This is a genomic window from Gilliamella sp. Choc5-1, assembly GCF_001690595.1.
Lineage (GTDB): Bacteria > Pseudomonadota > Gammaproteobacteria > Enterobacterales > Orbaceae > Gilliamella > Gilliamella apicola_M.
Map to the genome: position 1 here is coordinate 1 of NZ_LZHH01000053.1, position 57,671 is coordinate 57,671.

A 57,671-nucleotide genomic window follows, 5' to 3' on the forward strand; every position below is an offset into this window, starting at 1 on the left:
AAATTATGTTTGCCATCAACCGTTCGATGCTCTAAGTAGAAGAACCCTTTAGGCTTACCTTCCCGATGCATAAAGCCACTATCCGGATCGGTTGTACTGACTTTGACATCCTTATATTTCTCTACCGTCGATGGCTTTAAGGCTTTTTTCCGTTTAATTCTCTTTCTTCGTTGATGGCTTGATTAAGCGCATCAATATATTGACTGTGCTCAACAATACGCTGCTCATTACGTGACTTGCCTTTATTGGCATTTGCTTTTAGGTGAGTACTGTCCGTATATAAAACCCGACCACTTATCAACCCTTTGGCAATGGCCTGCTCAACAATATTATCAAAAATCTGTTGATAGATTTCACTGTCATTAAAACGACGGCGACGATTTTGGCTAAGTGTTGAGGCGTCAATCACTTTTTCGGTTAATCCCATTCCCAGAAACCAGCGGTAAGCTAAATTGACCTGAATTTCCTGAACCAGACGACGTTCACTGGGGATACCAAAAAGATACCCCAATAACATGATTTTAAACAGTCTGACCGGATCTTCTGCTGGACGACCATTATTAGGGCAATAAAGTGCTGCTACCGCTTCTCAAATAAATTCAAAATCAATGACTTTAGCTATTTTACTAACAAGATGATTTTGGGGGACAAGCGCATCTAGCGAGATTTGCTCTATTTTTTCGGGTGTCGCTGGAGTTGGTTTTTTTAGCATAGAAGAACTTCTCTTATAATGGACTCCTCTCTATTAGATCAAAGAACTCGCCAAAAAGCGAGCTCTTTGTCATCAATCTGAGGTGGCAAATAGCCACCTTTTCACTTTTAACTAATATTATTTATTTCTAGATTCTTTTTCACTACTGTCTCGTTCAACCCATAAGCCAACTACAACTGATAGCATACACGTAGCGATAAGTCCTATAAACCATAAAACGTAATACATAATAGTTCCTTAATAAAGAGAATGTTTATTATTTTCGATATGATTTTTATCAAGTCTTCCAAACATTTTTATATATGACCAAATAGTATAAAAGAGAACAATCGGTAAAAATATAAGAACAACAACAAACATAATATTAAGTGTTAATTGACTTGATGATGCATCCCATATTGTCAAACTTGCATTTGGCATAATGCTTGAAGGTATAATAAATGGAAAAGTTGCAATACCATAAGTAAATAGAACACAAGCAATTGTTAATATTGATGAAATAAATACTAATGCATTTTTATTTGCACTAGAAAAAACAATGGTTAATAGTGGTAATACAACACCTAAAGCTGGTACTATCCATAAAATAGGATAATTCATATAGTTAGTTAACCACGATGCATCTGTAGATACAGTTTTAGCTAATGGATTAGATGCTGCATTATGATCAATTACGCTAGTAACCTCATAGCCATGAATACCAAACACCACCCAAACACCCGCTAAAACGAATGCAATTAACATAATTAAATTAGCAATTTGTGTAGCCTTTCTTGCTCTTAAATAAAGTTCACCTGATGTTTTCATTTGTAACCATGCCCCACCATGAGCTACAAATAACATTAGGCTCACAACACCAGTCAATAGCGCAAAAGGGTTAAGTAATCCAAAAAAGTTGCCATCATAAAAGACTCGATAAAAGTTATCAAATCTAAATGGAACACCTTGTAATAAATTACCAAAAGCAACCCCAAAAACCAGTGCTGGCACAAAACTACCTGCAAAAATACCTGCATCCCATAACTTTCGCCACTTAGAATTCTCTAGTTTACTGCGATAATCAAAACCAATTGGCCTAAAAAATAATGCACAAAGCACCAAAATCATCGCTATATAAAACCCAGAAAAGGACACTGCATATGCATCTGGCCATGCTGCAAAGATTCCTGCTCCTGCGGTAATTAACCAAACTTGGTTACCATCCCAATGAGGAGCAATTGCATTTATCATAATTCGACGTTCAGTGTCAGTTTTACCAATAAACGGTAATAAAATACCCACGCCCATATCAAACCCATCTGTGACAACAAAACCGATTAAAACAACACTAATCAGTAGCCACCAGATGACGCGTACAATTTCGTAATCAATCATTGTGTATACTCCCCCTATGCTTTATTCTGTTAGCTGTTGCGTTTTTTCATAATGATAGTTGCCTGTGGCCAAAGAACTTGGCCCTAAGCGAGCAAACTTAAACATCAAGAACATTTCTGCAACCAAGAACAGCGTGTAAAGCCCACAAATAAGTATCATAGTAAATAACACTTCACCTGGAGTTAAGGAAGAATTCGCAACCCCTGTTGGTAAAATATCTTGTATTGCCCACGGTTGACGGCCATATTCCGCCACAAACCAACCACACTCACAAGCTAGCCATGGCAAAGGTAAAAATAAAATCAATAAACGACATAACCAGCGTTTTTCACCGATTTTGTTTTTATAAGTAGTCCACAAAGCGATACCTGTTCCCAAAATCATTAACAAACCACAACCAACCATGCATCTAAATACCCAAAATAATGGCCAAACAGCAGGAATTGAATCTTCTGTCGCAGCTTTGATATGTTCTTCCGTTGCTTGGGGAATAGTCAAATTATCCCGATCAGTGAAACGTTTAACTAAATAACCATAGCCTAAATCAGATTTATTATCCTCGAATGCTTTAAGAACTGTTGGATCTTGATTTCCTTGTTGGATTTTTTCTAAATTCGTATAAGCTAAAATACCATTACGAATTCTGGTTTCGTTATTCTTTAATATGTCTTTTAACCCTGTCACTTGAGTATCAAGTGAACGTGTAGTCATTATACCCATTGCATATGGAATCTCTATTGCAAATAAATTTTCCTTATTTTTTTGCGATGGGAAAGCGATAACATTAAATGATGCAGGTGCAGGTTGAGTTTCCCATTCCGCTTCAATAGCTGCAAGTTTAGCAGGTTGAACCGTTGTCATCTCGTGACCAGCTTCATCCCCCATAATTGCAACAGCAATTGACATGATAAAACCAAATGTAGCAGCCACAGCAAAAGAACGTTTTGCAAATCCAATATCACGTTTTTTTAGCAAATAGTAAGAACTAATACTTAATACAAAAATCGCACCAGTCAAATAACCTGCGGTTACAGTATGAACAAATTTATATTGGGCAACTGAATTAGTAATCAGCTCATAAAAGTTAGCCATTTCCATACGAGAATTGAGCGGGTTAAACTCAGAACCAATAGGAAATTGCATCCAACCATTAGCAACTAATATCCAAAGTGCCGATAGATTTGAACCAAATGCGACACACCATGTAACCATCAAGTGCTTACCACGGCTTAATCTATCCCAACCAAAAAAGAATAAACCAACCATCGTTGATTCAAGGAAGAAAGCCATTAAACCTTCAATCGCTAATGGCGCACCAAAAATATCCCCGACATAATGCGAGTAATAAGACCAATTGGTACCAAATTGAAACTCCATAGTTAAACCGGTTGCTACCCCAACAGCAAAGTTGATAGCAAATAGTTTTCCCCAGAATTTTGTCATATCTTTCCAGACTTGCTTACCACTAACAACATATACAGTTTCCATAATTGCTAACATAAACGCCAAACCTAGCGTTAATGGCACAAAAATAAAATGATACATTGCAGTAAGTGCAAACTGGAGGCGTGAAAGTTCTACTATATCTAACATAAGCGCTCCCTAATCCTTAAATGCTCACAAATTTTTACGTTATTACTATCCATTATACACTCATAATGGCAGAATAAAATTGATATACGTCAAAAAACTACATCTTTATTTGTTTTTTTACCGCATCAGCAATATCTGTAAGACTTTTTACAACCGTAATTCCTGCAGCTTGCAAGATTTTTGATTTTTCTGATGCTGTGCCTTTATTTCCTGAAATAATTGCACCGGCATGCCCCATACGCTTTCCAGATGGGGCAGAAAGTCCCGCAATATAGGCAATAACAGGTTTAGTCACATGTTTTTTAATATATTCAGCAGCTTCTTCTTCAGCTGAACCACCAATTTCACCGATCATAACAATAACTTCAGTCTTAGAGTCTTGTTCAAGTAACGATAAAATAGAAATAAAATCACTGCCAGGTATAGGATCACCACCAATACCAACACATACTGATTGTCCTAAACCAATATCTGTTGTTTGTTTCACTGCCTCATAAGTTAATGTACCTGAACGTGAAACAATCCCCACTTTCCCAGCTAGGTGAATATGCCCAGGCATGATACCTATTTTACATTCATCAGGAACAATAATACCTGGACAATTTGGCCCAATCATTATGACGTCTTTTTGTTGTAATTTTTCTTTAACTATAAGCATATCTAAAGTTGGGATACCTTCAGTGATACAGACAATTAATTTAATACCTGCATCAATCGCCTCTAAAATAGAATCTTTACCAAATGCTGCTGGCACATAAATAACACTTGCTGTTGCACCTGTAGCTATAACAGCTTCTTTAACAGTGTTAAAGACCGGTAGACCTAAATGGGTTGTACCACCTTTGCCTGGCGTTACACCACCGACTAGCTTAGTACCATAAGCAAGCGCTTGCTGTGAATGAAAAGTTCCTTGACTACCTGTAAATCCTTGGCAAATAACTTTGGTTTCTTTATTAACTAAAATTGACATAATAACTATTCTCCATGCGCCCTATTATTAAACAACAGCAACGATTTTTTGGGCCGCATCTATTAAACTTTCGGCAGTAATAATATTTAATTCACTTTTAGCGAGAATTTCTCTAGCAAGTACAGCGTTATTACCTTCAAGACGAACAACAACAGGAACGGTAAGACCAATTTCTTTAATTGCACTAATAATTCCATCAGCAATTAAATCACAACGAACAATACCACCAAAAATATTAACTAAAATCGCTTTCACATTTTTGTCGGATAATATCAACTTAAATGCCTCTGCAACACGTTCTTTTGTTGTCCCACCACCAACATCCAAAAAGTTAGCAGGTTCCCCACCATGCAGTTTAATAATATCCATAGTCGCCATCGCAAGACCCGCACCATTAACCATACAACCAATATTGCCATTTAATGATACATAGCTAATGCCTTGTTTTGCCGCTATTGATTCGCGTTCATCTTCTTGCGTTGTATCTCTTAAAATATTTAAGTTAGGATGTCTAAAAATAGCATTATCATCTAAAACCACTTTTGCATCTAAACAAATAAGCTCATCTGAATCAGTAATCACTAATGGATTAACTTCGGCTAATGAAACATCATTTTCTAAAAACAGCTTTGCAAAATTCACAAATAGCTTTGTGAATTGGTTTACTAATTTCCCAGTCAAACCTAATTTAAATGCAAGCTCACGGCCTTGATAAGCACAAGCTCCTGTTAAAGGATCAAGAGAGGTTTTATAAATTAAGTGAGGCGACTTTTCAGCAACACTTTCAATGTCAACACCGCCTTCTGTCGAAGCCATAATTACAACACGCTTAGAACTACGATCAACCACTGCTCCCAAATATAATTCTTTATGAATATTAGACGCTTTTTCAATTAATATCTTGTTAACTGGCTGGCCTTTCTCGGTTGTTTGATAAGTAACTAAATATTGTCCTAGCCATTTTTCAGCAAATTGCTTTATTTCGCCATAATTTTGAGTACAAATAACGCCACCTGCTTTACCTCGTCCTCCTGCATGAACCTGGCATTTAGCCACCCAAAAACCTAAATCAGTCTGTGAAGATAGCTCAGCTAATATATCTTCTACTTCACCAATTGAGTTACAAACGTACCCTTCTGGTACGGGTAAATTATATTGTTTAAAAAGACATTTAGATTGATATTCATGCAAGTTCATAAACGAATTCCACAGCCTAAGTTAACATAAAATAGGCAGCAATTTTAATTCAACATAAATAAATTGTATAGCAAATAATAAGTTATGTTTAGCGTAAGTTAGGATTATTGCTGATAGTTAGTGACAATGATATACTTCTAAAAATATCTTAATATCGTAAATAGTAAAGGTAAAAATATGAAACAAGTTGGTATCTTTTTTGGTAGTGATACAGGTAATACAGAAAATGTTGCAAAGCAAATTCAGCTAGCTTTAGGTAATGATAAAGCTGACATTTTTGATATTGCCAAAACCACTAAAGAAGACATTGAGCAATACAATTATTTATTTTTTGGAATTCCAACTTGGTACTATGGTGAATCACAAGCTGACTGGGACGATTTTTTTCCTAATTTAGAAAAAGTTGACTTTAACGGTAAAATAGTAGCTATTTTTGGCTGTGGAGATCAAGAAGACTATGCCGAATATTTCTGTGACGCTATGGGCACGCTTCGTGATATTATCGAACCTAAAGGGGCAAAAATTGTTGGGCATTGGCCAACTGAAGGCTATAGTTTCGAAGCATCAAAAAGCTTGGTGGACGATGCACATTTTATTGGTTTAGCGATTGACGAAGATCGCCAACCAGAATTAACTGAAGAACGCATCAACAATTGGGTTAATCAAGTCAAAATAGAAATGAAAATTTAATCTATTAAAACGATTTCTTTTATTTACCATATATAGTTTCTATAATGAGTAAATATTTATAACTTAACGGGAAGTAATATGACAAATCATGATAATGATAATAATGCAGCGCTCAAAAGCGCGGGGTTAAAGGTTACGTTACCACGATTAAAAATTTTAGAATTATTACAAGATCCATCATGCCAACATATTACAGTAGAAGACCTTTATAAAAAACTACTTGATATGGGTGAAGAAATCGGGCTTGCAACCGTCTATCGTGTTTTGAATCAGTTTGATGATGCTGGAATTGTCACTCGTCATAACTTTGAAGGTGGCAAAGCAGTTTTTGAACTAGCTACACAGCAACATCACGATCACTTAATTTGTTTGGATTGTGGTGAAGTATTTGAGTTTCGTGATGATATTATTAATGCTAGACAAAAAGAAATTGCCGAACAATATGGTGTTAAACTCACTTTTCACAGTTTATATCTTTATGGGCATTGTCAATCTGGTAATTGTAAAGCTCATCCTGAACTTCATCACAAAAAATAAGCCTATTCCAATAGGCTTTTTGCTTATTTAGAATATGATAACTTACCTTTTTACTAGGTTAATACTCAAATGAAACAACTTTTAAACTTTATTCCTCTTGTGTTCTTTTTTGTTTTTTTAACAATGTACGATGTCTTTGTGGGCGTTCAAGCATTAATGATTGCAGCAACAGTATGCTTTCTTCTTATTCTTATTTTATATAGAAAAGTAGATAAAGTAGAGTTGATTTCTTATCTGATGATCATGGTTTTTGGTGGATTCACACTTTATATGCGTGATCCCAATATAATCAAATGGAAAGTCACTATTATTAATTTCTTATTTGCTATGGCTTTATTAGTTAGCCAATTTATTTTTAAGAAAAATTTACTTCAAAAAATGCTTGGAAAAGAAATACAGTTAGATATAAATATTTGGAATAAAATAAATTTATTATGGGTCTTCTTCTTTATATTATGTGGTACATTTAGTTTAGGTGCGACCTACTATACTACAGATAATTTCTTCTGGATATTTAAAGTATTTATTTTACCGGGTGCATCGTTACTATTATCGTTAATATCAGGTATCTATATCTACAAAAATATGAATAAAGATACAGACAATAAATAAATTGTAAAAATGGAGTATTTTAGCATGACACAAAATATAGCCCCTAAAGGTCAACTAGTGCTTAGAACCCTTGCAATGCCTGCAGATACCAATCCTCATGGGCACATTTTTGGTGGGTGGATTATGTCTCAAATGGATCTTGCTGGTGGTATTTTATCAAAAGAGATCGCAAGAAACCGAGTTGTAACAGTTAATGCTAGTAGTATTACATTTTACAAACCCGCAATGGTAGGAGATGTGGTTTGTTGTTACGCACAATGCATTAAAACAGGAAAAACATCTATCACCATTGGTATTGAAGTTTGGGTTAAAAAAGTCATTGATACATCTGATACTACTGAACGCTTTTGCATAACAGATGCTATATTTACTTATGTTTCAGTTGATAAGCATAATAATCCAAAACCATTACCAGAAGTTTTCCAAAATTATGATTGCACCAAAGATCCGATTACTAAATTAAACTTAACTAATAGTTAACTAAGTATGCAATTTACCTCATTCCATGCTTTAATCAGCACATTGATCTTTCTTGTCTATTGGTTGATCATTGTTGCAACAACACTACGAATTGTCTTCAAACGAAGGCCAACAACTTATGTTATTGCATGGATGTTAGTCATTTATATTTTACCACTTGTTGGAGTGTTCCTTTATTTTGCCTTAGGTGAAGCTCACTTAGGTCAACAGCGCGTTAAACGGGCGCAAAAAATGCGCCCAACTATTTCAAAGTTTATTAATCGCCTAAGCGAATTTTCTGATATTTTCACTAGCAATGTTAGCCAAGTAAGTAAACCGATTTTTCAACTTTGTAAACACCAAACTGGCCTTGATGGAATCAATGGTAATCATATTGAACTACTAAGCGAAACTAACGAAATTTTTGACCGTTTAATTGACGATATAAATAAAGCGACATCAAATATCGAAATGGTATTTTATATCTGGAATGAAGGTGGTCGAGCTGATGATGTTGAGCAAGCACTAATACAAGCAGCTAAACGAGGTGTAACTTGTCGATTAATGGTTGATTCTGCAGGTAGTAGACATTTTATAAAAACTGATGCCAATAAAAGAATACGCGATGCAGGTATTATCATTGTCGAAGCATTAAAAGTAAACTTACTTCGATTTATGTTTAGAAGATTGGATTTACGCCAACACCGAAAAGTAGCCATTATCGACAACTACATATCTTATACTGGTAGCATGAATATTGTCGATCCTCGCTTTTTTAAACAAAATAAACATGTCGGTGAGTGGGTTGATATTATGGTCAGAATGAGTGGTCCTGTAACAACACTAATGAGCGCAATATATGCCAGTGATTGGGAGCTAGAAACAGGTAAACATCTAACTCTACCGAAAATAACTGAATTTGCTGAACCACCAGAAGATAAAAAACATATAATGCAATTAATAGCATCTGGTCCTGGTTATATGGAAAACATGATTCATCAAGTGTTGTTAACAGCAATTTACTCAGCACAAGAACAAATTATTTTTACAACACCTTATTTAGTACCGAGTGATGATATTTTACATGCTGTTTGCACCGCAGCCCAACGGGGAGTAGAAGTCATTATAATTGTTCCTAAAAATAATGACTCACTAATGGTCAAATGGGCAAGTCGAGCCTTTTTTTCTGAATTATTAAATGGCGGTGTAAAACTTTATCAATTTAATGATAACTTATTACACACCAAAAGCGTCTTAATCGACAATCAGTTAAGTCTTGTTGGTACCGTTAATTTAGACATGCGTAGCTTATGGCTTAATTTTGAGATTACAACTGTGATCGATGATGTAGAATTTGCTAAATCGCTGTCAGGACTCTTAAAAAAATATCTATCTAACTCAGATAAAGTAAAAACTGAAGAATGGATGCAACGCCCAATTTGGCAACACATAGTTGAACGGCTGTTTTATTTTTTTGCACCATTACTATAATTGGTGCTCAAATCTTAAGTTCGCATTTCCTTTTTAGCACTAGCTAACTTATTAATTACTAGTAGCCATTTTGAGAAACATCTGGTAAAAACTGATTATCAGTTAATCGATACACATCACTCTCAATAGAGCCATCAGTATTAAGTGTAATTTCTCGCCAACCTGGAGCATCTTCACTTGATAATTGAAAATCATAACATTCGGGTTTAAATTGAAAACAAGTTGAAGGCGTTGCAAATGCCTTGCAATGATGCCAAACATAATCTTGTTTTTGATGAATATGTCCCCAACCAATTCCCTTTATATTAAAATGTTTTTGAATAATTTTCTCAAGTTGGTCTCTATTTTTTAAGATATGCTGATCTAACCAATGACAACCAGAATTAATAGGATGATGATGTAAAAAAACTAATACATTTCTAGAAGAATATTCAGTCAAAACATTATGCAAAAAATCAAGCTCAGATTCTGGTAAAAAACCATAAGCCTGCCCTACAACTTGGCTATTTAACAAAACAATTAACCATTTACTTCCTAGCTGTACTATTTTGTTATCAGCAAGTTGGTAATTTGCAAAAACATCTTGCATATAAGTATAGTTATCATGATTACCAGCCAACCATACACAAGGCGTATTAAACTTATTTATTTGCTTAGCAAAACGAGCATAAGCTTTTTTAGAACCATCCTGCACAAAATCACCACTTGCCACAATCAAATCAAACTTCTTATTACTACGTTCAATTTCATTAATAACTGATAAAAAGCTAGCATTAGAATTAACGCCTAGCAACGAGCTATTATCATCAGAAAAAAGATGAGTATCAGTTATATGTAATATTTTACCGTAATTTTTATTCAAAATTGGAAGTTTTAAAAATGACTCCAAAATTTACCTCAATTATTTATCAATCTATAATTATGGTTAATAATGTCAGCAACAAAATAAGCATTGTGACTGGGAAAATAATTTTTATTATAAATCCTAGTGTTATATTAAATTGTAAAATAGATCACACTTTTATGAAAGAAATAATTAAATCTATTTATTAAAAACCTATTCCCATTCTTTTTTTAATAACTCATGATTAAGCTCTAACCATTGAAGCGCAATAATGGATGCTGCATTATTAATAACTCCATCTTCTATCCATTGAAAAGCTTGAGAGCGACTTACAACATGAACTTTAATATCTTCATTTTCTTCTGCTAACCCATGAATGCCTTTAGCTGTTGATGAATCGACTTCACCTACCAAAATATGCAATTGTTCAGTCAAACCTCCTGGTGATGCTAAATAACTGATTATAGGTTTACATCGACCAACAGTAACTCCTGCTTCCTCCATAGCTTCTCGCCTTGCTACATCTTCATATGATTCATTTTTATGATCCATCATGCCAGCAATAAGTTCTAACATCCAAGGACTACTTTGAGTTTCAATAGCTGCAATTCGAATTTGTTCAATTAATACAAGTTTATCACGTTTTGCATCATAAGCTAAAAGCACAACTGCATGACCTCGTTCCAAAATTTCACGAGTAACAACCTCGCTCATTGAACCATCAAATTTACGATATTGAAAACGGTATTCAAATAAAGAAAAAAAACCTTTATACAAGATTCTCTTAGTCAAATTAACTACATCATTTTTATCAAAATGGACTGGATTGCTTTTAATTTTCATATAAAACCCCAAATTTAAATTGAATTTGAATAAAAAGTGCGAATAGAGATAAACTATGCTTACTATATGCTAATTATCTGTTAAAATTAAGACATTAAAAATACTACTATATTTTAATGATTTTTAAAGAGAAGATTGATGAAAAAAACTTTAACTTTTTTAGTTGGCTTAATGTTAAGCCAATCTGTCTTTGCTGAAAATTTAATACAAGTTTATGAACAAGCAAAAGAAACAAATCCAGATCTACGCAGTTCATTAGCTGAAAAAAACAAAGCGTATGCAGCAATTTCAGGCTCTAGAGCAAGTTTGCTACCGCAAATTGGTTTAAGTGCTTCTTATGGTGTCTCTCATGGCCGACGTGATACAAGTGGTATAAAATCTAAAAGTGGTAACTTATACCAAGTAGCAATATCGCAAAGCATTTTTAACTTCTCAAATTGGAAAGCTTTAGATATTACTAAAAAACAAGCAAGTATTGCAGATATTGCTTATCAATACCAAGGTCAAACATTAATCTTAAATACTTCTGTTGCTTATTTTAATGTGTTAAAAGCGATTGATGCATTAAGCTTTATTGATGCACAGAAAAAAGCAATTGGGCGCCAGTTAGAACAAACTCGTCAAAAATTCCAAGTCGGATTAGCAACAATTGAAGACGTACAAAATGCCCAAGCTAACCATGACTTAACTGTTGCACAACAAGTAAATGCATTAAATGAGCTAAATAATGCAATTGAAGATTTACGCCAAATAAGTGGTCGTTTTTATTCAAGTTTAGCAAGTATTAATACCAATACATTTAAAACTGAGCCGCCAACACAAATCAGTAAATTATTAAAAAAATCCGAAACATCTAATCTTAATTTATTAACAATGAGGTTAAATCAAGACATAGCGCGTGAACAAATCAAACTCTCACAAGCAGGTCATTTACCAACAGCAAGTTTAGATGCATCAACCAATTTAAATAAAACTGATAGATATGGTAACAACGTAGCACCTGGAGCACATGGTGGAAAATCTTATTCGGGGAATAACTATGTTGGCGTCAGTTTAAACCTACCTATATTTTCAGGTGGTGCAACAATGTCTAAAGTTGAACAAGCGCAACAAAATTACGTGAGCTTCAGCGAAAAACTAGAAAGCACCAATCGTAGAGTGATTAACCAAGTACGCTCATCGTACAACAATATTTCGTCATCTATTAGTGCAATCAAAGCTTATCAACAAGCTGTTGTTTCTGCACAAAGTTCATTAGAATCAACAAACGCTGGTTATCTAGCAGGAACACGAACAATTGTTGACGTATTAAATGCTACAACACAGCTGTACAGTTCAAAACAGCGCTTATCTGATGCAAAATATAATTATTTAACTAGCCTACTCCAATTAAAATATGCAGTAGGGACCTTAACCTCTGACGATTTAGTCTATCTAAACAACATGTTAGGAAAAGAAATTAGCACTTTAGTATCCATAAAATAATTATCGCATTAGTTATGTAATAAAAAAGGCGAAATAATCGCCTTTTTTATTATGTTTTAAATATAATTATCACTTGAAAACAAATTTAATTGTAGAAAATGCTGTTTATATTAATCTATATAAAGAATTAATATATTCTTCAAAAAGAAAAGGTTGGAAGATTTTGTAAATTAGAAAAATTAAGTGTTTTATATTTAAAAAAATGATTAGCTAAAACATCTTAACAAGTATATTAACTTGTTAAGATGTGACTTCTATAATAAAGGTATCAATTACGAAATTCGCATTCCTGGTTTAGCACCACTATCTGGTGATAGTAGGTACACACCTTCATCATCACCTTTACCACTCGCACAAAGCACCATACCTTCAGAAATACCAAAGCGCATTTTACGAGGAGCTAAGTTAGCAATCATAATAGTTAAACGCCCAATTAACACCTCTGGGTCAGGATAAAACTGCTTGATACCTGAAAACACATTACGGGTTTCGTCACCAATATCAAGCGTTAATTGAAGTAATTTATCGGATCCTTCAACAAAGCAAGCATGTTTAATTAAAGCAACGCGCATATCGACTTTAGCAAAATCATCAAAATTAATCGTGTCAGCGATAGGCTCTGCAACTTTAGGTTTTGCCGGTTGGGCTAATGCAGCTTGTTGTTTTGTTTCTTCAATCATGTTTGTAATTTTATCCATATCAATACGATTAAATAAAGCTTTAAACTGATTAATTTTATGACTTGTTAAAGCATTATCAATTTCATTCCATTCTAATTTGCTATTTAAAAATGCTTCTGTACGTTCAGCCAATGAAGGCACAATTGGTTTTAAATAGGTCATTAAGATGCGGAATAAGTGAATTCCCATTGAGCAAATATCTTGCAACACTTGATCTTGCCCTTCTTGTTTAGCAACCACCCAAGGTGCCTTTTCGTCAATATAGCGGTTAGCTTCGTCAGCAAGTGCCATAATTTCACGTATTGCCTTGCCTGATTCGCGTTGTTCAAAATAATCAGCAATCACTTTTGCTTTTTCAACAAACAAGGAATACAGTTCAGGCTCTGCCACTTTATCTGATAATTTGCCGCCAAAGCGTTTATAAATAAAACCAGCCGAACGCGAAGCAATATTAACAACTTTATTAACTAAATCACTATTTACACGTTGAACAAAGTCTTCTAAATTTAAGTCAATATCATCAATGTGTGACGACAATTTAGCCGCATAATAATAACGTAAACAATCAGGATCTAAATGTTTTAGATAGGTACTTGCTTGAATAAAAGTACCGCGTGATTTAGACATTTTTGCACCATCAACAGTCACATAACCATGTACAAAAATATTGGAAGGCTTGCGATATTCGCTACCTTCAAGCATTGCTGGCCAAAATAAGCTGTGGAAATAAACAATATCTTTACCAATGAAGTGATACAGTTCTGTATTTGAATTTTTGTCCCAAAACTCATCAAAAATTGGTTTATTTTGTTTATTACAGTAATTTAAGAAAGATCCCATATAACCAATTGGCGCATCTAACCAAACATAAAAATACTTACCTGGAGCATCGGGGATCTCAAATCCAAAATAAGGTGCATCACGGCTAATATCCCACGGCTGTAAGCCTGATTCAAACCACTCTTGCATTTTATTAGCAACTTGGTCTTGTAGTGTCCCTGAGCGAATCCACTCTTGTAACATATTTGAAAAAGCCGGAAGATCGAAAAAGAAATGTTCTGACTCTTTTAAAATTGGTGTCGCCCCCGAAACCACAGACTTAGGATTAATTAAATCAATCGGATTGTAAGTTGCACTACACACTTCACAGTTATCGCCATATTGATCTGGGGCTTTACAACGTGGACAAGTACCTTTTACAAAGCGATCTGGTAAAAACATCTGTTTTTCAGGATCAAATAGCTGTGAAATAACTTTAGTTTTAATATAACCATTCGCTTTCAAATGTTTATAAATTTGCTCTGATATCTCACGATTTTCTGGGCTATGGGTTGAATGGTAATTATCATAACTAATATTAAAGCCAGAAAAATCACGTTGATGTTCGGTTTTAACTTCACTAATCATTTGCTCTGGAGTAATCCCCAATTGCTGAGCCTTGAGCATAATTGGCGTGCCATGGGCATCATCAGCACAAATAAAATAGATCTCATTACCACGCATACGTTGATAGCGTACCCATACATCAGCTTGAATGTGTTCTAGCATATGACCTAAGTGAATTGCACCATTGGCATAAGGAAGTGCACAAGTCACCAATATTTTGCGTTGAGTTGTCATGTTGATTTATTACCCTTTTTTACATAATGGCAGAAATAGTACATCAATCGTGGGATTATCGCTAGATTTATGCCATAATTTGATAAAATTTATATACTCAATTCATATTTCAAACAGAAAATAATCATTTTTATGAGGGTAACCAATTTACTGTTTACCGCCTTATAATTTAAGGTATTTTACGCTTTTAATACAAGGTAATTGGAAATAAAACGAGTATAAATACTGAGGCATAAAGAGATAACCATAATGAACACTGAAGTAAAAAAAATTCTTGAAAATTTTATTCATTCAACTCTACAAAAAAATTTACTTGAACTCGAGGCAATAAAAAAATGCGAAATAGTTAATCACCACTTAACTATAAATTTAACAATGCCTTTCGCTTGGCAATCTACTTTTAAAGAATTGAAAAAAATAACCACTCCAAAATTGCTTAAACTTAACAGCGTTAATGAAGTTGACTGGCATATTGAATATAAAATTGCTACTTTAAAACGTGCTAATAACCAAAATGCCATTAATAATATAAAAAACATTATCGCGATAAGCTCAGGAAAAGGCGGTGTGGGTAAATCATCAACAGCGGTCAATCTTGCGCTAGCTTTACAAAAACAAGGCGCTAAAGTGGGGATTTTAGATGCAGATATTTATGGTCCCTCGATCCCAACCATGCTAGGTACAGAAAACCAGCAACCATTAACACCCGATAATAAACATATGACACCAATCATGGCATATGGGCTTGCTAGTAATTCCATTGGTTATTTGGTTGATCCTAATGGTGCCATGGTATGGCGTGGACCTATGGCAAGTAAAGCACTATTACAGATTTTACAAGATACGCTTTGGCCAGAACTCGACTATCTTGTCATTGATATGCCTCCAGGTACAGGGGATATCCAATTAACCCTAGCGCAAAACATTCCAGTTACTGCTGCTGTGATTATCACAACTCCTCAAGATATTGCTTTAATCGATGCAAAAAAAGGTATTACCATGTTTAATAAAGTAAACATACCAACACTAGGAATTATTGAAAACATGAGTTACCACATTTGCGAACATTGTGGACATCATGAGGCCATCTTTGGTGAAGGTGGTGCAAAACATTTAGCTGAGCAATATCAAACCAAATTGCTAGGGCAAATTCCACTTCAAAAAATGTTACGCCAAGATCTTGATACAGGAAAGCCCACTGTTATTAACCACCCTGATAGCGAATTTAGCCAACTTTATTATCAAATAGCAGGAAGTATTGCTAGTGAGTTATATTGGCAAGGTGAAGCTATTTTGCCTGATATCCCTTTTAAAACTATATAAATTTAAAATCGATATATTGGCTACTAAATATAATAGCCAATATATCAAGATGAAATTTAAATAATAATGTGTAAATAATCCAGCATTTTTCAATAAATAATTCAAATAATAATCAATATGACACCAATCAGTATCTACTATTTTAAATGACTAAACTCCTCCTTCGCCTTAATTAATTGTTGAGTAAATTCCGAGTTTGTATGTAGCTGAGCCACAACAGCCGCTGCCATAATCTTTGCAGCATCGACATCGCTTTGCCAATGATAACCACAAATCACCCTACTTTCGCCTATTTCATAACCACGCTTAAAAATTTCATTTTGTCTATCTGGATTGATTTCAGCAAGTACTAGCGAAATAGCAAATCCCATTGTAGTATGGCCTGATGGATAAGAGCCATTAGTTGATAATGTTTTTTCATCTTCTGGACGACAAGTTGGCTCATTAAAAAAAGAAAATGGTCTAACTCGATTATAAAAATTTTTAGCAGAACGAGTCGCCAGATCACCGGCATCTTCTTTCATCGTAGTAATGAGTTTATAAATCTCGGGAGTTGTAGTTATAGAAATTTCAGATCCAAAAGAGGAGGAAAACTGTTTGGCTATATTATCCTTACTAGAATCAGCATCTAAATAAGCTTGATGTCCTCGTTCAGAATTACGAAGTGACTTACCCCAATCGTACATCGCTTTATCCCTAAGAAAATCAACACTATTAAAAGAAGGAGGAGGAGGTAATAAAAATAAACTATTAGGCGATTGATTTTCTGTAAGGTAAAAATCTTGTGGATTAGTCGTCACATCTTTAATATTATTGGCATAAACATTTGTAGATATTAAAGCACACATAATAATACTGTTTACAAAGATTTTTTGCATATAAGTTTCCTTATTAAAAAGCACTATAATTCTCGGTAACCAACACCAACAACTTATGATAACTAACCTGCTTATTTAAATAGGTTAATTGTCCTATAAGATAACTAAGTAATAAATATTTCTTATTTTAAGCATATCAATGTGGTTATTTAACAACATTCACCAATTAATAGCTTAGTTAATCATAAAAATAATTTCTTTATTAATAAACAAACCAATTTTTTATATGTGATAACTATCACATTTATTTTTATTGAAATTTTTTGACTTATCATTGCTCACTAAATTGAGTAATCAAAAATTTTATTCATTGGATAAATCATCAAATCTAGCATAATATGAATATGACAGCTGAATAATGCTAAATTTATATTAAATAAAGCTGTAAAACTTCAATAAGTTCACTCTATCGAAACAACGTTATTAGTAGTCACAACACTAAGGAAACTGTTATGCAAAAAAGAGTTAATGAAATCACCATGCGCGGAGCACCTATTACTTTGTTAGGCACACAAATTAAAGTTGGCGACACAGCGCCCAATTTTATCGTGCAAGATTTAAAAATGAAGCCCATTAAATTGTCCGATTTTAAAGGTAAAATCAGAATTATTAATTCGGTTCCATCCATTGATACCTCAGTATGTAGTGCTCAAGTGCATCGCTTTAACGTCGAAGCGGCAAAATTAAAAGACACAGTGATATTTTCAATTAGCGTCGATTTACCTTTTGCCTTAAATCGCTACTGTGCTGCTGAAGGTATTGATGCCGTTAAAGTCACCTCAGATCATAAAGAACTCAACTTTGGTTTAAAATATGGAGTTGTTATTGAAGAGTTGCGATTACTTTCTCGATCTGTATTTGTCATTGATAAAAACGACAAAATTGTTTATGTGGAATATGTCAAAGAAACCTCTTCTGAACCTGATTATGACAAAGTCCTAGCTGCAGCTAAAGCACTAGAATAAATCGCTATAATGAAACATCGCCCTCAAATACTAATATTGGTGGCGATTAAGTTTAAGATTTATTCTTAGCAACTATTTAATAGACAAACATATTCAGTTATAATCAAAAGTAATCTAATATTCCCTCCAAAATCTTAATCATGAATAATAGTATTAACCGATCTCGGGTTTGGTCATCAATTCTTTGTCTTGCATTTGCGGCATTTATTTTTAATACAACGGAATTTGTACCTGTCGGACTATTACCCAATATTGCTGAAAGCTTTTCAATGGACGTAGCTCATGCTGGATTACTACTCACAATTTATGCATGGGCTGTTTCGTTATTATCATTGCCACTCACAGTATTAACATCAAAAATAGAACGGAGAAAGCTACTCATTTTTTTATTTTGCCTATTTATAGGTAGTCATATTTTAGCTGGAGTCGCATGGAATTTTTACAGCTTAATGATAGCAAGAATTGGTATTGCTTGTGCTCATGCTGTATTTTGGGCAATTACAACACCTCTAGCGGTTCGGTTAGCACCCAATGGGAAAAAAGCTAAAGCAATGGGATTTATTGTTATTGGCGTATCAATGGCAACTATATTAGGTATCCCCATCGGTACAATCATAGGGCAACTTGTCGGCTGGCGAGTGACTTTTTTATGTATTGCTGGTATCGCTTTTTGCGTGATGATATTACTACTCCGCTTATTGCCTACTGTACCAAGCATGAATATTATTTCTATCAAAGATATTCCGCATGTATTAAAACGTCCTATACTGCTAAACATTTATTTATTAATTGCCATTATTATTGCAGGTCACTTTACTGCCTATACCTATATTACGCCATTCATGAAAAATATTGGTGGATTTAATCAAAATGTTATCGTCCTTTTATTATTAGTTGTAGGTTTTTCTGGAATGATTGGTAGCGTTATTTTTGCAAAATATGCTGAAAAGAATCCAACCGCAATTTTCATCATCCCTATGCTATTACTGATTACTTGCTTATTATCGCTTTATGTCTGTTCATTAACGCTTTATACTGCAATTATTCAATGTTTGATTTGGGGACTTTCCATTACAATTATTGGAATGGTTATGCAAAGTAAAGTAATTGATGCCGCACCCGATGCCACAGATATAGCCACTTCAGTCTATTCTGGTATTTTCAATATTGGAATAGGAGGCGGTGCTTTTATAGGCAGTAAGGTATTAATTTTACTTTCAATTGATTACATTGGTTATGTTGGTGCGTGTTTTGTCATCATCGCACTAATATTATTCTACTTTTTCTCTAGAAAATTGTGGAATAATAAAACAGTCATTTAAAAAAGGGTTATGTAAAAAATATTATATAAAAACCTTAGGGTAAGAAAACAGCATTATTTATTTTATAACACAAATAAATAATGCTGAAAAATACTAACACTTACCTTATGATTTGCTTAAAGACTCTAGCTGCTCCCATCTTTCAAAAACAGCTTCTAATTCAGCCTCTTTATCTGCCAAAGATTGTAAAATTGGACTAGTAATTTCATGAGTTTGATTAAAAAAGTCACTTTGACCAATTTGTGCTTGTAAATCAGTAATCTCTAATTCTAATTGTTCTATTTTGCTTGGTAATTGTGCCAATTCTCGTTGTTCATTATAACTCAGTTTAACTTTCTTTTTAGCGGTTCGCTCACTACTTTGATTATTAGTAGCACCTAATTCTTTTTTAGGTTGCTCAAGTTTATTAACTGTCGTTACTTTAACTGGTTGTGCCTGCTGCTGTTGTTGCAGAGCATCGGCATAACCACCAGCATAAATACCAATATGACCTTTTTCTTCAAAAAACCAACATTGAGTAACCACATTATCAACAAATTGCCGATCATGACTAACCAACAAGACAGTTCCTTGATAATCATTCACTAACTCTTCTAGCAATTCTAATGTTTCAATATCAAGATCATTGGTCGGTTCATCAAGTATTAATAAATTGCTAGGTTTTAAAAATAGTTTAGCCAGCAATAAACGATTACGCTCCCCTCCAGACAGTGCTCGTACAGGTGTTCTGGCACGTTTAGGCGGAAATAAAAAGTCCTGTAAATAACCAAGTACATGGCGTGATCGGCCATTAACCATGACCTCTTGCTTACCTTCGGCTAAATTATCCATCACCGTTTTTTCAGGATCAAGTTCGAGACGATATTGGTCAAAATAAGCAACTTCAAGCTTTGTGCCACAATGCACACTACCTAATGTTGGTGTCAAATTACCCAACATCAATTTTAATAAAGTTGTTTTACCAACACCATTAGGGCCAATCAGAGCGATCTTATCACCACGTAATACTTGCACAGAAAAATCATTAACTAGTAACTTATCTTCAATCTGATATGTCACATTTTCAAGTTCAAAAACAACTTTTCCTGAACGTAATGCTTCCTCAATTTGCATTTTAGCACTACCCATAACTTGGCGACGCTTGCTATATTCTTGACGCATTGCTTTTAATGCTCGCACTCGCCCTTCATTACGAGTACGACGAGCTTTAATACCTTGTCGGATCCAGACTTCTTCTTGAGCTAATTTTTTATCAAATTCAGCATTTTGTAACTCTTCAACACGCAATGCTTCTTCTTTACCAAGCAAATAATTATCATAACTCCCACTCCAATACGCAATTTTACCTCGATCCAAATCAATAATACGCGTTGCCATTTGACGAATAAACGAACGATCATGGGAAATAAACACAATACTGCCATTAAAACTTTTCAAAAAATCTTCCAACCATTTAATGGTTTGAATATCCAAATGATTGGTTGGTTCATCAAGCAATAAAACTGTTGGCTGACAAACCAACGCTTTGGCTAATGCGACTTTACGCAACCACCCACCCGATAACGAAGACAACAACGCATCACCATCAAGCGATAATGAAGAAATAACATTACGAATACGGCTATCTAATTGCCAACCATTTTGATGATCTAACTGTTCTTGTAGTTTGGCTAATTTAGCTAAATTACTTTCATTAGGATCTTGCTCAATACGATGGGATAAATCGTAATAATCTCTTAATAATTGCGCTTGTTCGTGCAAACCTTCAGCAACAAAATCAAATACATTACCTTGCACATCACGAGGAGGATCTTGTTGTAAGCGTGACACAATCACATTATTTTCATAAATAATTTGCCCTTCATCTAATGGCACTTCCTTATTTAACACTTTAAGTAATGTTGACTTACCAGCGCCATTACGGCCAACAAGACAAACACGCTCGCTTGATTCAATAGACATATCAATATGATCAAGCAGTGGTGTATCACTAAATGAAAGGTAAGCATTGGTAAGATTAATTAATGACATATTATTGGTTTTTATTTGGATATTAAATAATAAAACACTATTCTATCATAAAGTTTCCTAAGACAACTAAGTCAAATAACAAAGTTAATCTAATAGGTATCACAAATATTAGAAATCACCATTGTGACCTATTAAAAAAATCAAAAACTGTTTATATTAGCTAGCTAAATATTATTTAGATTTTAATATGAGGATAATTATGAGTCACATATGGACATTTCAGCGTGTCGGTGGGCTTGATCAAGTTGTATTTAAAAACGCCAATGACATTATCAATTTACCTGATTTAGACCCTAAATTATGGGTAGCTTTAAGTTGCCCAACTACAGGGCTTGATTTTGATGAGCGGACTTTAGCCTTACTTGATACAGACAAAGACGGACGTATTCGTATTCCTGATATTCTCGATGCTATTAGTTGGACACAAGATAAAATAACCTCGTTTGATAGTATTTTACAGTCAAGTGAAACCCTGCCTTTATCCGAAATTAACACCTCGACCCCACAAGGGAAAAAACTATCAATCACTGCTCACAGCATTTTAGCTAGCTTAAATAAAAACGACGTAGATTATTTAACACAAGATGATATTGAGCAATCAATAAAAAGCAATGCAAACAAAGTTTATAACGGTGATTTAATCTTCCCTGCATCAAGTGAATTATCAGCAGACATGCAAACCTTTATCCAAACTGCTATCGAAACCACTGGTGCACAAAAAGATATGAGTGGGCAAGACGGCATTGATCTAAATATTGCCACCACCTTTGTCGATAACCTAAAAACATGGCTACAGTGGCAAACGCAAATCAGCAATACCCCAACCCCATTTAAGGAAAATAGTGCCGAAATTTGGAAGTTAATTGAACAACTTAAACCTAAAATTGATGATTATTTTTTACGTGTTGAACTGGCACAATATGCACCACAAGCACAAACCTCGCTTAATGTTGATGAAAAATACATCGTACCTACCCAAAATGGGCTACTATCTGACAAAGATTTAGCTGAATTACCTTTATCAAAAATTGGCAACACCAATACCCTTGATCTTATCAATGGGCTTAACCCACTTTGGAAAGCAAAAATTAGCCGATTCAAAACATTAGTAGAATCATCGCTATCAAATCCCGACCAACTAACCCAACAAGAGTGGCAAGATATTCAAAAAAATTTAAAAACTTATGCCACACTAATCAGCGCTAAACCCGAAATAGCACAATTAACTGTTACAACAAAACCATCTGCTAATATAGAAGATATCCCCAATAGCACCATCGCTCATTTAGCTAGTGGTGACTTACTTGATCAATTTAAACAAATGGTTGAGCAAGATAATAAAACACCGATATCTGCATCAGATATAATCGTATTAGAAAAGTTAGTTCTATTTCACAAACACCTTTACCGCTTACTAGTTAACTTTGTCTCTTTTTCGGACTTCTTTTCGCTAAAAACACGAGCTGCTTTCCAACTAGGAAATCTTTACATTGATGGACGTTGTGCTACTCTTTGCGTTGCCGTTGATAACATTGCCAAACACACAGCAATGGCAAACTATTCCGAGCTTTGCTTACTTTATTGTGAATGTACAAGAAACGGGCAAAAGCAGATTGTTGCTGCAGCAATAACAGCAGGGCAAGGCGATTTATTGATTGAAGGACGTAATGGCGTATTTATTGACAACAAAGGCAACGATTGGGATGCCAATGTGGTCAAAATTATTACTAAACCCATCAGCATACAACAAGCAGTTTGGGCACCTTATCAAAGAATAGGGCGCGTAATTACTGAACAACTAAATAAATGGGCAAGCAGTAAAGATGCCGATGTCGAAAAATCAAGCGAACAAGCACTACAAAATCCAGCTAATAAATTTGATATTGGCAAAAGTGTGGGGATTTTTGCTGCAATTGGGTTAGCCATTGGTGCAATTGGCACTGCATTAGCCTCAATATTCCAAGCCATTTTTGCGCTAGCTTGGTGGCAAGTGCCTTTGGTTTTTATTGGATTATTTTTGATTATTTCAGGCCCTTCTGTTATTTTAGCATGGTTAAAATTACGTCGAAGAACGCTTGGACCATTACTAGAAGCATCAGGTTGGGCAATTAATGGGCAAGTTAAAATCAACTTAATGCTAGGAGGCTTGCTCACAAGCAAAGCACAGCTCCCATCCAATGCAAAACGTAATTTGCGCGATCCAATGAAACAACGTCACAACAAACTAATTATTATTTTTTGGTTGGCAATTTTACTTGGTGTTGGAATTACAGGAGGCTGGTTATGGCATGAAGGTAACCTTGACCGCTATATCGAACAGCACAAACAAGCACAAAACAAAACTGACACAAATGCCAATATTGGTAAATAAAAGCAAAAAACCATTTCGCCGCCAACCGTCGGCGAAATGAAACAACCATTAATGCTGATAAACTGGCAAACGACGGCAAATTGCAAGCACCTTTTCTTTCACGGCTTGGATGTTTTGCTCGTCATCGATATTATCTAAAACATCACAAATCCAATTAGCTAAATCTTGTGATTCGGCTTCTTTAAAGCCTCGGCGAGTAATAGCTGGCGTACCGATACGCACACCAGATGTTACAAATGGGCTTTGTGGATCTTTTGGTACACTATTTTTATTAACGGTAATGTTGGCACTACCTAAAGCCGCATCAGCTTCTTTACCTGTAATATTTTTATCGACTAAATCAATTAAAAACAGATGGTTTTGTGTTTCGCCTGAAACTATTTTATAGCCACGTTGCAAAATCACCTCGACCATAGCTTTAGCGTTTTTCACCACTTGTTGTTGATAGATTTTATACTCAGGCTCCATCGCCTCTTTTAACGCAACTGCTTTAGCGGCAATTACATGCATTAAAGGACCACCTTGGGCTCCTGGAAAGACAGCCGAATTTAACTTTTTATATAATTCTTCACTACCACCTTTAGCCAAAATCAAACCGCCACGAGGACCACCTAAAGTTTTATGAGTTGTAGTAGTAACAACGTGAGCATAAGGAAGTGGATTTGGATAAACACCTGCCGCAACTAGCCCTGCCACATGCGCCATATCCACAAACAAATAAGCACCCACACTATCGGCGATTTTGCGCATGCGTTGCCAATCGACCACCCCAGAATAAGCCGAAAATCCACCAATAATCATTTTAGGTTTAGATTCTTGGGCTGTTTTAGCCAATTTGTCATAATCAATATGCCCTGAATCATCAACTCCATAATCCACAATATGATAAAGTTTACCCGAAAAGCTAACGGGTGAACCGTGCGTCAAATGCCCTCCTTCAGATAGGTTCATACCTAAAACTGTATCGCCTGTATTTAAAAGTGCCATATAAACGGCAAAATTAGCTTGTGAACCTGAATGCGGTTGCACATTAGCATAATCAGCACCAAATAAAGCCTTAGCACGATCAATTGCTAATTTTTCAACAACATCAACATATTCACAACCACCGTAATAACGTTTGCCAGGATAACCTTCAGCATATTTATTGGTGAGTTGTGAGCCTTGTGCTTGCATTACACGTGGACTGGTATAGTTTTCTGATGCGATCAGTTCAAGGTGATCTTCTTGACGCTGTTCCTCACCTTTTATCGCATCCCACAGTTCTTTATCGTATTCGGCAATAGTCATATCTTTACTAAACATGTTAACTCCTAGTTATTAATCGCAACAAACCTTAAACGTTGTCGTACACTACAGTATAAAAAAACAACACTAATTATCCTTACTTAATCAGCGCTCAATTTCAATCTTTTTTTTGAGTTATAAAAAATATTTATATATTGTTGAAATGTAGTATTATGGATAAGATATGGCTTACAAGACATATTGATAAAATAATTAAAATTTTATTTGGTTTATAATGCAACTTCATTTAGTCGTTAATACATTTGGTTCCGATTTACAACGTCGCTATGGCGAAAAGATCTATAAACTTACTTTACATGGTGGCTTTAGCTGTCCCAATCGAGATGGCACTATTGGTCAAGGTGGTTGTACTTTTTGTAATGTTGCCTCAATCATTGATGAATCTATTCAGGTTAAATCAATTTCGGAGCAATTAACTTCGCAAGCCCAACAAATGAAAAAATCTAAACGATACCTTGCTTATTTTCAGGCTTATACCAGCACCTACGCCGAGGTTGAAATTCTAAAAAATATGTATGAAGAAGCCCTGAATAGTGCGGATATTGTTGGGCTTTGTGTTGGTACTCGCCCTGATTGTGTTCCTAATGAAGCACTTGATTTGCTTGCATATTATCAATCCAATGGCTATGAAGTTTGGTTGGAACTGGGGTTACAAACAGCCCATGATAAAACCTTACACGATATTAATCGAGGGCATACTTTTGATGATTATTATCAAACCGTACAAAAGGCACGCAAGCTTGGCATTAAGGTCTGTACTCACTTAATTATTGGTTTACCCAAAGAAACCAAACAGGATAATTTTATAACCCTTGAGCGTGTGCTTGAAAGTGGCGTGGATGGTTTGAAACTGCATCCTTTACATATTGTTGAAGGCAGTATTATGGCAAAATCTTGGCGAGCCGGGCGGATTGCTGTATTGTCATTAGATGAATATGTCGATATTGCTGGCGATATCATTCGCCAAACTCCAGCTAATATTTTGTATCATCGCGTATCAGCTAATGCCAGAAAACCAACTTTACTTGCCCCTGATTGGTGTGAAAACCATTGGCAATCGATGAATGCCGTTGATCACAATTTACGCCAGTTTGGTGCTCAAGGTAGTGCTATTGGGGATTGTTACTTTTTTAAATCATAGACAGATTTAATGATTATGAAAAAAGCATTCTTTTATTTATTCACTTCATTTTTTATTAACAGTTATCTGTAAAGATGCCTTGGGTTGTTTACCGTAATTTGAAAAATTGCTGTTATAAATCCCCATAAAAAACAAAATTAGCGCCCTGTCACAAACACATGATAAGGGCTTATATCATAAAGAAAAATAACCATTACTAATTTGGCTAAGCGCGTTATGGTTTCCCGACCATTTATAACGTGTCAAATAAGGTTCAATTAGCGTTTTTGCCCCTTTCTGTTGGAAAAATGAACGTTATAAACCTATCAGTTAGGTATTAATGGTTTGTTTAAAAATCCAAAAATCCATTGAAAATAAATTAAGACGGCAAGCTAAAGCCGATAACAAAACTTATCCAAGCAAAATATTACAGATTGATACCAAAGGTTTCCCTTTACTGAAAAATCAAACAAAGCAGAAAACTAGAGAATATTTAACTTTACATATCCATTTGATTTTATTGATTTTTATACATAAACGTAGTACACTCCTGAAACTTTTTCACAAAATTTATATTATATTGATTTATTTAAATAAACTGAGTGATAACCGGTATATCAAGCAAAAATCACCGGTCCACAAATGAATGGAAAAGCTGAAGTTAGGAAATACCTTAGCATTTTTAGAGGATTATTTTAACCATGAAGTGTAAACAAAAAGACGTTGTTTTACACATAAAACAAATTATAACGGTATAGAATCCTGAATTATTTTTACAAAAGACAGTATTTTTATTCAAATGTCACTATGACAAAAATTTTCCAGTAAGATTAATTCTAGTAAAATCAAACTTTGCACCCAAATAAATACTAAGTATATAATACTCCTTTAAAACTTGAGGCAATCTGCATGCAACTGGCGTTTTGTATTTATAAATATTTTCCTTTTGGTGGTTTGCAACGTGATTTTTTGCAAATTGCTAAGGCTTGCCAAGCTCAAGGTCACCATGTACGAATTTATGTGATGTCATGGCAAGGCGATAAACCAACAGGCTTTGATGTGGTTTTGGTGCCTAAAAAAGGCTGGTCTAATCATAGCCGTAATCAATCTTATTACCGTTGGGTGAAAGCTCATTTACAAGCAAATCCTGTTGATTGTGTGGTTGGCTTTAATAAAATGCCTGATTTGGATGTTTATTTTGCGGGTGATACTTGTTATGCCGAAAAGGTGTCACACAAGGGCTTTTTATATAAATGGTCAAAACGCTGTAAGCACTATTTAGCTTTTGAAAATGCGGTATTTAATCAACAAAGCCAAACCAAAGTTATGGTACTAACAAAACAGCAAATCAGTGACTTTGAGCACTATTATCATACTGATCCATCACGCTTTTACCTATTACCACCCGGTATTGCGCAAGATCGTCAATACAATTATGAGTCGCTAGCTAAAGGTAAGCAATTTAGGCAAGCCAATCAAATTGATGAGAATAATTTTGTTGTTGTGCAAATTGGATCAGATTTTAAGCGTAAGGGAGTAGATCGATTTTTAACCGCCATTGCTGCACTACCTTGCGATTTAAAACAAAAAGTGACTTTTTTAGTTGTGGGGCAGGATAACCCTGAGGCTTATCAAAAACTAGCTAAGCAACTCGGCATTGAGCATCAAGTACGTTTTTTTGCAGGTCGTAATGATATCCCTGATTTTTTGTTTGCGGCAGATTTGCTATTGCATCCAGCAAGACAAGAAGCAGCCGGTATGGTGCTTATTGAAGGGTTAGCCGCTGGGGTGCCTGTGATTGTGTCAAGCATTTCAGGCTATGCTTATCATATTGATGATGCCAATGCTGGTGTTGTGCTTGATGAGCCTTTTGCACAATCAGCGTTAAACGAGACCGTGAAAAATGCCATAACAAATCACGATCAGTTATTAACATGGCATTACAATGCAATACATTATGGTAAAACGGCTGATTTATACCACTTAGCAGAGCGTGCTGCAAAGATTATTTTAGGTTGTGATAATCATGAATGAAATTAAGCTAAAATCACCTTTTGAGCAATTATGGGCTGGTAAAGATCCATTTGCAGAAGTTGAGTTAATATCGGGGAAAATTTATCGTGCAGTAAAACAACGTAAAACGTTGAATTTTGAGCTTGGTGGTGAATCGTATTTTATTAAAATTCATCGTGGTACAACCATTAAAGAGATTGTGAAGAATCTTATTTCGTTACGTTTACCTGTTTTAGATGCTAAGCAAGAGTGGGATGCGATTGAGCGTTTGGAGCAAGTTGGCGTTAATACGATGGATGGGCGAGCATTTGGTCGTAAGGGACTAAATCCGCTGACTCGTCATTCATTTATTGTAACCAAAGATCTTAACCCGACTGTGAGTTTAGAAGATTTTACTAAGCCATGGTTAACTAACCCACCTAGCTATCATATAAAGCGTTCTTTAGTTATTTATTTGGCAAAAATGGTGGCTCGAATGCATGCCGCTGGGGTTAATCATCGTGATTGTTATTTGTGTCACTTTTTGCTTGATATTCCGCTTTTTGAAAATCATCAGCAAATAAAATTGTCGGTGATTGATTTACACCGAGCTCAAATCCGTAAAACCGTTCCTGTTCGTTGGCGCGATAAAGATTTAATTGGGCTTTATTTTTCAGCCATGAATATTGGGCTAACTGATCGTGATATTTGGCGTTTTTTGAAAGTGTATTTTAATCAACCTTTAAAAACGATCTTGCGTAATGAAGCTAAGTTAATTGCTAGTACGCATCAAAAAGTTGAACGAATTCGTAAAAGGACAGAAAAGTATCATCTTTAACAATAAGGATACGCTATGTTTATTGAACAAATTGATATTTCCGGATTTAAAGGTATTAGTCAACTATCTTTAAAATTAAATGCAAGTTCTAGCGTACTAATGGGTGAAAATCGTTGGGGGCGGTCAAGTTTAATCAGCGCTTTGCAATTGTTATCACTGGATAACACGTTTTATCAATTTGTCGATTCTGATTTTTATCATGACCAATACAATGTCTATGGCAACAAGATTGAGATTAAAATAACCTATTGCGAGTCGTCTTTTAATGAACTTAACAATCCTATCTATCAGCCATTATTGCCTGCTACTTACCTTGTTGAAAAAGATAAACTGCGCCGAATCACTTACCTTATTACCGCAAATAAACAAGCCAATAAAATTATAACTCAACATGCGTTGGTGGACTTGCAACAAAGGGCCTTTTCTTTTCCTGATCACAAATCATTAATTGCCCATTTAATAGGCCTTAATCCTGTTATGGCGCTGAAAAGTTCGATTAGTCCGCAAAATCTACCTATAACCAATCAACCTTTGTCGGAATACTATACTGCGCAACTTTGTGAGCAATTAAAAGCCTATTCAACCCAACTAACACCCGATGAGTTGCACCGCGGTTTGCAAGCAGCAAGAGCACTTCTGGAATATTATTTTGCGGATCAAGAGCGCCGCTACCACTACAAGCATGTAGCCCAAAATAGCTCACCTCGTAGCGAGGATTGGGATTCGCTTGAACGTATTAATAATGTGTTAGATGATCTTGATAATGATTATTTGCGTACCGCATTACTGGGTATTTTAGGGGCGATTGTTAATGCCAAGGGGCATAATACGCTTTCACAACACGCTGTACCTATTTTAATTTTAGAAGAGCCTGAAAGCCAGTTACATCCGATTATTTTGTCGGTTGGCTTTCGGTTGTTGAAACATCTACCAACGCAAAAAATTATTACGTCTAATTCGAGTGATTTAGTTTCGTTATTTCCTTTAGAGTGTCTGTATCGATTAATTCGCCTACCCGATAAAATTGTACCCAAATATATTACTCCTCAATCTTTTGGCGTTGATGATAGTCGGCGCATTTTATTCCATATTTTTTACCGTCGTGCCAGTGCTTTATTTGCCCGTTGTTGGCTGTTAGTCGAGGGTGAAACCGAAGTTTGGCTATTGCGTGAACTAGCAGAACAGAGCGGTTATCATCTGAGTTCAGAGGGAGTTCAGCTTATTGAGTTTGCTCAGTGTGGTTTAAAACCGCTTATAAAATATGCCAATAAAATGGGAATTCATTGGTATGTAATTACTGATGGGGATATGGCGGGTAAAAAATATGCCGATACAGTAAAATCGTTATGTGGTGAAGATAAAAACCCTAATGATTACTTAACGGTTTTACCTGCGCGAGACATTGAAAACTTTTTATTTAAACATGGTTTTAGTCATGTCTATAAACTTGCCGCTTATAATACAACAGAGCATATTGATCTGCCTGTACATCAAATTATTCAAAAAGCAATTCATAAAAGTTCAAAACCTGATCTTGCGATTGCCATTTGTGATGATGCAAAATCACGTGGTATAAACGCTATACCGCGTTTGCTAATGGATACTTTTTCGAGAATTATTAGTTCATCTAAAGGGTTAGTTTAGATAATTACATTTTGAAAAATATTTAAAATCGCTATCAAGAAGATAAAACAATTCCGCCAATATAAATCGGCGGAATAAAATAAAAATTAATTCTATTTGGAGATTCGTTTATATTTAGCACGTTTAGGCTCTAATGCTTCAGCACCCAATGTGCGCTTTTTCCATTCTTCGTATTCGGTAAAGTTACCTTCAAAGAATTCCACATGTCCTTCGTCTTGATAATCCAAAATATGGGTCGCAATACGATCTAAGAACCAACGGTCATGTGATATCACTAAAGCACAACCCGGAAACTCTAATAATGCATTTTCAAGCGCACGTAACGTTTCAACATCTAAATCATTGGTTGGTTCATCGAGTAGTAATACATTACCACCCACTTGCAATAATTTAGCTAAATGTACACGCCCACGTTCACCACCTGAAAGTTCACCTACACGCTTTTGCTGATCAACACCTTTAAAGTTAAAACGACCAACATAAGCACGACTTGGTATTTCAAAATTGCCAATACGCATAATATCTTGACCGTTTGAAATTTCGTCCCAAACTGTTTTTTTGTCGTCCATACTGTCACGGAACTGATCAACTGATGCAAGTTGCACTGTTTCACCCAAAGTAATTGTGCCTGAATCAGGTTGTTCTTTGCCTGATAGCATTCTAAATAGTGTTGATTTCCCTGCTCCATTTGGACCAATAATGCCAACAATTGCCCCTTTAGGAATACTAAAAGATAAGTTATCAATCAACACACGGTCGCCATACGATTTAGTTAGGTTGCTTACTTCAATCACTTTATCGCCTAAACGTTGTCCAGCTGGAATAAAGAGCTCGTTAGTTTCGTTACGTTTTTGATAATCGTTACTGTTTAGCTCTTCAAAGCGAGCTAGGCGGGCTTTGCTCTTTGCTTGGCGCCCTTTCGGATTTTGTCGTACCCACTCAAGTTCTTTTTCGATCGATTTACGACGTGCCGATTCGGTCGAGGCTTCTTGCGCTAGGCGCTGATCTTTTTGTTCAAGCCAAGATGAGTAGTTGCCTTCCCATGGAATGCCTTCACCACGGTCAAGTTCTAAAATCCAACCAGCAACGTTGTCTAGAAAGTAGCGATCGTGAGTTACTGCAACAACCGTACCTTCGTAGTCATGTAAGAATCGTTCTAACCATGCTACCGATTCGGCATCTAAGTGGTTGGTCGGTTCATCCATTAATAACATATCAGGCTTTTCAAGTAATAATTGACAAATTGCTACTCGACGGCGTTCACCACCTGATAAATTTTCAATTTTCGCATCCCAATCAGGTAAACGTAGTGCGTCAGCGGCTCGCTCTAACTGGTTATCAAGATTGTGAGCATCTTGCGATTGAATAATGGCTTCAAGCTCCGCTTGTTCTTTGGCTAATTTGTCAAAATCGGCGTCAGGATCGGCATAAGCGGCATAGACTTCGTCTAATCGAGCTAGCGCTTTTTTCGCATCACCAACTGCTTGCTCTACAGCTTCGCGTACAGTTTGTTTAGGATCTAATTTCGGTTCTTGGGGTAAATAACCAATTTTAATATCCGGTTGTGGGCGTGCTTCACCTTCAATTTCAGTATCAACTCCTGCCATAATACGAAGTAAAGTTGATTTACCCGCTCCATTTAAACCGAGTACACCAATTTTTGCACCCGGAAAAAAACTTAAAGAAATATCTTTTAAAATATAGCGTTTAGGGGGAACAATTTTCCCTACGCGGTTCATGGTATAAACATATTGCGCCATAAAACATCATCCGTTTATTGGGTTAAAATAGCAAAAGGCATTTGCTATATGATTAATTGCGTATATTGTAGCGATTCTGAGGATTGGGTCTAGGGTTATTTGTAATAATGTGAGTAAATTGGTTAAATGGTGTTAACGGTAGATTTATATAAAACCGTTCAAATTCACCCCATGTGCATATATAATCAACAATACCTTAAATTGAATTTATTATGCATATCTTGGTTACTTAAATATTTTCAATTTTATAAAATTGAAAAATTCAACAAAGGCTGTTCATTCTATACTCAAAGATATGGTGGTTATTTCTTCTTTAATGAAGAATTTACCCTAGAACAACAAGTACTAAAAGATAAACTCAAGCAATATCAAAATTATTATCAAAAATTATATAAAGCCATTTTAAGGTATCCCACCTTTTACTAGGTGGGATAATTGAAAACGTTATTTTTTATAAAAACGTGAAAATCTGTTCTTTAGGTAGGCGTGATTTTGGTCGATGTGCATTGCCGTCATTTTCAGCGCGATAGCCTAATGTTGCAACAACAACACTTTTCAATCCTTTGCTTTTAAGATCTAATATTTCATCCATTTTTTCGGCGTCATATCCTTCAATAGCTGTTGAGTCAATACCAATTGCCGCTGCAGCAAAAAGCAATTGCCCCAATGCAAGATAAGCTTGTTTACTTTCCCAAGATTGTTGTGATTGAGGTGTTTTACTATTCAAATTAACAAAATGACGTCTTCCTTGGTCTTGAGATGCCTTTAAATCCGCAGAAGGAAGGCGTCCGTCTTTTTCTTCTTGATTAAGTAGGTTAACTAGATGGGCTTCATCTAATGGGGTTTTAATGCAAAAGACAATCGTATGCGAAGCGCCAGTCACTCTTGGTTGATTAAATTCAAGTATAGCCGGTAAAATTTTATTCTTTGCCGCATCATTATCAATAACATAAAAATGCCATGGTTGAGAATTTACAGACGATGGGCTGTTTCTTAAAACTGTTAACAATTGTTCGAATTGATCGGCAGGAATTTTTTTTGTTGGATCATAATGTTTGGTAGTGTAGCGTTTTTGAGAAATATCAACGATATTCATGGTTATGCCCTCATGAGGTTATGCTTTAAATTATTATAATTAGGTTAAATTACATCTCAAGTTATCATTTTAATAGATTTGCTAAATAATCTATCAACGCTTGTTACTTAATTTTTATAGTTAAAAAATTAGACTATATTAAAATTGAACAAAATAATCGTTGACACAGATAATATCATTTGGTAAAAGTATTACCAGTTTATTTTAATAAGAAAAAATTTAGAGATTATTATGTTTATTAACTTCTTATCACTCGACCTAAGCCTCCTCCTCGCATCAATTTGCGCGGATAGCTTGTGTGTGGAGTAAAAAGAAGTAGTTAAATAAACAACTCAACAAATTAACAAGAACCCGCGCTAAAGTGCGGGTTTTTTGTTTTTTTAACTTGAAATACCGAGATAGCGCTAAAATATATAAAAGGAAAAACAATGAGCGATCAAGTCATTATTTTTGATACAACGTTACGCGATGGTGAACAAGCATTACAAGCAAGTTTGAGCGTTAAAGAAAAGTTACAAATAGCGCTTGCTTTGGAGCGAATGCGGGTCGATGTGATGGAAGTTGGCTTTCCTGTTTCATCTCCTGGTGATTTTGAATCAGTCCAAACGATTGCTAAGACCATTAAAGATAGCTGTGTTTGTGCATTGTCTCGTTGTGTTGATAAAGATATTGATGTTGCTGCCGAGGCATTAAAAGTTGCAGATCAATTTCGAATTCATACTTTTATGGCAACATCAACCTTACATGTTAAAGATAAATTAAAAATGACATTTGATGATGTCATTGAAAGAGCTGTGCACTGTATTAAACGTGCACGTAATTATACTAATGATGTGGAGTTTTCTTGTGAAGATGCAGGCCGTACCCCAATTGATAACTTATGTCGTATCGTTGAAGCAGCAATTAAAGCAGGGGCAAGAACGATCAATATTCCGGATACTGTCGGTTATACTGTCCCTTATCAATTTGGTGGCATTATTCATACCCTATTTGAACGTGTCCCGAACATTGATCAAGCGATTATCTCTGTTCATTGTCATGATGACTTGGGTATGTCGGTGGCTAACTCGATTAGTGCGGTTCAAGAAGGTGCTCGGCAAATTGAAGGGGCGATGAATGGTTTAGGTGAGCGTGCGGGTAATACCGCACTTGAAGAAGTTATTATGGCGATTAAAGTTCGTCAAAATATCTTAAATGTTCATACTAATATTAATCATCAAGAAATTTATCGCACTAGTCAAATCGTTAGTCAAATCACGAATACCCCAATCCCTGCAAATAAAGCCGTTATTGGTAGCAATGCTTTTGCTCATTCTTCTGGTATCCATCAAGATGGTGTGCTTAAAAACCGTGAAACCTATGAAATTATGACCCCTGAATCAATTGGTTTAAATCAGATCCAATTGAACCTAACTTCACGCTCTGGGCGTGCTGCTGTTAAACATCGTTTAGAAGAACTTGGTTATCACGATAAAGACTATAACTTGGATCAAGTCTATACGTCATTTTTAGAGCTTGCGGATAAAAAAGGTCAAGTGTTTGATTATGATCTAGAAGCATTAATCTTTATCAATCAATTAAAAGATGAAAAAGAACATTATGTTTTGGATTATTTTAATGTTCAATCAGGTTCGACGGTTGTTTCAACCGCTTCGGTTAGCTTGTTAATTGGTGATAAAAAGTATTCTGATGCTGCAACAGGTAACGGTCCTGTTGATGCTGTTTATCAAGCTATCAACCGTATTACTGGCGAGCCTATTTCGATTGTAAAATATCAGTTAGCTTCTAAAGGACAAGGTGAAAATGCTTTAGGACAAGTTGATATTGTTGCCGAATATAAAGGTCGTAAGTTCCATGGTGTTGGGCTTGCAACCGATATCGTTCACTCATCGGCTTTGGCTTTAATTAATGTATTGAATAATGTGTATAGAGCAAATCAAGTTGCACAAGAAAAACAAAAATTACATCATGACTAAAAGATAATTTGTTTTGCCGTTTAACAGCAAAACATGAAAATTAATTTAGATTGTAAAGGAATAAAAAATGTCACAAAACTACCATATTGCAGTACTTCCCGGCGACGGTATTGGCCCTGAAGTAATGAGACAAGCCTATAAAGTATTAGATGTTATCCGCCAAAAATATCAGCTTTCAATCACAACTAGCGAGTATGATGTTGGGGGGGCTGCGATTGATATTCATGGTTGCCCATTACCTAATGAAACACTTGAAGGATGTGAAAAAGCTGACGCTATTTTATTTGGTTCAGTGGGTGGTCCTAAATGGTCTAATTTACCACCTGAAAAGCAACCTGAACGTGGTGCGTTATTGCCACTACGTAAACACTTCAAATTATTTGCTAATATGCGCCCTGCTCGTTTGTATCAAGGCTTAGAAGATCTTTGCCCATTACGCACCGATATTGCAGAGCGTGGATTTGATATTTTATGTATGCGCGAATTAACTGGCGGTATTTATTTTGGATTACCTAAAGGACGTGAAGGTAGTGGTGCTCAAGAAAAAGCATTTGATACTGAAGTTTATCATCGTTTTGAGATAGAACGTATTGCAAAAATGGGGTTTGAAGCCGCACGCTTACGTCGCAAAAAAGTAACTTCAATTGATAAAGCCAACGTATTACAAACTTCAATTTTGTGGCGTGAGGTGGTTAATGAAGTAGCTAAAAACTATCCTGATATCGAACTTGAGCATATGTATATCGATAATGCCACAATGCAACTTGTTAAAGATCCGTCTCAATTCGATGTTATTTTATGCTCAAATTTATTTGGGGATATATTATCCGATGAATGTGCCATGATAACTGGTTCAATGGGGATGTTACCTTCTGCTAGCCTTAATGAACAAGGCTTTGGCTTATATGAACCTGCTGGTGGTAGCGCACCTGACATTGCTGGCAAAAATATTGCTAATCCTGCTGCACAAATTTTGTCATTAGCCTTGTTAGTCCGTTATAGCTTTAAACGTGATGATATTGCCTCAGCTATCGAAACAGCAGTAAATAAAGCATTAGAGCAAGGCTATCGTACTATCGATCTTGCACAAAAAGAACAAGCCGTTTCAACTGATGAAATGGGAGACATTATTTGTAAGCTTATTTAATTGAATTAGCTATGTTAAATGTGTAGTAAAGGGATACTCAAGTATGCAAAATAAACTGCTCCTTGTATCCTTTTTAATTCAATTAATTATAGTATTAGTAAATAATGTCAAAGTTTAAAACTAATACCAGTTGTAAAAAATAATAAGGAATCTGCAATGTCAAAAACACTGTATCAGAAATTATATGATGCGCATGTCGTTTATGAAGCTCCAAATGAAACGCCTATTTTATATATCGATCGTCATTTAGTTCATGAGGTCACCTCTCCACAGGCCTTTGATGGCTTACGTGCAATGAATCGTAAAGTTCGCCAGCCCAATAAGACTTTTGCTACTATGGATCATAACACTTCAACCCAAAGTAATGATTTAAGTGCCTGTAGCGAAATGGCTCGCATTCAATTAACCGAACTGGCAAAAAATGCCAAAGAGTTTGGAGTTTCATTATATGATTTACAAAGCCCATTACGAGGTATTGTCCATGTAGTCGGCCCTGAGCAAGGTATGACTTTACCGGGTATGACTATTGTGTGTGGTGATTCGCACACTGCAACACATGGCGCATTTGGTGCATTAGCTTTTGGTATTGGTACTTCCGAAGTTGAGCATGTGTTAGCAACTCAAACCTTAAAACAAGGTCGAGCTAAAACGATGAAAATTGAAGTTAAAGGAGATGTTGCTGATGGCATTACCGCTAAGGATATTATTTTAGCTATCATTGGCAAAACAACTAGTGCTGGCGGTACAGGTCATGTAGTTGAATTTTGTGGTGATGCTATTAAATCATTATCAATGGAAGGACGCATGACGTTGTGTAATATGGCAATTGAAATGGGAGCTAAAGCTGGCATAATTGCACCAGATGAAGTGACTTTTGAGTACTTAAAAGGTCGTCAATTTTCACCAAAAGGTGAAGACTTCGACAAAGCGGTGGCTTATTGGAAAACGCTAAAAACCGACGAAGGTGCACATTTTGATACAGTTGTGACGTTAGAAGGAAAAGATATCGCACCACAAGTCACTTGGGGAACGAATCCTGGTCAAGTAACTTCAATTGATGCAACAGTACCGAATCCTAATGATTTTGCTGATCCTATTGAAAAACACTCTGCAGAGCGTGCATTAACTTATATGGGATTAACCGCTGGCACCAAAATGACTGATATTAAGATCAATAAAGTGTTTATTGGTTCTTGTACAAACTCACGTATAGAAGATTTACGAGCTGCTGCGCAAATTGCTAAAGGCCGTAAAGTGGCTGAAGGTGTACAAGCATTAGTTGTACCCGGTTCAGGACCAGTGAAAGAACAAGCTGAAGCCGAAGGATTAGATAAGATTTTTACTGATGCAGGATTTGAATGGCGCTTACCGGGTTGCTCTATGTGTCTTGCAATGAACGATGATAAATTAGCACCAGGAGATCGCTGTGCATCAACTAGCAACCGTAATTTTGAAGGTCGCCAAGGACGCGATGCTAGAACACATTTAGTTAGTCCTGCTATGGCAGCAGCCGCAGCTATTACTGGTCATTTTACAGATATTCGCAAACCATTTTAAGGAGAGACTTGTCATGGCAAAATTTACAAAACATACTGGGCTAGTCGTTCCTTTGGATGCGGCTAATGTTGATACAGATGCAATCATTCCAAAACAGTTTTTACAGAAAGTAACACGCACTGGATTTGGTAAACATGCCTTTCATGAATGGCGCTTTTTAGATGATGCTGGCGAGCAGCCTAATCCTGAATTTGTCTTGAATAAACCCCGCTATAAAGGTGCCAGCATTTTATTAACACGTGAAAATTTTGGTTGTGGCTCTTCTCGTGAACATGCTCCATGGGCACTTGCTGATTATGGATTTAAAACCATTATTGGTTCAAGTTTTGCCGATATTTTTTACAATAACTCATTTAACAATCAGTTATTGTTGGTCAATTTATCCGAAGAGGATATTGATGAGCTATTTAAAATTGTCGAAGCCAATGAAGGCATTGAATTTACCATCGATTTAGTTAATGAAGTGGTCATTGCCGGCGATAAGCAATATTCATTTAAAATTGATGCTTTTAAACGTCATTGCTTGTTAAATGGGTTAGATAATATTGGCTTAACCTTACAACATGAAGAAGCAATTAGCGACTTTGAACATAAAATCCCTTCATTTTTAGCTTAACTTTAACTTTTGGGCGCTTATTTGCGCCCAATAATGAGAATCGACAATGGCAACACATCATGACAATGTAAAACAGCAGTTTGGCGAGCAAGCCAATGCCTATTTAACTAGCAAAGTACATGCTCAAGGGCCTGATCTTGAATATTTATCTAATCTACTTATATCGCATTCCGAGGCAAATCTACTTGATATGGGATGTGGTGCAGGCCATGTCAGTTTTATTGCGGCAAAATATGTTAAACATGTTACAGCCTATGATCTTTCAAATGAAATGTTATCGGTTGTAGCGCAAACAGCAAAAGAGCGCAATTTACAAAATATAACCGTTAAGCAAGGTTATGCTGAATATCCCCCTTTTGCTGATAATCAATTTGATATTGTTGTCAGTCGTTATTCTGCTCATCATTGGCATGATGTAGGCAAAAGTATTCGGCAGCTCCATCGAATAACTAAAGCTGGCGGTAAATTAATTATTATGGATGTTGTATCACCAGGTCATCCTGTATTAGATATTTGGCTACAAACCGTTGAAGCCATGCGTGATACCTCACATGTTCGTGACTATACCCCCGGTGAGTGGTTAACCTTTTTAACTGAAGCGGGTTTCGTCATTAATAATATAACTCGTCATCGTTTAACACTCTCTTTTGATACATGGGTTAAACGAATGCGTACTCCTGAACAGTTGATTGAAGCGATACGAATTTACCAAGAAACAGCAGCCGACGATACAAAAAAATATTTTGAACTTCAAGCAGATGGTTCTTTTACTACGGATATGATGATTATTGAAACTGAAAAAGTTATCTAAAACGATCCGTTGTCATAAACAGCTTTACATTTAAAGCTGTTTTCGTTGACTTGATGGCGGAATTGATAAGGCTTCACGGTATTTTGCTACGGTGCGACGTGCAATAATAATGCCTTGCTCTTCAAGCATCGAAACTAATTTACTATCACTTAATGGCTTTTTACTGTTTTCTGCCAATATATATTTTTTAATTAATGCTTGGATAGCAGTAGATGAAACCTCACCGCCTGAATCATTATTAACATGACTTGAGAAAAAGAATTTAAGTTCATAAATTCCACTTGGACAATGCAGATATTTTTGAGTTGTTACACGAGAAATGGTCGATTCATGCATATCAATGGCCGTTGCAACATCAGACAAAATCATTGGCTTCATGTATTCAGCACCGTGTTCAAAAAAGGCTTGTTGATGCTCAACAATAAATTGGCTAACCTTTAATAAGGTTTCATTACGATTTTCGATACTTTTAATAAACCAATTGGCCTCTTGCAAATGCGAGCGAATATATTGACTATCACTTTCATTTGCTATCTTCTCCATTGCTGCATACTGCTGATTGATACGTAGATTTGGCATTGTGTCATTATTCAATTCAACAATCCATTTTCCATTCAATTTTTTGACTAACACATCAGGTAGTACATAATCGGGGGGCGTTGTATTTATTGATTCACCTGGATAGGGGTGTAAATGTTGAATAAAATTGACTGCTTCTTTTAACTGTTCATCACTAGCATTTAATACTTTTTTTAAGGTTCTATAATCACGGCTAGCTAATAAATCTAAATATTGATTAATTATTTGATTAACAAAAGGTGGGGAGGATAAATTTTGAATTTGGATAGATAAACATTCTTGTAGCGATCTTGCACCAACACCAATAGGGTCAAAATGCCAAATACGCTTTAAAACAGTTTCAACTTCATTAAATTCAATCTCATCATTACCTTGTTCTTCTAAAATCTCATCTAACGAAACGGTCAAATAGCCTCGTTCATCAATCGCTTCTATAATTGAAATGGCTATTGCTCTATCTGTATCACTAAAAGGCGTTAGCTCTAATTGCCATTCTAAATAATCATGTAATGTTTCGTGAGTTTCGCCTTGATAGATAGGCAATTCATCATTACGATAATCTGAGTTAGTTCCAGATGGGGTTCCTGCACTATAAATATCATCTAAAGATGCATCAAGTGGAATATTATCAGGTATTTCTTGGCTATCTAGTGCTTCACGCGTGTCAATATGTTCAATTTCGTCGTGTTGTTCAACGTTAATTTCGTCATATTGATCGGCAATTTCAAGTAATGGGTTATTTTCTAAAGCGGTTTGAATTTCTTGTTGAAGTTCTAAAGTTGACAACTGGAGTAATCGAATCGCCAATTGTAATTGTGGTGTCATCGAAAGCTGTTGCGAAACTTTCAGTTGTAAACTTGGTTTCATCATAACCTAAATTCATTTCCTAAGTAGACTCGTTTTACATATTCATTACTTAAGATATCACTAGGTGAACCTTCAGCAATTAAATGTCCTTTATTGACAATATAAGCGCGTTCACAAACATCTAATGTTTCACGCACATTGTGATCGGTTATTAATACACCCAATCCACGATCACGCAAATGTTTAATGATACTTTTGATATCAATGACTGAAATAGGATCGACACCTGCAAAAGGTTCATCAAGCAGAATGAATTTTGGATTTGCCGCTAATGCTCTGGCAATTTCAACTCGTCGTCTTTCGCCACCCGATAACGATTGCCCTATGCTGTCACGAATATGCGTAATATGGAACTCTTCAAGTAGTTCTTCCGCACGATCGATTTTTTCATTTTTATCAATATCTTTGCGTGTTTCTAAAATTGCCATAATATTATCAATTACAGACAATTTTCTAAAAATAGACGCTTCTTGCGGTAAATAGCCAATGCCTTTTTGTGCTCGCTCATGTAAAGGTAAAATGCTGATATCATGATCATCAAGGTAAATTTTACCTGCATTTAATGTCACTATACCAACCACCATATAAAACGTAGTTGTTTTACCTGCACCATTGGGTCCCAATAGTCCGACAATCTCACCCGAATTAACTGTTAAACTGACATCTTCAACAACGCGTCGTTTTTTGTATATTTTGGCTAGATTTTCTGCTTTTAAAATTGGCATTTTATTTATTCGTCCCTTTAACTTGATTTGGGATGATAGTGCTTTTTACTCGCCCATTTTTACCAGACTGTGCAAGTATTTGCTGTTTTTTAATATCATAAGTGATCTGATTACTAATGATATGATTATCTTGCTGAAATAACTCAGCATTACCTTGTAAAATAACATTATTTTGTTTTACATTGTAAATTACTTGAGCAGAATGACCTGTTACAATTTTATTTTTTTCTGGCAAAATTTGCTTATAATTTACAGGATTACCATAGGCTGTAATTTTTTGTTTTTCAGTATCTTGCATATCGGTAATAACAACTTTATCAGCATTTATGGTTAACCCATCTTGAACAATGATAACATTACCAATAAACGTAATTATATTTTTTTCAATATCAATGTGTTGATTATTCGCATCAATTGTAATGGGTTTATTATCAGCAAATATTTTATGTTCTTCTTTAGTGTCTGTAGGTTGCTTAGAAGGTTCATTTGCAAAACTACTCAAAGAGATAGGTAATAATAAAATTAATGAAAAAACAGTTTGTTTTAGCGAACTCATGTTTTATTTTGCCTCAGTATTATAATATGTTTTTACATTTTCAAGTATATTAGCTGTTTTTGTATGCAAATCACTGGCTAAGCCAATACCTGTTGAATAAAACCCTACCCCGTAAATGATGACAGGATCTTTTGATGTAACTAGCTGTGAAGTTAAATCTATCACTGCATTATCTGTTTTTACTTGCTTTAATTGAGCGTCTTTTGTCAAATTATCTAACTGAACATCCTGATAAAGGTAAAGATGTTTATCATTCGTTAATGTCGCTTTTTTAGCTTTAATATGCCATGTTGCTAAATGATCTTGATCATAAAACGTAAAATTAGGTAAATCAAATTCAGTATTGTCTGAATCATCAAAATGCCTAACATGACTAGACTCAATTTTATAGACTAATTCACCTGATAAGTCATAAATATCTGTTAACATATCATCACTTTGATAAATCGGCTTATCTAATGTATTTGGGATAGATTTGCTTGCAGAAGCATCCCCTTTTTGATAATTGTAATAAACACCGATAACAATAATAATAAGTAAAAGGCAGATCAGATTTTTTTTATTCATAACATATGTTATATCACATTAATAAGAAGTTATTATTTAGAATGTCCAACATTTTATATATTTTACTTTATTTTTTATTAAATTAATATCGAACATTAAAAGAAGTTAAATTGTTTTGTGGTGATAATTCACAAATATTTACATGAGAAATTCGCGATGAAGCAGGGCCACCGTTTTCAATCCATTGTATTAACTTCTCTATTTGTGAACTGTCACCTTGTGCAATAATTTCAACATTACCATTATCTAAGTTTTGAACATAGCCGACTAAACCAAGCTTTTGGGCTTGTTGATAAGTAAAAAATCGAAATCCAACACCTTGAACAAGACCACTAATATCTATTTTAACTTTTTTAATCATTTTATAATTCCTATTTTGTTTTAAATTGTAAGCTTAATTTTACATACATGAATAATAATATTTTTATTATTCGATTAAATTCTATTTTTTTAATAAAAATAAATGATTATAATTAATAATATACAATTAAAATAATGGAAATAAACATGTTATTGAAATATAAAAAAGGGATCCTTTGGCTTTGGTTATTATCAGTGTTAAGCTACTATACACTTAATTCATGTGCTTTTGCCAATATTGAAATTAATAAACAAGAAATAGGAAAAGTCATTGATGAATTTAATGGTGTGAAAGTCTATTATAACGGCAGTATTTATAATGTAAGTGGAAGAAATATTGCTAAAGACGGCTATAACTTAGGCCTTAAATATCAATGTGTTGAATTTATCAAACGTTATTATTATCAGCGCTTTAACCACAAAATGCCTAATAGCTATGGGCATGCAAAAGATTTCTTTGATCCATTAGTTGCTGATGGCAAAATTAATCGACAACGCAATTTATTACAATTCCACAATGGCTCACCAACAAAACCAAAAGTTGAAGATATCATTATTCTTAATTGGACAAGTTACGGACATGTTGCCATTGTAAGTAAAGTAACCGATAACGAAATTGAGATTGTGCAACAAAATTCGGGACCAAATGCAAACAGTAGAGCAACTTTTCCTTTAATCTTTAAAGATGGGAAATGGATAATAGAGAATTATGGCGTTTTAGGTTATTTACGTAAAATGTAATATAATTAATAAGTTATTAAATAATATTATCCCCAAATACATAGATTAATAAAAATAGCTTAATAGATCCTCAGGTTCAAGCAGCATGATTTTGTTTTTAATAGGAAAATATTTATAACAATATAATAGGAAAATAAATTCTAATAATGAAAAATATAATATTATTCAAATACAAAAAAACACTATTTTTTTTCTTCATCATTTTATCTGTATTTAGTGGTTATGCTTTTTATCAATATGTGTATCTTGATATGCAAGTTGATAAAGATAAAATAGGCACAGTTGTTGATCAATTCAATGGTGTTGATGTTTATTATAATGGCAGTACTGGTAATGTGAGTGGGCGTAATCTAACTCAAGACGGTTATAATTTAGGGCAAAAATATCAATGCGTTGAATTTATTAAGCGCTATTATTATCAGCGTTTTAATCATAAAATGCCAGATAGTTATGGTCATGCTAAAAATTACTTCGATAAATCAATTCCTGATGGTCAACTTAATCCTAAACGTAATTTATTACAATTTCATAATGGTTCACCAACTAAACCACAAGTTGAAGATATTATTGTTTTTGGTTGGTCAAGATATGGTCATGTTGCCATTATTAGCAAAGTTAGCGATAACGAAATTGAAATTATTCAACAAAATCCTGGCCCCAACAAAAGCAGTCGTGCAACTTATCCTCTCATATTTAAAGATGAAATTTGGAAAATAGATAACTTTCGTGTTTTGGGGTATTTACGTAAAAAGAAATAATTGCCTACATCTGAGTAAACTACAATAACAAGTGGCATAATTATAGAAAATATTCAAAATAATAATTCAGATCGTTAATGAAGATTAATCAACAAACCATTCATTCTTCTGTTTTGATACTATTTTTATGGTCTCCAAAATAGCCGATAAATGTTCATGTTGAGCTATTACTGCAAGATCTGGATCATGATTTTTTAAAGCTACTAAGATTTTTTCATGCTGTTTAACAAGATCTTCGGGAGGCGAAATTTCTTCTAATGAAAGGAATCTAACTCGATCCATCATAGCTTTAATATTTTCAACCGTTTCCCATGCCATTTGGCAGTCTATTACGTTCATTAAAATTTGGTGGAATTCATCATCTTTTTCTAGAAAAAATTGAATATTTTTATGTTTATTGGCCTCTTTTTGTTCATCAATATTTTTTTGTAGTAATAAAATATCTGAGTCATTAATTTTTAATGCGGTTTGCCTAATAATTGCACATTCAACAGCATCACGAATAAATTGCCCATCCATCACTTTTTTAATCGATATTTTTGTGACAAATGTTCCTCGTTGAGGAAGAATTTGCACTAGTCCCGCTTCGGCTAATTTAATGAACGCTTCTCTAACCGGTTGCCTTGAAACACTAAATTGACTAGAAATCTCTTTTTCTGACAGTAAAACACCAGGCAATACTTGACAAGTAATAATCGCTTTTCTTAATTTACGATAAATTTGTTGATTAACGGGTTCTGAAATATTCAAGTCGGCAGATTTAAACATATATCATTCTTATGCAAGGAACAAAATAAGGGAGAATAGTAGGATATTTTTAGGTATAAGAAAAGTTTTTTTGATTGGAATGGCAACACATTTTCAAACAAAAAAATTAAGGGGTAAGTGTTTTTTAAATTCAACAGAAGGCAAGTAGCCTAACGAAGAATGTAATCGTTTATGATTATACCAATAAGCATAAGCCGAAAAAGCGCGTTGTAACTCAGCCGCTTAGTTGAAACGTTGGCCTTTTACAAATTCCGTTTTAATAGTTTTAAATATCGCTTCCTCTACCCTTTGTCATTAGGTTAAATCCGCAACAACAATTTGTTTTTCATCACCTACATCAAATTGCCGTTGCAGGTGATTTTTGTCAATTTTTGATTGATACGCTGGTTATCACGCAGTTTATCTAAACAAACATTTATCTAACAAACAAAGACAGTAGGATTTTTGTTAAAAAGTTTCAGGAGTGTACTACGTTTATGTATAAAAGCAATAAAAATCAAATGGATATTAATGGGAAAATATTCTCTAGTTTGCTGTTTTGTTTCATTTTTAAGTAAAGGTAAACCTTTGGTATCAACGTGTAGTATTTCACCCGAATAGGTTTTGTTATAGCGTTTAGCTTGCCGTCTTAATTTATCTTCAATAGATTTTAATGGTAGGGCAACTGACCATAAAGCGTTTAGCCAAATTAGTGACCGTTATTTTTTCTTTATGATATAAGGGCCATATCGCTTGTCTGTGATAAGGCGTAGTTTTGTTTGTTTATGTATATTCATTACATTAGTTTCTCAAATTACTGTAAACAATGCGAGTAAATCCTACATATTACTTCAAATAATATTAAAAATAGTTGTTTTATCAAAAATCAAAGCTGTGATAAAATTTATTCTCCTTTTAAAGGCTTTAATTAAATTAATGTGATGAAAAAAATAAAATATTCTTTGTTGCTAGTTTGCAATATGACATTGGTTGGTTGTTTTGGTTCAGGTACGACTTTATCTAGCTCTGTTGATCGTATGATTGATAATCCAACACCAAATGAAATAAAAGTGATTATTGATGGAAATGAATTAACCATTCCAGCAAAATCAAGTGTGAACTATACATTTGAATACGGTAAGCATACACTGTCTTATGGTAATCAATCGTTAAATTTTATAGCTAAACCTTCAACAAGTAATAGTTCAGGGTTAATTAATCCTACTCAAAGTAACTATTATTTATTGACAACTTTCTATACAACTTCGAATGTGAGTGATGAAACTTACGATAAGTTGATAGCTAGACATTTAAATTCAGTTCCAGTAATTATTAACGGTGAACAACAAGAGGTTGAACTACCAGTTAAAGTTATCAATGATGTTTTTATTGAGCGTCAAAAAAATTTTTGGGATTATTCAGTAGATGAACCTTATCCAGATGAAGTTACTTTGCGAGGGAAAGGGCAATTTCAATCTCAAAAAAACAAATTATTCCGAGAAGATAGTTTGATTGAATATTTAAAAGCAGAAGGGCTTAATGAAAAAGTTGAATTTATAAATGAACATCCTAAATTTTCTGAACTTAAAAAATACACGATTCCAACTATTCAGCTTGATGCTATTGCTTGTAAAAAAGGTCGCGAATTTGTAGAAACGCAGTTAAATGACTGGAATAATTTTTTCACTTTGACAGGCAAAGATTTAGCTTCATTATACAAACAGTTAACATCGCATGAAACTTTCAAAACAAAACATGCCATCATGAAAGAATGTACAAAAGAAGGAGATTCAAATCAAAGTTATCAGTCAGCTACAAGAGAACTAGATAAAGCATTCGATGAAACTAAACAACTTAATTTTTTTATTACTCAATAAAACTATAATTTAAATAAAAGCAAATGTTTGTTAGTTTCAATATGTAGCATCTTACCCCAATAGGTTTTTATAGTATAGTTCTTATTTGTTAGCGAGTGAATACTGGAATTTTTTAGCACCTAATAAATGGTCGGATGATTGACAATAAAACGTTTAGCTAAATTGATAGTGGTTATTGTTTTTTTGATATAAACGCCATATCTCTTATCAGTGATAAGGTGTTAGTGTTAGTTTTATTTTTATGTATATTCATTACAGTCGTTTCTCAAATTACTGTAAACAACGCGAGGAATTTCTACAATTTGTTTGGAAGGTAATGCGGCAGTGGTTAATAATGGAAAGCTAACTTCACTAAATCCATTATTATTTCCATTTTTTCTTTTTCTTTATTAAATACTCTTTTGGGCTTTCTAACCAGGATATTGGAAAAATAGTATAAACAATTAGAAATATAAATGCTGATAATGCAAGAGGACCATAATCTGGATTAGAACGTAATATAATTTTACGTTCACTTACAATTATAATTTGGATACCCAGAGCAATATAATTGACAACCAACATGATGCGCCTTTGCCATTTCAACTTTTTATTATATTTATAATCAAATATTGTATATTGTCTAAAACGATAAGAAATCATAATAGGCAAAATAGAGAAAAAGTAATACGCAATGTAAATCAATATAATCATCTGTGTTATTCCTGTTATTCAATAGAACCTTCTTCAATATGGCCATCAAAATATTGCCGATATATAGTACCATCTAAGCGCGTGCACAATGAATAATTAGGTTGGTCATCAGCATCAGATTCTCGACCTGTAACACGTATTACTATTGCACAACTATCTACAATTTTCTCTATATTATCAATCTGTTCCGGGTTTGAAATATATAGATTTGTCTCACTACTTTCATTATCTTTAACTAATATATTTTCAGCCTCTTGATGAATTTTATATAAAGATAAAACATCACTTACTATTTCAGAAGCTAACAACCATTTATTCATCTGTCTATATGCTTGTATCAAATCCTTTCTACCATAATAAAATAATTTGAATTTAGCTGGATTAGCACGATTGTATTGGTTAATTGCAAAACTTTCATCAATTTTAGGAACTAATTTAAGTTTACCATGTGCGGATATACCAATATCAACTAAATCATAAGCCAAAGAACCTGCCTCTTTAGACATTCCCAATCTTTCAGCCGCATTTTGATACACTGATTTTAAAAAGCCATCTTCATCGGTTATCCCTTCTTGAATACTATTAACTCCATGCGCTACTACATATGAGCCAAGTATACACCCCCCACCAGTTGAGCACATTGCAACCCCCATCCTCATCAAGCCAAAACCACCTAAAACACTTAGTCCCCTACTGCCCCAGTGAATGCTTTGATCCCATAAACTCTTTTCTTCAGATTTTATCGCTTCTGAGCCTTGTTCATAACTCATCGCTCCGCTTTCCACTTGATTTACAATGCGCGTGGCGAAACCATCAACATTGTTAATGAAATCTTGTTTTATATCATCATGGTAAAGGTGTTTTTCACAAACTTCATGCGCACAATCAAGTAAATTTTGAGCGTCAAGACGAATCTTTGTTTTATCTTCATTTGGTGCTACTAATGAATTAATTTGTGTGTGAATATCATTTTGCGCGATTGTTGAAAATGTATTATTAATAGGATTTGACTTATTTGTATAATATGAGGTTGCCACATCAACAAATATCAGACTTTTGGTTGCAATAATTCGATTAACACCTATAGGCCGACAACCACAAGCAATAATACACCCATCATAAGCAGCTGGTTTGCCATCAATGATTAGTTTATCAGTCGCCTCAATAATTTTTCCAGAACTTTTACACTTAGGACATGAAGCATAATCCCCTAAACAGGCTATAGCATCGAGATGGTTAAAAGCTAGAACTGACGACGAAATAACTTTACCACAGGTTGTAGTATCATCACCCATTACAGCAATTTTTTACTCATTACAATCTTTCCATTTAACAAACTTTAAACAATTAATACTATATCAAATAAATTAAAAAACCAACGGAAAAACTGTAGCCATGCGATTTTTATAGCAGTAAATTTATTTTAACTTACCGAAAAATAACACAATAACTTATTTACAATACCTAATCAGCTTTGGACCGTTGGATAACGCAAGCAAGCCAAAGTGGCTCATTTAATCATTTAAAACAAAAGATAATCGCAGTCCGCAAGAACAAGAGTTAACCACTTCAACTAAGTGGCTGAGTTACAACGCGCTTTTTCGGCTTATGCCTATTGGTACAATCATAAACAATTACATTCTTCGTTAGGCTACTTGCCTTCCGTTGAATTTAAAAAACACTTACCCCTTAATTTTTTTGTTTGAAATGTGTTGCTATTTCAATGACATAAATATAAAAAGGTTATTTGTTCTAAATTGGAGTATAAGTAAAAAGTGTAACGCCCTTGCAGGCAATTACACTTTACTGTTATTAATTATGTTAGTTTTGTTAATAATGCTTTAAAAACTTTCTGCTAATTGTTCAACTGACTGTTTAGCACCAATATCTCGCAAAGATAAATAAGCTTTAGTCACCTGCTCAACAAAATATTGATTGTTAGGTAGATCATCACCAAATACATGTGATAATAACAATAACGATTTTACTCGTTCTTGATTATCTTGGCTATTTGCTACTAGTTCTTTTAACTTATCAACCATTGGATCACTTATTTCAATTGCCTTACCGGCATCATCAGTGCCACTTACATAGCGCATCCAAGCAGCAATACCTAAAGCTAAGCAATCAAATGGTGTGTTATTTGCTAAATGAAAACGGACTGAATCAAGCATACGTTGAGGTAATTTTAAGGTGCCATCCATGGCTATTTGCCAAGTACGATGTTTTAAACCTGTATTACGATAACGATCAAGCAACGAATCGGCATAAGCCTGTAAATCAACGCCTTTTACTCGTAATGTGCTTGCTTGTTCATTTATCATTAAATGCCTTGCAGCTTTAACATAAAAAGGATCTTGCATACATTCATCTATATATAAATATCCTGCTAAATAACCTAAATAAGCTAGAAATGAGTGGCTACCATTTAACATACGTAGCTTCATCTCTTCATAAGGTAAGACATCATTAACTAGTTCAACGCCAACTTTTTGCCAATCAGGCCGGCCATTAACAAAATTGTCTTCAATAACCCATTGCTTAAAAGGTTCGCCGGCAACACCGGCAGGGTCTTCGATACCGCCAAGTTGCTTTTGAATTTTTTCCATCGTTTCAGGCGTTACAGCGGGTACAATTCGGTCAACCATTGTTGAAGGAAACGTTACATTTTGTTCTATCCAATTAGCCAAATTTGGATCGCGCAGTTTGGCTAACGCCAAAACGACATTCCGCGTTACATGGCCGTTTTCTGGCATATTATCGCAAGACATAACTGTAAACGGTTTTAACCCCTTTTCTTTACGTAAGTATAATGCTTCAACAATCACACCAGGGACAGTTTTTGGCTTAGTGGGATTTTCAATATCGTGTTTAATTAGTGTATTATTGGTATCAATTGATGCCGTTGCCGGTAAATAGCAATAACCTTTTTCGGTAACAGTGATTGACACAATAGCAATTTCAGGGCGCGTGATAACTTCGAGTATTTTGGCAATACCATCTATATCCGCATGTAATGCCTCTTTGGCGACCCCAACAACTCGAGTTGACCAATTGTCATAAGCCATTTCACAAATACTAAATAGATAATCTTGCTGTTTTAAATCTTCAATTTGCTTTTCACCACCAATTAAATTGACCTCGCAATACCCCCAATCGCTATTGTGTTCTGCTGCTAAAATATCGGTAAAAACCGCTTGATGAGCTCGATGAAATGCACCAAAACCAAGATGGACAATTTTAGTTTTAAGCTTATTTCTATCATAGTTTGGTACAACTACTTCTTTAGGTAGTTGTGGTAATGTTTTAATTGATAGTTTCATTATTTTTCCTTCAAAACTTTAAATTATAATGCGGCATCATTTAAATCAGATAAATCACGGTCTTTAACTTCCGGCATAAAAATCGCTGATATCAAACCAATACAAGAATAAACAATGATCATAACAACAATTGGCCACCAATCGTTGACAATATTACAGAAAATTCCGGCTAATAAAGGACCGAATCCGACTGCAATAAGACCTCCGGCTTCTTTAGATATCGCCATTTGAGTAAAGCGATTACGAGCACCAAACATTTCAGCCATTGTAATATTTTCTAATGCAAATAGCCCTAGTACGGCAATATTATGAATAATAATCAAACATAACATTATAGTGCTAACTGAATGACTTTTATCAACAACAATAGATAGCATTGGATAAGCAAGAATAATTGAAGAAACAGTCAAAATAATATATAGAATTCGTCGCCCAATTTTATCCGATAACCATCCTAAAAAAGGAATAGTGACAAATCCTACAATCGAACTAATCATTAAAGCATCTGTCGGTATACCTTTTTCGAATAATAAGGCCTGCACTAAGTAACCTGCTAAAAAAGTTTGAATTAATCCTGAATTTCCTGCCTGTCCAAAACGTAAGCCAGTTGCTAGCCAAAATGATTTACTTTTTATCATTTCAACTAATGAAATGTGTTTGATTGGTTGTTTATTACTAATTGGTTGGGTATTTACATCATTAACACCGTCAAATACAGGGCTTTCTTTTAAGTTCATTCTAAGCCATATAGCAAAGATCATAACGATGGCACTTATAAGAAAAGGGACTCTCCATCCCCATGCAATTAGCTGTTGTTTATCTAACAAAAAAAACATAACTGCCCAAATCGCGGTAGCACTCAATGTACCGCAATTAGTGCCCATTGCAACTAATGAAGAAATGATTCCTCTTTTTCCTGTTGGAGCATATTCTGCAAGCATAGTGCCTGCCCCTGAAATTTCAGCACCCGCGCCCAATCCTTGAACTATACGTAAAACAACCAACATTAAAGGAGCTAAAATACCTACTTGAGCATAAGTTGGTAATACACCAATTAGTGTTGTACAAATACCCATCATAGTAATTGTAATAAATAATACTTTCTTTCTACCTATTGCATCGCCCATTCGTCCAAAGATAAAAGCACCAACAATTCGGGCAATGTATCCTGCCCCATAGGTTCCCATAGCTAAGATTAGTGCCATAATTGCCGATTGTTCAGGGAAAAATATTTCACGAAATACTAGTGCAGCGCCTAAAGAATATAACTGAAAGTCCATAAATTCTAATGCTGTTCCAAGCCATCCTGAAATAGCGGCTTTAACTAAATCTGAAGCATTTCTTTCACATTTAATCTTTCCTATGTTATTCATATTTTACTCGCCTTATAATTTTCTATATAAAAAGATCATCAATAAAAATGTGTTTAAAAATTCCTAACTAATAGTTAGTAACACCTTACAACACTGTTTTTGATCTTTTTCAAAAGTTTCTATCGCTTGAATGACTTGCATATAATCGAATTGATGTGTAATTAACTTTTGTGGGTCAATTAATTTTTTCTTAAGCCAATCAATTACAACTGGAAATTTATTAGCATTTAATCGAGATGAAAAAATAGATAATTCTTTACTTGTAATACATTGCTGAGTTATCTGACAGGCATCACCTGAGAATCCCATAATCAAGATTCTTGCTGCTGGTGATGCAATACTAATTGCTTCTTGCAAAATGGAGGGATGACAGGCTGCATCTATAATAACTGTCGGTTTAATACTAAGCTTATCCAGCTCATCTTTTAAAAATAAAGAAGTGTTGTTTATTACTCTGTCAGCACCACTAATTTTTGCCATATCTAAACGTTCTTCAATCCTGTCAACAACAATGACCTCTTTAACGTTATAGACGCCTTTTAACGCTTGTACTGACGTTAGCCCCATTGGCCCCGCACCATAAATTAATGCAATATCATTTTCAATTGGTTTTAAATGATTGGTTGCATTTGCTGCAATAGTAAATGGTTCAATCATCACAGCAAACTCATCACTAATTTCATCTGGAATAACATAAGCATTTTTACTTGGAACTACCGCGTACTGACTAAATCCACCATCTCGATGAACACCCAATACAGTAAGAGATGTACAAACATTAGGACGACCTACTAAACAAGAATAGCAGTGCCCACAACTAATAACTGGATCGACAGATACTCTTTCTCCAATTCTAGATCTATCAACCCCTTCACCAACTTCATCAATCACACCAAAAAATTCATGTCCAATAACTCTTGGATATTTAGCAAAAGGATTATGACCGCGATAAATATGACTATCTGAACCACAAATACCTGCTAATTTTACTTTTACTCTAACTTCTCCTGATTTAGGTTGAGGAACTTTACGTTCCTCAATTACTAATTCGTTAGGTTGCTTTATTACAATACTTTTCATATAACCTCCTATAAATTTACCAATTCCACAATGTGCCATCTTCTAAACGAGCAACAGGTAAATAAGCTGGGTTGTAGGGATATTTTTCAGCAAGTTTTTCGTCAAAATCGATACCTAATCCTGGTTTGTCGCTTGGGTGCATATAACCATCATTAAAAGTCCAATTTGGTGAAAAAACTTCTAGCATTTGCTGTGAATACCCCATAAATTCTTGCACGCCAAAATTAGGTACCCACATATCAAAATGTAGTGCTGCAGCATGGCAGATTGGGGATAAATCAGAGGGTCCGTGCGATCCTGTTCTCACTTGATAAAGCGCAGCGAAATCAGCAATACGACGCATATGGGTAATACCGCCTGCATGAGTAATGGTGGTTCGTATATAATCAATTAATTGCTCTTGGATCAGTTGTTTGCAATCCCAAATGCTATTGAATACTTCACCAACTGCAATTGGTGTGACAGTATGTTGACGAATTAAACGGAAACATTCTTGATTTTCAGCAGGTGTTGGATCTTCCATCCAAAACAGCCTGTAATCTTCTATACTTTTGCCAAAACGCGCTGCTTCGATAGGCGTTAGGCGATGATGCATGTCATGCAGTAAATGTTCATTAAAACCAAATTTATTTCTCACTGCTTCAAACAATTTAGGCATAAAATCAAGATATTTATCGGTTGCCCAAAATTGTTCTTCAGGATAATTCCCTCGTGTTGCAGGTTCATAAGCTAAGTTTTTCCCTTTGCTTTGACCATAAGTCGTTTTCATACCGGGTATACCACATTGCACACGAATAGCTTTAAAGCCCATTTCTTTATGTTTAGCGTAATCATCAAGCACTTCATCAATACTTGAACCAGTCGTATGACAATACACCATGACCCCTGTTCGTGATGCACCACCTAGTAGTTGGTAAAGTGGCATATTAGCCAATTTTCCTTTGATATCCCAAAGCGCCATATCTATGGCTGAAATGGCTGACATGGTAACTGGGCCACGGCGCCAATATGCGCCTTTATAGAAATATTGAAAGATATCTTCAATTTGATGGGGATCTCGCCCTATAAGTTGTGGGCAAAGATGATCTTTAAGATAGGATGCTACAGCTAATTCACGGCCATTGAGTGTTGCATCTCCAACACCATAAACGCCTTCATCGGTAGTGATTTTTAATGTAACAAAATTCCGACCTGGACTACATACAAATACTTCTGCTTTTATAATTTCCATTTAAAACCTCTTTTATAAATTTAAGCATGATAAAAATAGCGGGATAAATACTACCATACAAGTAGAGTTGTATTCTTTTGTGAGATTTATCACAGAAAAAGAGGGTTTTTGTTAAAAAATTTCAGGTAATACTGTGTTTCAGTATAAAAAAGGAAATAAAAAGATAGCAAACTGGCAATCATAACTGATTTTAACTGCATTAACGGTATAATAACTCTGGGTATGACTGGCATTTGGCTGTTATAGGTGCCAGTATTTTTAAAACAATACGCTATGTAATTAATGGGCTCTATTTTGATATTATTAATAGATAATTATGATTCTTTTACCTTCAATATTCACGATTATTTGTGTCAAGTTGGCGCAGAAGTTAAAGTGATTAAAAATGACGAAATGACAATTGAAAAAATAAAAGAGCTTAGTTTTTCTAAGATTATCATTTCGCCTGGTCCGGGTTCGCCTACCAATGCTGGAATATCACTTGCAACTATTGCCGAATTTAGTCATATTTGCCCAATATTGGGAGTTTGTTTAGGGCATCAAGCGATTGCTCAATATTATGGTTATAAGATCATCAAAGCACCAACACCTATGCATGGAAAAGTCGATGAAATAACGCATGATAGTCAAGGTGTGTTTAAAGGGATCAAAAGCCCACTTTCGGTGGTTCGTTATCATTCATTAATTGCTTGTAATAATCCTTTACCTAAAGACTCTCAATTAATCGTAACAGCAAGAAACAATCAAGGATTGATTATGGGATTACGTCACAAAAAGTTACCCATCGAGTCAGTCCAATTTCACCCTGAAGCAATTAAAACCGAATTTGGTTTACAAATGATTGATAATTTTGTCCATGAGCAATACTAAAATGAAAATTCATATCGACTTTGAAGGTCAACATAAATATTTTTGCAACCCTATCGCCATTTTAAAGTCTGATGATTATTCAACAATCAAACAACAATTTGATTCAATCGAAAAATTCACACAACAAGGCTATTATGCGGTTGGATATCTCGCTTATGAAAGCGCAATGGGGTTCAATAGTGAAAATAAAACAAAACAGAATTATGATTTGCCGCTATTGATATTTGGTATTTTTGATAAATTTTCTATCATTGAGCAAAAATATGTAGAAATAAGTGATTACACTCCACCAACTTTTGATTTGATAAGCAATACATCAAGAGAGGAATATAATCAAAAAATTAACTTTATTCGATCTCAAATTGAATCAGGCAATACTTATCAAACCAACTATACAATTCAATTTACTACTCCATTTAATGAAAGTGCTATTAATTATTACCACTTTCTACAAAAGAACAATCAAGCCGACTATTGCGCTTATATTGAGTTTGACGATTATTGTATTTTATCAATTTCGCCAGAATTATTTTTTAAGTTAGAAAATAAAATTATTACAACAAAACCAATGAAAGGAACAACTGCGCGCGGTTTAAATAATCATCAAGATAAACAACAATTAGAATTATTATTCTCTGAAAAAAACCAAGCTGAAAATATGATGATTGTTGATTTATTACGTAATGATTTAAGTCGGGTTGCAAAGGCTGGATCAGTTACAGTTCCAAAATTATTTTCAGCCGAAAAATATCCAACCGTTTGGCAATTGACTTCTATGATTCAAGGTGAATTGAAAGAACATGTTAATTTATATCATATTTTTCAAGCACTATTTCCTTGTGGATCAATAACTGGAGCGCCTAAAACCAGTACAATGCAAATTATTGCAGATATTGAAAACTCATCACGTGGAGTTTACTGCGGGACAATTGGATATATTGAACCATATATGAACAAAGCTATATTCAATATCCCAATTCGGACTTTAACCATACACAATCAACAAATGCATTATGGTGTTGGCGGTGGGATCACTTGGGATTCAACATCACAAGATGAATATAATGAGATTTTAGCTAAAACAGCAATTTTAACTCGTACTACTTCTTTTCCCAAATATATCATTGAATCATTATTGCTTGAAAAAGGACAATTTTTCTTATTGGAAGAGCATTTAAGCAGACTTTCTCAATCTGCTGATTATTTTGATTTTAACTATGATATTAATGCAATTAAGTTGCAACTGATTAAGTTAGCAAATACAACTAATAAAAATATTGAAAATATCTATAAAGTCAGAGTGTTACTGCAAAAAAATGGACTATATACTATTAGCGAGAATATCATTAACTCGCCAATGGAGATCAATGAAATCGCATTTGCAAAGCAGTGTGTTCATAACCAAAATGTCTATTTGTATCATAAAACGTCTAATCGGGAGCATTTTCCCAATTTAATTACA

Annotated in this window: 50 protein-coding genes and 2 pseudogenes (1 of these 52 running past the window's edge); 25 read left to right on the forward strand and 27 right to left on the reverse strand. The window is 34.7% G+C overall.

What is annotated here, in order from left to right; translation table 11 throughout:
• The 6 genes and pseudogenes from A9G35_RS13850 to sucC form a co-directional block, all read right to left on the reverse strand.
• A pseudogene (locus tag A9G35_RS13850) lies at positions 1-712 on the reverse strand (transposase); the annotation flags it as partial.
• A gap of 117 nt (positions 713-829) precedes the next feature.
• Positions 830-940: a cytochrome bd oxidase small subunit, CydX/CbdX family gene (locus A9G35_RS13110; RefSeq protein ID WP_141673775.1), complete on the reverse strand. Its 111-nt coding sequence runs from the start codon at positions 938-940 to the stop codon at positions 830-832.
• Between the two features lie 9 nt (positions 941-949).
• Complete coding sequence (cydB, locus tag A9G35_RS04680) at positions 950-2,086, reverse strand: cytochrome d ubiquinol oxidase subunit II (protein ID WP_065635881.1); 1,137 nt, start codon at positions 2,084-2,086, stop codon at positions 950-952.
• Between the two features lie 21 nt (positions 2,087-2,107).
• Positions 2,108-3,679, reverse strand: a complete 1,572-nt coding sequence (locus tag A9G35_RS04685; RefSeq protein ID WP_065635882.1) for a cytochrome ubiquinol oxidase subunit I — start codon at positions 3,677-3,679, stop codon at positions 2,108-2,110.
• 97 nt (positions 3,680-3,776) lie between these two features.
• Positions 3,777-4,649: a succinate--CoA ligase subunit alpha gene (gene sucD, locus A9G35_RS04690; RefSeq protein WP_065635883.1), complete on the reverse strand. Its 873-nt coding sequence runs from the start codon at positions 4,647-4,649 to the stop codon at positions 3,777-3,779.
• Between the two features lie 27 nt (positions 4,650-4,676).
• On the reverse strand, positions 4,677-5,846 hold the full coding sequence (gene sucC / locus A9G35_RS04695) for an ADP-forming succinate--CoA ligase subunit beta (RefSeq protein WP_065635884.1): 1,170 nt from the start codon (positions 5,844-5,846) through the stop codon (positions 4,677-4,679).
• A gap of 177 nt (positions 5,847-6,023) precedes the next feature.
• Between sucC and fldA the strand changes: the two genes are divergently transcribed.
• The 5 genes from fldA to cls all read left to right on the forward strand — a co-directional run bounded on the left by fldA (position 6,024) and on the right by cls (position 9,635).
• A complete protein-coding gene (gene fldA, locus A9G35_RS04700) occupies positions 6,024-6,536 on the forward strand; it encodes a flavodoxin FldA (protein WP_065635885.1) in 513 nt (170 codons plus the stop codon).
• A 78-nt stretch (positions 6,537-6,614) separates the two neighbouring features.
• Positions 6,615-7,073, forward strand: coding sequence for a ferric iron uptake transcriptional regulator (gene fur / locus A9G35_RS04705; RefSeq protein WP_065635886.1), 459 nt, complete (start codon positions 6,615-6,617; stop codon positions 7,071-7,073).
• A 69-nt stretch (positions 7,074-7,142) separates the two neighbouring features.
• Positions 7,143-7,685: an inner membrane-spanning protein YciB gene (locus A9G35_RS04710; protein ID WP_065635887.1), complete on the forward strand. Its 543-nt coding sequence runs from the start codon at positions 7,143-7,145 to the stop codon at positions 7,683-7,685.
• 24 nt (positions 7,686-7,709) lie between these two features.
• Positions 7,710-8,165: an acyl-CoA thioester hydrolase YciA gene (yciA, locus tag A9G35_RS04715; RefSeq protein WP_065635888.1), complete on the forward strand. Its 456-nt coding sequence runs from the start codon at positions 7,710-7,712 to the stop codon at positions 8,163-8,165.
• A 6-nt stretch (positions 8,166-8,171) separates the two neighbouring features.
• Positions 8,172-9,635, forward strand: a complete 1,464-nt coding sequence (gene cls, locus A9G35_RS04720; RefSeq protein ID WP_065635889.1) for a cardiolipin synthase — start codon at positions 8,172-8,174, stop codon at positions 9,633-9,635.
• A gap of 58 nt (positions 9,636-9,693) precedes the next feature.
• Here the strand turns inward: cls and cpdA are convergent, their stop codons facing one another.
• Both cpdA and nudF read right to left on the reverse strand, forming a co-directional pair.
• On the reverse strand, positions 9,694-10,524 hold the full coding sequence (gene cpdA / locus A9G35_RS04725) for a 3',5'-cyclic-AMP phosphodiesterase (RefSeq protein WP_065635890.1): 831 nt from the start codon (positions 10,522-10,524) through the stop codon (positions 9,694-9,696).
• A gap of 168 nt (positions 10,525-10,692) precedes the next feature.
• On the reverse strand, positions 10,693-11,322 hold the full coding sequence (gene nudF, locus A9G35_RS04730) for an ADP-ribose diphosphatase (RefSeq protein ID WP_065635891.1): 630 nt from the start codon (positions 11,320-11,322) through the stop codon (positions 10,693-10,695).
• Positions 11,323-11,460: 138 nt separating this feature from the next.
• On the opposite strand from nudF, the gene tolC reads away from it, so the two are divergent.
• Positions 11,461-12,807 (forward strand): outer membrane channel protein TolC, encoded by a 1,347-nt coding sequence (gene tolC / locus A9G35_RS04735; RefSeq protein WP_065635892.1) that lies wholly within the window; start codon positions 11,461-11,463, stop codon positions 12,805-12,807.
• A gap of 272 nt (positions 12,808-13,079) precedes the next feature.
• Here tolC and metG read toward each other — a convergent pair whose 3' ends face one another.
• On the reverse strand, positions 13,080-15,107 hold the full coding sequence (gene metG / locus A9G35_RS04740; RefSeq protein ID WP_065635893.1) for a methionine--tRNA ligase: 2,028 nt from the start codon (positions 15,105-15,107) through the stop codon (positions 13,080-13,082).
• Positions 15,108-15,356: 249 nt separating this feature from the next.
• Between metG and apbC the strand changes: the two genes are divergently transcribed.
• Positions 15,357-16,430, forward strand: a complete 1,074-nt coding sequence (gene apbC / locus A9G35_RS04745; protein ID WP_065635894.1) for an iron-sulfur cluster carrier protein ApbC — start codon at positions 15,357-15,359, stop codon at positions 16,428-16,430.
• Between the two features lie 137 nt (positions 16,431-16,567).
• Here the strand turns inward: apbC and A9G35_RS04750 are convergent, their stop codons facing one another.
• Positions 16,568-17,308, reverse strand: a complete 741-nt coding sequence (locus A9G35_RS04750) for an acid phosphatase (protein ID WP_065635895.1) — start codon at positions 17,306-17,308, stop codon at positions 16,568-16,570.
• A gap of 452 nt (positions 17,309-17,760) precedes the next feature.
• On the opposite strand from A9G35_RS04750, the gene tpx reads away from it, so the two are divergent.
• On the forward strand, positions 17,761-18,273 hold the full coding sequence (gene tpx, locus A9G35_RS04755; RefSeq protein WP_065635896.1) for a thiol peroxidase: 513 nt from the start codon (positions 17,761-17,763) through the stop codon (positions 18,271-18,273).
• 140 nt (positions 18,274-18,413) lie between these two features.
• Positions 18,414-19,595: a sugar transporter gene (locus A9G35_RS04760; protein ID WP_065635897.1), complete on the forward strand. Its 1,182-nt coding sequence runs from the start codon at positions 18,414-18,416 to the stop codon at positions 19,593-19,595.
• Positions 19,596-19,700: 105 nt separating this feature from the next.
• Here the strand turns inward: A9G35_RS04760 and A9G35_RS04765 are convergent, their stop codons facing one another.
• Entirely contained in the window at positions 19,701-21,626 is a 1,926-nt protein-coding gene (locus A9G35_RS04765; protein ID WP_065635898.1) for an ABC transporter ATP-binding protein, read from the reverse strand.
• 199 nt (positions 21,627-21,825) lie between these two features.
• Between A9G35_RS04765 and A9G35_RS04770 the strand changes: the two genes are divergently transcribed.
• Positions 21,826-23,997 (forward strand): MerC domain-containing protein, encoded by a 2,172-nt coding sequence (locus A9G35_RS04770; protein WP_065635899.1) that lies wholly within the window; start codon positions 21,826-21,828, stop codon positions 23,995-23,997.
• A 48-nt stretch (positions 23,998-24,045) separates the two neighbouring features.
• On the opposite strand, the gene glyA is transcribed toward A9G35_RS04770, so the two are convergent.
• Positions 24,046-25,302 (reverse strand): serine hydroxymethyltransferase, encoded by a 1,257-nt coding sequence (glyA, locus tag A9G35_RS04775; protein ID WP_065635900.1) that lies wholly within the window; start codon positions 25,300-25,302, stop codon positions 24,046-24,048.
• A gap of 217 nt (positions 25,303-25,519) precedes the next feature.
• Between glyA and A9G35_RS04780 the strand changes: the two genes are divergently transcribed.
• The 4 genes from A9G35_RS04780 to A9G35_RS04800 all read left to right on the forward strand — a co-directional run bounded on the left by A9G35_RS04780 (position 25,520) and on the right by A9G35_RS04800 (position 30,899).
• The gene (locus A9G35_RS04780; protein ID WP_065635901.1) at positions 25,520-26,446 is read left to right on the forward strand and encodes a TIGR01212 family radical SAM protein; all 927 of its coding nucleotides are present in this window, start codon (positions 25,520-25,522) and stop codon (positions 26,444-26,446) included.
• A gap of 888 nt (positions 26,447-27,334) precedes the next feature.
• A complete protein-coding gene (locus A9G35_RS04790; protein WP_065635903.1) occupies positions 27,335-28,459 on the forward strand; it encodes a glycosyltransferase family 4 protein in 1,125 nt (374 codons plus the stop codon).
• Positions 28,452-29,255 (forward strand): lipopolysaccharide core heptose(I) kinase RfaP, encoded by an 804-nt coding sequence (gene rfaP / locus A9G35_RS04795; protein WP_065635904.1) that lies wholly within the window; start codon positions 28,452-28,454, stop codon positions 29,253-29,255. The genes A9G35_RS04790 and rfaP overlap by 8 nt, the downstream gene beginning before the upstream one ends.
• A gap of 15 nt (positions 29,256-29,270) precedes the next feature.
• On the forward strand, positions 29,271-30,899 hold the full coding sequence (locus A9G35_RS04800) for a DUF2813 domain-containing protein (RefSeq protein WP_065635905.1): 1,629 nt from the start codon (positions 29,271-29,273) through the stop codon (positions 30,897-30,899).
• A 92-nt stretch (positions 30,900-30,991) separates the two neighbouring features.
• Here A9G35_RS04800 and ettA read toward each other — a convergent pair whose 3' ends face one another.
• Together ettA and nfsB are read right to left on the reverse strand one after the other, a co-directional pair.
• A complete protein-coding gene (gene ettA / locus A9G35_RS04805) occupies positions 30,992-32,659 on the reverse strand; it encodes an energy-dependent translational throttle protein EttA (RefSeq protein WP_065635906.1) in 1,668 nt (555 codons plus the stop codon).
• 451 nt (positions 32,660-33,110) lie between these two features.
• Positions 33,111-33,755: an oxygen-insensitive NAD(P)H nitroreductase gene (gene nfsB, locus A9G35_RS04815; RefSeq protein ID WP_065635908.1), complete on the reverse strand. Its 645-nt coding sequence runs from the start codon at positions 33,753-33,755 to the stop codon at positions 33,111-33,113.
• Positions 33,756-34,183: 428 nt separating this feature from the next.
• Here nfsB and leuA point away from each other — a divergent pair, with 428 nt between their 5' ends.
• The 5 genes from leuA (at position 34,184) to A9G35_RS04840 (ending at position 39,862) form a co-directional block, all read left to right on the forward strand.
• Positions 34,184-35,731, forward strand: coding sequence for a 2-isopropylmalate synthase (leuA, locus tag A9G35_RS04820; protein ID WP_065635909.1), 1,548 nt, complete (start codon positions 34,184-34,186; stop codon positions 35,729-35,731).
• A 67-nt stretch (positions 35,732-35,798) separates the two neighbouring features.
• On the forward strand, positions 35,799-36,878 hold the full coding sequence (gene leuB, locus A9G35_RS04825) for a 3-isopropylmalate dehydrogenase (RefSeq protein WP_034913242.1): 1,080 nt from the start codon (positions 35,799-35,801) through the stop codon (positions 36,876-36,878).
• A gap of 156 nt (positions 36,879-37,034) precedes the next feature.
• Positions 37,035-38,435, forward strand: a complete 1,401-nt coding sequence (gene leuC, locus A9G35_RS04830; protein ID WP_065635910.1) for a 3-isopropylmalate dehydratase large subunit — start codon at positions 37,035-37,037, stop codon at positions 38,433-38,435.
• 13 nt (positions 38,436-38,448) lie between these two features.
• Positions 38,449-39,051: a 3-isopropylmalate dehydratase small subunit gene (gene leuD, locus A9G35_RS04835; protein WP_065610387.1), complete on the forward strand. Its 603-nt coding sequence runs from the start codon at positions 38,449-38,451 to the stop codon at positions 39,049-39,051.
• 46 nt (positions 39,052-39,097) lie between these two features.
• Complete coding sequence (locus A9G35_RS04840) at positions 39,098-39,862, forward strand: class I SAM-dependent methyltransferase (RefSeq protein ID WP_065635911.1); 765 nt, start codon at positions 39,098-39,100, stop codon at positions 39,860-39,862.
• A gap of 30 nt (positions 39,863-39,892) precedes the next feature.
• Here A9G35_RS04840 and A9G35_RS04845 read toward each other — a convergent pair whose 3' ends face one another.
• The 5 genes from A9G35_RS04845 to yccX form a co-directional block, all read right to left on the reverse strand.
• On the reverse strand, positions 39,893-41,308 hold the full coding sequence (locus A9G35_RS04845; protein ID WP_065635938.1) for an RNA polymerase factor sigma-54: 1,416 nt from the start codon (positions 41,306-41,308) through the stop codon (positions 39,893-39,895).
• A complete protein-coding gene (gene lptB, locus A9G35_RS04850; protein WP_065635912.1) occupies positions 41,308-42,033 on the reverse strand; it encodes an LPS export ABC transporter ATP-binding protein in 726 nt (241 codons plus the stop codon). The genes A9G35_RS04845 and lptB overlap by 1 nt, the downstream gene beginning before the upstream one ends.
• 1 nt (position 42,034) lies before the next feature.
• Positions 42,035-42,589 carry a lipopolysaccharide transport periplasmic protein LptA gene (gene lptA / locus A9G35_RS04855; RefSeq protein WP_081300114.1) on the reverse strand — a complete coding sequence of 185 codons (555 nt, stop codon included), beginning with the start codon at positions 42,587-42,589 and terminating at the stop codon, positions 42,035-42,037.
• Positions 42,590-42,592: 3 nt separating this feature from the next.
• Positions 42,593-43,156 (reverse strand): LPS export ABC transporter periplasmic protein LptC, encoded by a 564-nt coding sequence (gene lptC, locus A9G35_RS04860; protein WP_065635913.1) that lies wholly within the window; start codon positions 43,154-43,156, stop codon positions 42,593-42,595.
• Positions 43,157-43,238: 82 nt separating this feature from the next.
• Positions 43,239-43,517, reverse strand: a complete 279-nt coding sequence (yccX, locus tag A9G35_RS04865) for an acylphosphatase (RefSeq protein ID WP_081300115.1) — start codon at positions 43,515-43,517, stop codon at positions 43,239-43,241.
• Positions 43,518-43,663: 146 nt separating this feature from the next.
• On the opposite strand from yccX, the gene A9G35_RS04870 reads away from it, so the two are divergent.
• Positions 43,664-44,257 (forward strand): CHAP domain-containing protein, encoded by a 594-nt coding sequence (locus A9G35_RS04870; protein WP_065635914.1) that lies wholly within the window; start codon positions 43,664-43,666, stop codon positions 44,255-44,257.
• Positions 44,258-44,403: 146 nt separating this feature from the next.
• Positions 44,404-45,015 carry a CHAP domain-containing protein gene (locus A9G35_RS04875; RefSeq protein WP_065635915.1) on the forward strand — a complete coding sequence of 204 codons (612 nt, stop codon included), beginning with the start codon at positions 44,404-44,406 and terminating at the stop codon, positions 45,013-45,015.
• A gap of 84 nt (positions 45,016-45,099) precedes the next feature.
• Here the strand turns inward: A9G35_RS04875 and A9G35_RS04880 are convergent, their stop codons facing one another.
• Together A9G35_RS04880 and A9G35_RS14085 are read right to left on the reverse strand one after the other, a co-directional pair.
• Positions 45,100-45,783 carry a GntR family transcriptional regulator gene (locus tag A9G35_RS04880; RefSeq protein WP_065635916.1) on the reverse strand — a complete coding sequence of 228 codons (684 nt, stop codon included), beginning with the start codon at positions 45,781-45,783 and terminating at the stop codon, positions 45,100-45,102.
• Positions 45,784-45,876: 93 nt separating this feature from the next.
• Positions 45,877-45,990: pseudogene (locus tag A9G35_RS14085) on the reverse strand (IS3 family transposase); the annotation flags it as partial.
• Between the two features lie 713 nt (positions 45,991-46,703).
• Between A9G35_RS14085 and A9G35_RS04885 the strand changes: the two are divergent.
• Positions 46,704-47,639: a hypothetical protein gene (locus A9G35_RS04885; protein ID WP_065635917.1), complete on the forward strand. Its 936-nt coding sequence runs from the start codon at positions 46,704-46,706 to the stop codon at positions 47,637-47,639.
• Positions 47,640-48,002: 363 nt separating this feature from the next.
• On the opposite strand, the gene A9G35_RS13660 is transcribed toward A9G35_RS04885, so the two are convergent.
• Together A9G35_RS13660 and A9G35_RS04895 are read right to left on the reverse strand one after the other, a co-directional pair.
• On the reverse strand, positions 48,003-48,332 hold the full coding sequence (locus A9G35_RS13660) for a hypothetical protein (RefSeq protein ID WP_065635918.1): 330 nt from the start codon (positions 48,330-48,332) through the stop codon (positions 48,003-48,005).
• A 14-nt stretch (positions 48,333-48,346) separates the two neighbouring features.
• Positions 48,347-49,627 carry a DUF4225 domain-containing protein gene (locus A9G35_RS04895; protein WP_065635919.1) on the reverse strand — a complete coding sequence of 427 codons (1,281 nt, stop codon included), beginning with the start codon at positions 49,625-49,627 and terminating at the stop codon, positions 48,347-48,349.
• 282 nt (positions 49,628-49,909) lie between these two features.
• On the opposite strand from A9G35_RS04895, the gene A9G35_RS13855 reads away from it, so the two are divergent.
• Positions 49,910-50,038, forward strand: a complete 129-nt coding sequence (locus A9G35_RS13855; protein ID WP_141673778.1) for an IS3 family transposase — start codon at positions 49,910-49,912, stop codon at positions 50,036-50,038.
• Between the two features lie 135 nt (positions 50,039-50,173).
• On the opposite strand, the gene A9G35_RS04900 is transcribed toward A9G35_RS13855, so the two are convergent.
• The 4 genes from A9G35_RS04900 to manD form a co-directional block, all read right to left on the reverse strand.
• Positions 50,174-51,655 (reverse strand): mannitol dehydrogenase family protein, encoded by a 1,482-nt coding sequence (locus tag A9G35_RS04900; protein WP_065635920.1) that lies wholly within the window; start codon positions 51,653-51,655, stop codon positions 50,174-50,176.
• A 23-nt stretch (positions 51,656-51,678) separates the two neighbouring features.
• Positions 51,679-53,028 carry an MFS transporter gene (locus tag A9G35_RS04905; RefSeq protein WP_304362695.1) on the reverse strand — a complete coding sequence of 450 codons (1,350 nt, stop codon included), beginning with the start codon at positions 53,026-53,028 and terminating at the stop codon, positions 51,679-51,681.
• A 63-nt stretch (positions 53,029-53,091) separates the two neighbouring features.
• On the reverse strand, positions 53,092-54,108 hold the full coding sequence (locus tag A9G35_RS04910) for a Zn-dependent oxidoreductase (protein WP_065635921.1): 1,017 nt from the start codon (positions 54,106-54,108) through the stop codon (positions 53,092-53,094).
• A gap of 16 nt (positions 54,109-54,124) precedes the next feature.
• The gene (gene manD, locus A9G35_RS04915; protein ID WP_065635922.1) at positions 54,125-55,339 is read right to left on the reverse strand and encodes a D-mannonate dehydratase ManD; all 1,215 of its coding nucleotides are present in this window, start codon (positions 55,337-55,339) and stop codon (positions 54,125-54,127) included.
• A gap of 294 nt (positions 55,340-55,633) precedes the next feature.
• Between manD and A9G35_RS04920 the strand changes: the two genes are divergently transcribed.
• Together A9G35_RS04920 and pabB are read left to right on the forward strand one after the other, a co-directional pair.
• Positions 55,634-56,209, forward strand: a complete 576-nt coding sequence (locus tag A9G35_RS04920; RefSeq protein WP_065635942.1) for an anthranilate synthase component II — start codon at positions 55,634-55,636, stop codon at positions 56,207-56,209.
• Positions 56,196-57,671 carry the 5' portion of an aminodeoxychorismate synthase component I gene (gene pabB / locus A9G35_RS04925; RefSeq protein ID WP_065635923.1) on the forward strand. Its footprint extends 285 nt past the window's final position, so 1,476 of the gene's 1,761 nt are visible here — the first part of the coding sequence; its start codon is at positions 56,196-56,198; its stop codon lies off the right edge, out of view. Before A9G35_RS04920 ends, pabB begins: the two co-directional genes overlap by 14 nt.

Coding starts and splice junctions, on each gene's coding strand:
- A9G35_RS04765 (WP_065635898.1), bottom strand. CDS start 21,626: ATGTCATTAATTAATCTTACCAATGCTTACCTTTCATTTAGTGATACA.
- A9G35_RS04800 (WP_065635905.1), top strand. CDS start 29,271: ATGTTTATTGAACAAATTGATATTTCCGGATTTAAAGGTATTAGTCAA.
- tpx (WP_065635896.1), top strand. CDS start 17,761: ATGCAAAAAAGAGTTAATGAAATCACCATGCGCGGAGCACCTATTACT.
- leuB (WP_034913242.1), top strand. CDS start 35,799: ATGTCACAAAACTACCATATTGCAGTACTTCCCGGCGACGGTATTGGC.
- cls (WP_065635889.1), top strand. CDS start 8,172: ATGCAATTTACCTCATTCCATGCTTTAATCAGCACATTGATCTTTCTT.
- metG (WP_065635893.1), bottom strand. CDS start 15,107: ATGACAACTCAACGCAAAATATTGGTGACTTGTGCACTTCCTTATGCC.
- yciA (WP_065635888.1), top strand. CDS start 7,710: ATGACACAAAATATAGCCCCTAAAGGTCAACTAGTGCTTAGAACCCTT.
- A9G35_RS04905 (WP_304362695.1), bottom strand. CDS start 53,028: ATGAATAACATAGGAAAGATTAAATGTGAAAGAAATGCTTCAGATTTA.
- A9G35_RS04780 (WP_065635901.1), top strand. CDS start 25,520: ATGCAACTTCATTTAGTCGTTAATACATTTGGTTCCGATTTACAACGT.
- A9G35_RS13660 (WP_065635918.1), bottom strand. CDS start 48,332: ATGATTATATTGATTTACATTGCGTATTACTTTTTCTCTATTTTGCCT.
- ettA (WP_065635906.1), bottom strand. CDS start 32,659: ATGGCGCAATATGTTTATACCATGAACCGCGTAGGGAAAATTGTTCCC.
- leuD (WP_065610387.1), top strand. CDS start 38,449: ATGGCAAAATTTACAAAACATACTGGGCTAGTCGTTCCTTTGGATGCG.
- A9G35_RS04840 (WP_065635911.1), top strand. CDS start 39,098: ATGGCAACACATCATGACAATGTAAAACAGCAGTTTGGCGAGCAAGCC.
- rfaP (WP_065635904.1), top strand. CDS start 28,452: ATGAATGAAATTAAGCTAAAATCACCTTTTGAGCAATTATGGGCTGGT.
- A9G35_RS04845 (WP_065635938.1), bottom strand. CDS start 41,308: ATGAAACCAAGTTTACAACTGAAAGTTTCGCAACAGCTTTCGATGACA.
- tolC (WP_065635892.1), top strand. CDS start 11,461: ATGAAAAAAACTTTAACTTTTTTAGTTGGCTTAATGTTAAGCCAATCT.
- A9G35_RS04885 (WP_065635917.1), top strand. CDS start 46,704: ATGAAAAAAATAAAATATTCTTTGTTGCTAGTTTGCAATATGACATTG.
- A9G35_RS04760 (WP_065635897.1), top strand. CDS start 18,414: ATGAATAATAGTATTAACCGATCTCGGGTTTGGTCATCAATTCTTTGT.
- A9G35_RS04710 (WP_065635887.1), top strand. CDS start 7,143: ATGAAACAACTTTTAAACTTTATTCCTCTTGTGTTCTTTTTTGTTTTT.
- nudF (WP_065635891.1), bottom strand. CDS start 11,322: ATGAAAATTAAAAGCAATCCAGTCCATTTTGATAAAAATGATGTAGTT.
- cydB (WP_065635881.1), bottom strand. CDS start 2,086: ATGATTGATTACGAAATTGTACGCGTCATCTGGTGGCTACTGATTAGT.
- A9G35_RS04790 (WP_065635903.1), top strand. CDS start 27,335: ATGCAACTGGCGTTTTGTATTTATAAATATTTTCCTTTTGGTGGTTTG.
- yccX (WP_081300115.1), bottom strand. CDS start 43,517: ATGATTAAAAAAGTTAAAATAGATATTAGTGGTCTTGTTCAAGGTGTT.
- manD (WP_065635922.1), bottom strand. CDS start 55,339: ATGGAAATTATAAAAGCAGAAGTATTTGTATGTAGTCCAGGTCGGAAT.
- leuA (WP_065635909.1), top strand. CDS start 34,184: ATGAGCGATCAAGTCATTATTTTTGATACAACGTTACGCGATGGTGAA.
- lptB (WP_065635912.1), bottom strand. CDS start 42,033: ATGCCAATTTTAAAAGCAGAAAATCTAGCCAAAATATACAAAAAACGA.
- fldA (WP_065635885.1), top strand. CDS start 6,024: ATGAAACAAGTTGGTATCTTTTTTGGTAGTGATACAGGTAATACAGAA.
- fur (WP_065635886.1), top strand. CDS start 6,615: ATGACAAATCATGATAATGATAATAATGCAGCGCTCAAAAGCGCGGGG.
- A9G35_RS13110 (WP_141673775.1), bottom strand. CDS start 940: ATGTATTACGTTTTATGGTTTATAGGACTTATCGCTACGTGTATGCTA.
- A9G35_RS04910 (WP_065635921.1), bottom strand. CDS start 54,108: ATGAAAAGTATTGTAATAAAGCAACCTAACGAATTAGTAATTGAGGAA.
- lptA (WP_081300114.1), bottom strand. CDS start 42,589: ATGAGTTCGCTAAAACAAACTGTTTTTTCATTAATTTTATTATTACCT.
- sucD (WP_065635883.1), bottom strand. CDS start 4,649: ATGTCAATTTTAGTTAATAAAGAAACCAAAGTTATTTGCCAAGGATTT.
- nfsB (WP_065635908.1), bottom strand. CDS start 33,755: ATGAATATCGTTGATATTTCTCAAAAACGCTACACTACCAAACATTAT.
- A9G35_RS04895 (WP_065635919.1), bottom strand. CDS start 49,627: ATGGGTGATGATACTACAACCTGTGGTAAAGTTATTTCGTCGTCAGTT.
- A9G35_RS04685 (WP_065635882.1), bottom strand. CDS start 3,679: ATGTTAGATATAGTAGAACTTTCACGCCTCCAGTTTGCACTTACTGCA.
- A9G35_RS04770 (WP_065635899.1), top strand. CDS start 21,826: ATGAGTCACATATGGACATTTCAGCGTGTCGGTGGGCTTGATCAAGTT.
- sucC (WP_065635884.1), bottom strand. CDS start 5,846: ATGAACTTGCATGAATATCAATCTAAATGTCTTTTTAAACAATATAAT.
- lptC (WP_065635913.1), bottom strand. CDS start 43,156: ATGAATAAAAAAAATCTGATCTGCCTTTTACTTATTATTATTGTTATC.
- A9G35_RS04750 (WP_065635895.1), bottom strand. CDS start 17,308: ATGCAAAAAATCTTTGTAAACAGTATTATTATGTGTGCTTTAATATCT.
- apbC (WP_065635894.1), top strand. CDS start 15,357: ATGAACACTGAAGTAAAAAAAATTCTTGAAAATTTTATTCATTCAACT.
- A9G35_RS04875 (WP_065635915.1), top strand. CDS start 44,404: ATGAAAAATATAATATTATTCAAATACAAAAAAACACTATTTTTTTTC.
- A9G35_RS04900 (WP_065635920.1), bottom strand. CDS start 51,655: ATGAAACTATCAATTAAAACATTACCACAACTACCTAAAGAAGTAGTT.
- A9G35_RS04880 (WP_065635916.1), bottom strand. CDS start 45,783: ATGTTTAAATCTGCCGACTTGAATATTTCAGAACCCGTTAATCAACAA.
- leuC (WP_065635910.1), top strand. CDS start 37,035: ATGTCAAAAACACTGTATCAGAAATTATATGATGCGCATGTCGTTTAT.
- glyA (WP_065635900.1), bottom strand. CDS start 25,302: ATGTTTAGTAAAGATATGACTATTGCCGAATACGATAAAGAACTGTGG.
- A9G35_RS04870 (WP_065635914.1), top strand. CDS start 43,664: ATGTTATTGAAATATAAAAAAGGGATCCTTTGGCTTTGGTTATTATCA.